Annotated in this window: 51 protein-coding genes, 5 tRNA genes and 1 other RNA gene (2 of these 57 only partly in view); 29 read left to right on the plus strand and 28 right to left on the minus strand. The window is 69.8% G+C overall.

What is annotated here, in order from left to right:
• Positions 1-161: the 5' portion of a transporter substrate-binding domain-containing protein gene (locus ACXR8F_RS07365; protein WP_458799386.1), read on the minus strand. 562 nt of this gene lie to the left of the window's left edge; the window shows 161 of its 723 coding nt (coding positions 1-161); the start codon lies at positions 159-161; its stop codon lies beyond the left edge, outside the window.
• 101 nt (positions 162-262) lie between these two features.
• Positions 263-2,212, minus strand: a complete 1,950-nt coding sequence (locus tag ACXR8F_RS07370) for an adenylyl cyclase (protein WP_458799387.1) — start codon at positions 2,210-2,212, stop codon at positions 263-265.
• A gap of 158 nt (positions 2,213-2,370) precedes the next feature.
• Here ACXR8F_RS07370 and ACXR8F_RS07375 point away from each other — a divergent pair, with 158 nt between their 5' ends.
• Positions 2,371-3,411 (plus strand): M4 family metallopeptidase, encoded by a 1,041-nt coding sequence (locus ACXR8F_RS07375; RefSeq protein ID WP_458799388.1) that lies wholly within the window; start codon positions 2,371-2,373, stop codon positions 3,409-3,411.
• Between the two features lie 110 nt (positions 3,412-3,521).
• On the opposite strand, the gene ACXR8F_RS07380 is transcribed toward ACXR8F_RS07375, so the two are convergent.
• On the minus strand, positions 3,522-5,876 hold the full coding sequence (locus tag ACXR8F_RS07380) for a (Fe-S)-binding protein (protein WP_458799389.1): 2,355 nt from the start codon (positions 5,874-5,876) through the stop codon (positions 3,522-3,524).
• Between the two features lie 253 nt (positions 5,877-6,129).
• On the opposite strand from ACXR8F_RS07380, the gene cysK reads away from it, so the two are divergent.
• The 3 genes from cysK to ACXR8F_RS07395 all read left to right on the plus strand — a co-directional run bounded on the left by cysK (position 6,130) and on the right by ACXR8F_RS07395 (position 7,975).
• Positions 6,130-7,059, plus strand: coding sequence for a cysteine synthase A (gene cysK / locus ACXR8F_RS07385; protein ID WP_045189484.1), 930 nt, complete (start codon positions 6,130-6,132; stop codon positions 7,057-7,059).
• A 48-nt stretch (positions 7,060-7,107) separates the two neighbouring features.
• Positions 7,108-7,836: a serine O-acetyltransferase gene (gene cysE, locus ACXR8F_RS07390; RefSeq protein ID WP_458799390.1), complete on the plus strand. Its 729-nt coding sequence runs from the start codon at positions 7,108-7,110 to the stop codon at positions 7,834-7,836.
• 48 nt (positions 7,837-7,884) lie between these two features.
• A tRNA-Ser gene (locus ACXR8F_RS07395) sits at positions 7,885-7,975 on the plus strand.
• Here ACXR8F_RS07395 and ACXR8F_RS07400 read toward each other — a convergent pair.
• Together ACXR8F_RS07400 and ACXR8F_RS07405 are read right to left on the minus strand one after the other, a co-directional pair.
• Complete coding sequence (locus ACXR8F_RS07400) at positions 7,936-8,541, minus strand: hypothetical protein (RefSeq protein WP_458799391.1); 606 nt, start codon at positions 8,539-8,541, stop codon at positions 7,936-7,938. The genes ACXR8F_RS07395 and ACXR8F_RS07400 overlap by 40 nt on opposite strands.
• Positions 8,538-9,035 carry a lactococcin 972 family bacteriocin gene (locus ACXR8F_RS07405; RefSeq protein WP_458799392.1) on the minus strand — a complete coding sequence of 166 codons (498 nt, stop codon included), beginning with the start codon at positions 9,033-9,035 and terminating at the stop codon, positions 8,538-8,540. The genes ACXR8F_RS07400 and ACXR8F_RS07405 overlap by 4 nt, the downstream gene beginning before the upstream one ends.
• A 602-nt stretch (positions 9,036-9,637) precedes the next feature.
• On the opposite strand from ACXR8F_RS07405, the gene folP reads away from it, so the two are divergent.
• Entirely contained in the window at positions 9,638-10,600 is a 963-nt protein-coding gene (gene folP / locus ACXR8F_RS07410) for a dihydropteroate synthase (protein ID WP_458799570.1), read from the plus strand.
• Positions 10,601-10,827: 227 nt separating this feature from the next.
• Positions 10,828-11,031: a cold-shock protein gene (locus ACXR8F_RS07415; protein ID WP_013491183.1), complete on the plus strand. Its 204-nt coding sequence runs from the start codon at positions 10,828-10,830 to the stop codon at positions 11,029-11,031.
• A 164-nt stretch (positions 11,032-11,195) separates the two neighbouring features.
• Here ACXR8F_RS07415 and ACXR8F_RS07420 read toward each other — a convergent pair whose 3' ends face one another.
• Entirely contained in the window at positions 11,196-12,569 is a 1,374-nt protein-coding gene (locus ACXR8F_RS07420) for an LCP family protein (RefSeq protein ID WP_458799393.1), read from the minus strand.
• A gap of 367 nt (positions 12,570-12,936) precedes the next feature.
• On the opposite strand from ACXR8F_RS07420, the gene ACXR8F_RS07425 reads away from it, so the two are divergent.
• Positions 12,937-13,023 (plus strand) — tRNA-Ser (locus ACXR8F_RS07425).
• A gap of 65 nt (positions 13,024-13,088) precedes the next feature.
• Here the strand turns inward: ACXR8F_RS07425 and ACXR8F_RS07430 are convergent.
• From ACXR8F_RS07430 to ACXR8F_RS07440, 3 genes are all read right to left on the minus strand, one after another.
• A complete protein-coding gene (locus tag ACXR8F_RS07430) occupies positions 13,089-13,547 on the minus strand; it encodes a DUF2690 domain-containing protein (protein WP_458799394.1) in 459 nt (152 codons plus the stop codon).
• A gap of 122 nt (positions 13,548-13,669) precedes the next feature.
• On the minus strand, positions 13,670-14,161 hold the full coding sequence (locus ACXR8F_RS07435; RefSeq protein ID WP_458799395.1) for a DUF6328 family protein: 492 nt from the start codon (positions 14,159-14,161) through the stop codon (positions 13,670-13,672).
• A gap of 148 nt (positions 14,162-14,309) precedes the next feature.
• Positions 14,310-16,154, minus strand: a complete 1,845-nt coding sequence (locus tag ACXR8F_RS07440) for a phosphoenolpyruvate carboxykinase (GTP) (RefSeq protein ID WP_458799396.1) — start codon at positions 16,152-16,154, stop codon at positions 14,310-14,312.
• Positions 16,155-16,574: 420 nt separating this feature from the next.
• On the opposite strand from ACXR8F_RS07440, the gene ACXR8F_RS07445 reads away from it, so the two are divergent.
• Positions 16,575-16,647, plus strand: a tRNA-Arg gene (locus tag ACXR8F_RS07445).
• Positions 16,648-16,735: 88 nt separating this feature from the next.
• Here the strand turns inward: ACXR8F_RS07445 and ACXR8F_RS07450 are convergent.
• Positions 16,736-17,179, minus strand: coding sequence for a MarR family winged helix-turn-helix transcriptional regulator (locus tag ACXR8F_RS07450; protein ID WP_458799397.1), 444 nt, complete (start codon positions 17,177-17,179; stop codon positions 16,736-16,738).
• A 79-nt stretch (positions 17,180-17,258) separates the two neighbouring features.
• On the opposite strand from ACXR8F_RS07450, the gene ACXR8F_RS07455 reads away from it, so the two are divergent.
• The 6 genes from ACXR8F_RS07455 to ACXR8F_RS07480 all read left to right on the plus strand — a co-directional run bounded on the left by ACXR8F_RS07455 (position 17,259) and on the right by ACXR8F_RS07480 (position 25,058).
• Positions 17,259-17,885, plus strand: coding sequence for a mycothiol-dependent nitroreductase Rv2466c family protein (locus tag ACXR8F_RS07455; protein WP_458799398.1), 627 nt, complete (start codon positions 17,259-17,261; stop codon positions 17,883-17,885).
• Positions 17,886-17,943: 58 nt separating this feature from the next.
• Complete coding sequence (locus ACXR8F_RS07460; RefSeq protein ID WP_045190761.1) at positions 17,944-18,627, plus strand: maleylpyruvate isomerase family mycothiol-dependent enzyme; 684 nt, start codon at positions 17,944-17,946, stop codon at positions 18,625-18,627.
• Positions 18,628-18,737: 110 nt separating this feature from the next.
• Positions 18,738-20,378, plus strand: coding sequence for an AMP-binding protein (locus tag ACXR8F_RS07465; protein WP_458799399.1), 1,641 nt, complete (start codon positions 18,738-18,740; stop codon positions 20,376-20,378).
• A gap of 162 nt (positions 20,379-20,540) precedes the next feature.
• Positions 20,541-22,463: a sunset domain-containing protein gene (locus ACXR8F_RS07470; RefSeq protein WP_458799400.1), complete on the plus strand. Its 1,923-nt coding sequence runs from the start codon at positions 20,541-20,543 to the stop codon at positions 22,461-22,463.
• A 67-nt stretch (positions 22,464-22,530) separates the two neighbouring features.
• On the plus strand, positions 22,531-24,291 hold the full coding sequence (gene argS, locus ACXR8F_RS07475; RefSeq protein WP_458799401.1) for an arginine--tRNA ligase: 1,761 nt from the start codon (positions 22,531-22,533) through the stop codon (positions 24,289-24,291).
• Between the two features lie 56 nt (positions 24,292-24,347).
• Positions 24,348-25,058 carry a flavodoxin family protein gene (locus ACXR8F_RS07480; RefSeq protein WP_458799402.1) on the plus strand — a complete coding sequence of 237 codons (711 nt, stop codon included), beginning with the start codon at positions 24,348-24,350 and terminating at the stop codon, positions 25,056-25,058.
• A 39-nt stretch (positions 25,059-25,097) separates the two neighbouring features.
• Here ACXR8F_RS07480 and xylB read toward each other — a convergent pair whose 3' ends face one another.
• From xylB to ACXR8F_RS07510, 6 genes are all read right to left on the minus strand, one after another.
• Positions 25,098-26,540: a xylulokinase gene (gene xylB / locus ACXR8F_RS07485; RefSeq protein ID WP_458799403.1), complete on the minus strand. Its 1,443-nt coding sequence runs from the start codon at positions 26,538-26,540 to the stop codon at positions 25,098-25,100.
• A complete protein-coding gene (locus ACXR8F_RS07490) occupies positions 26,516-28,033 on the minus strand; it encodes a mannitol dehydrogenase family protein (RefSeq protein WP_458799404.1) in 1,518 nt (505 codons plus the stop codon). The genes xylB and ACXR8F_RS07490 overlap by 25 nt, the downstream gene beginning before the upstream one ends.
• Positions 28,034-28,121: 88 nt before the next feature.
• Entirely contained in the window at positions 28,122-28,901 is a 780-nt protein-coding gene (locus ACXR8F_RS07495; protein ID WP_045190755.1) for an SDR family oxidoreductase, read from the minus strand.
• Entirely contained in the window at positions 28,898-29,722 is an 825-nt protein-coding gene (locus ACXR8F_RS07500; RefSeq protein ID WP_045190754.1) for a carbohydrate ABC transporter permease, read from the minus strand. The genes ACXR8F_RS07495 and ACXR8F_RS07500 overlap by 4 nt, the downstream gene beginning before the upstream one ends.
• Positions 29,719-30,672, minus strand: coding sequence for a carbohydrate ABC transporter permease (locus ACXR8F_RS07505; protein WP_458799408.1), 954 nt, complete (start codon positions 30,670-30,672; stop codon positions 29,719-29,721). Before ACXR8F_RS07505 ends, ACXR8F_RS07500 begins: the two co-directional genes overlap by 4 nt.
• A 99-nt stretch (positions 30,673-30,771) precedes the next feature.
• Positions 30,772-32,136, minus strand: coding sequence for an ABC transporter substrate-binding protein (locus tag ACXR8F_RS07510; RefSeq protein ID WP_458799410.1), 1,365 nt, complete (start codon positions 32,134-32,136; stop codon positions 30,772-30,774).
• Positions 32,137-32,375: 239 nt separating this feature from the next.
• On the opposite strand from ACXR8F_RS07510, the gene ACXR8F_RS07515 reads away from it, so the two are divergent.
• The 3 genes from ACXR8F_RS07515 (at position 32,376) to pntB (ending at position 36,515) form a co-directional block, all read left to right on the plus strand.
• Entirely contained in the window at positions 32,376-33,416 is a 1,041-nt protein-coding gene (locus ACXR8F_RS07515) for a helix-turn-helix domain-containing protein (RefSeq protein WP_458799412.1), read from the plus strand.
• A gap of 144 nt (positions 33,417-33,560) precedes the next feature.
• The gene (locus ACXR8F_RS07520; protein ID WP_458799414.1) at positions 33,561-35,120 is read left to right on the plus strand and encodes a Re/Si-specific NAD(P)(+) transhydrogenase subunit alpha; all 1,560 of its coding nucleotides are present in this window, start codon (positions 33,561-33,563) and stop codon (positions 35,118-35,120) included.
• A 6-nt stretch (positions 35,121-35,126) separates the two neighbouring features.
• Positions 35,127-36,515: a Re/Si-specific NAD(P)(+) transhydrogenase subunit beta gene (gene pntB, locus ACXR8F_RS07525; protein ID WP_045190751.1), complete on the plus strand. Its 1,389-nt coding sequence runs from the start codon at positions 35,127-35,129 to the stop codon at positions 36,513-36,515.
• A 192-nt stretch (positions 36,516-36,707) separates the two neighbouring features.
• Here the strand turns inward: pntB and ACXR8F_RS07530 are convergent, their stop codons facing one another.
• The 4 genes from ACXR8F_RS07530 to ACXR8F_RS07545 all read right to left on the minus strand — a co-directional run bounded on the left by ACXR8F_RS07530 (position 36,708) and on the right by ACXR8F_RS07545 (position 40,363).
• Positions 36,708-37,628 carry a hypothetical protein gene (locus ACXR8F_RS07530; protein WP_458799416.1) on the minus strand — a complete coding sequence of 307 codons (921 nt, stop codon included), beginning with the start codon at positions 37,626-37,628 and terminating at the stop codon, positions 36,708-36,710.
• 165 nt (positions 37,629-37,793) lie between these two features.
• Positions 37,794-39,299, minus strand: a complete 1,506-nt coding sequence (locus ACXR8F_RS07535; protein WP_458799418.1) for an amino acid permease — start codon at positions 39,297-39,299, stop codon at positions 37,794-37,796.
• 77 nt (positions 39,300-39,376) lie between these two features.
• Positions 39,377-40,174, minus strand: coding sequence for a PH domain-containing protein (locus ACXR8F_RS07540; RefSeq protein ID WP_045190749.1), 798 nt, complete (start codon positions 40,172-40,174; stop codon positions 39,377-39,379).
• 18 nt (positions 40,175-40,192) lie between these two features.
• Positions 40,193-40,363, minus strand: a complete 171-nt coding sequence (locus ACXR8F_RS07545; protein ID WP_458799420.1) for a hypothetical protein — start codon at positions 40,361-40,363, stop codon at positions 40,193-40,195.
• 140 nt (positions 40,364-40,503) lie between these two features.
• On the opposite strand from ACXR8F_RS07545, the gene ACXR8F_RS07550 reads away from it, so the two are divergent.
• Complete coding sequence (locus ACXR8F_RS07550; protein ID WP_458799422.1) at positions 40,504-41,493, plus strand: small ribosomal subunit Rsm22 family protein; 990 nt, start codon at positions 40,504-40,506, stop codon at positions 41,491-41,493.
• Positions 41,494-41,529: 36 nt separating this feature from the next.
• Here ACXR8F_RS07550 and upp read toward each other — a convergent pair whose 3' ends face one another.
• Entirely contained in the window at positions 41,530-42,168 is a 639-nt protein-coding gene (gene upp, locus ACXR8F_RS07555) for a uracil phosphoribosyltransferase (RefSeq protein ID WP_458799424.1), read from the minus strand.
• A gap of 17 nt (positions 42,169-42,185) precedes the next feature.
• On the opposite strand from upp, the gene ACXR8F_RS07560 reads away from it, so the two are divergent.
• The 4 genes from ACXR8F_RS07560 to ACXR8F_RS07575 all read left to right on the plus strand — a co-directional run bounded on the left by ACXR8F_RS07560 (position 42,186) and on the right by ACXR8F_RS07575 (position 43,859).
• Positions 42,186-42,689, plus strand: a complete 504-nt coding sequence (locus ACXR8F_RS07560; protein WP_458799426.1) for a nucleoside deaminase — start codon at positions 42,186-42,188, stop codon at positions 42,687-42,689.
• A 10-nt stretch (positions 42,690-42,699) separates the two neighbouring features.
• Positions 42,700-42,789: transfer RNA gene (locus ACXR8F_RS07565), tRNA-Ser, on the plus strand.
• A gap of 147 nt (positions 42,790-42,936) precedes the next feature.
• Complete coding sequence (locus tag ACXR8F_RS07570) at positions 42,937-43,479, plus strand: hypothetical protein (RefSeq protein WP_045190744.1); 543 nt, start codon at positions 42,937-42,939, stop codon at positions 43,477-43,479.
• Positions 43,476-43,859 carry a hypothetical protein gene (locus ACXR8F_RS07575; RefSeq protein ID WP_045190743.1) on the plus strand — a complete coding sequence of 128 codons (384 nt, stop codon included), beginning with the start codon at positions 43,476-43,478 and terminating at the stop codon, positions 43,857-43,859. The genes ACXR8F_RS07570 and ACXR8F_RS07575 overlap by 4 nt, the downstream gene beginning before the upstream one ends.
• A gap of 81 nt (positions 43,860-43,940) precedes the next feature.
• On the opposite strand, the gene ACXR8F_RS07580 is transcribed toward ACXR8F_RS07575, so the two are convergent.
• Positions 43,941-44,579, minus strand: coding sequence for an NAD(P)-dependent oxidoreductase (locus tag ACXR8F_RS07580; protein ID WP_045190742.1), 639 nt, complete (start codon positions 44,577-44,579; stop codon positions 43,941-43,943).
• 175 nt (positions 44,580-44,754) lie between these two features.
• Between ACXR8F_RS07580 and ACXR8F_RS07585 the strand changes: the two genes are divergently transcribed.
• Positions 44,755-46,170 carry an alkaline phosphatase PhoX gene (locus tag ACXR8F_RS07585; protein WP_045190741.1) on the plus strand — a complete coding sequence of 472 codons (1,416 nt, stop codon included), beginning with the start codon at positions 44,755-44,757 and terminating at the stop codon, positions 46,168-46,170.
• A 190-nt stretch (positions 46,171-46,360) separates the two neighbouring features.
• The gene (locus ACXR8F_RS07590) at positions 46,361-47,197 is read left to right on the plus strand and encodes a helix-turn-helix domain-containing protein (RefSeq protein WP_045190740.1); all 837 of its coding nucleotides are present in this window, start codon (positions 46,361-46,363) and stop codon (positions 47,195-47,197) included.
• Positions 47,198-47,295: 98 nt separating this feature from the next.
• Here the strand turns inward: ACXR8F_RS07590 and ACXR8F_RS07595 are convergent, their stop codons facing one another.
• Positions 47,296-48,873 (minus strand): helicase HerA-like domain-containing protein, encoded by a 1,578-nt coding sequence (locus tag ACXR8F_RS07595; protein WP_045190739.1) that lies wholly within the window; start codon positions 48,871-48,873, stop codon positions 47,296-47,298.
• 51 nt (positions 48,874-48,924) lie between these two features.
• On the opposite strand from ACXR8F_RS07595, the gene ACXR8F_RS07600 reads away from it, so the two are divergent.
• Both ACXR8F_RS07600 and ACXR8F_RS07605 read left to right on the plus strand, forming a co-directional pair.
• The gene (locus ACXR8F_RS07600; RefSeq protein WP_045190738.1) at positions 48,925-49,221 is read left to right on the plus strand and encodes a type II toxin-antitoxin system VapB family antitoxin; all 297 of its coding nucleotides are present in this window, start codon (positions 48,925-48,927) and stop codon (positions 49,219-49,221) included.
• A 24-nt stretch (positions 49,222-49,245) separates the two neighbouring features.
• Positions 49,246-49,812 (plus strand): LytR C-terminal domain-containing protein, encoded by a 567-nt coding sequence (locus ACXR8F_RS07605; protein WP_458799430.1) that lies wholly within the window; start codon positions 49,246-49,248, stop codon positions 49,810-49,812.
• A gap of 28 nt (positions 49,813-49,840) precedes the next feature.
• On the opposite strand, the gene ACXR8F_RS07610 is transcribed toward ACXR8F_RS07605, so the two are convergent.
• Genes ACXR8F_RS07610 through ACXR8F_RS07620 form a run of 3 tightly spaced genes read right to left on the minus strand, consistent with a single transcriptional unit; the run spans position 49,841 to position 52,925 of the window.
• Positions 49,841-50,881, minus strand: a complete 1,041-nt coding sequence (locus ACXR8F_RS07610; RefSeq protein WP_458799432.1) for a hypothetical protein — start codon at positions 50,879-50,881, stop codon at positions 49,841-49,843.
• A gap of 60 nt (positions 50,882-50,941) precedes the next feature.
• The gene (gene argF / locus ACXR8F_RS07615; RefSeq protein ID WP_458799434.1) at positions 50,942-51,961 is read right to left on the minus strand and encodes an ornithine carbamoyltransferase; all 1,020 of its coding nucleotides are present in this window, start codon (positions 51,959-51,961) and stop codon (positions 50,942-50,944) included.
• A 43-nt stretch (positions 51,962-52,004) separates the two neighbouring features.
• On the minus strand, positions 52,005-52,925 hold the full coding sequence (locus ACXR8F_RS07620) for an MBL fold metallo-hydrolase (RefSeq protein WP_458799436.1): 921 nt from the start codon (positions 52,923-52,925) through the stop codon (positions 52,005-52,007).
• An 80-nt stretch (positions 52,926-53,005) separates the two neighbouring features.
• Here ACXR8F_RS07620 and ACXR8F_RS07625 point away from each other — a divergent pair.
• Positions 53,006-53,093: transfer RNA gene (locus ACXR8F_RS07625), tRNA-Ser, on the plus strand.
• Positions 53,094-53,169: 76 nt separating this feature from the next.
• Here ACXR8F_RS07625 and ACXR8F_RS07630 read toward each other — a convergent pair.
• Entirely contained in the window at positions 53,170-53,727 is a 558-nt protein-coding gene (locus ACXR8F_RS07630) for a hypothetical protein (RefSeq protein WP_458799438.1), read from the minus strand.
• 97 nt (positions 53,728-53,824) lie between these two features.
• Here ACXR8F_RS07630 and ffs point away from each other — a divergent pair.
• Positions 53,825-53,921, plus strand: an RNA gene (gene ffs, locus ACXR8F_RS07635) — signal recognition particle sRNA small type.
• Between the two features lie 18 nt (positions 53,922-53,939).
• Here ffs and ACXR8F_RS07640 read toward each other — a convergent pair.
• Positions 53,940-55,013: a LacI family DNA-binding transcriptional regulator gene (locus ACXR8F_RS07640; RefSeq protein WP_458799440.1), complete on the minus strand. Its 1,074-nt coding sequence runs from the start codon at positions 55,011-55,013 to the stop codon at positions 53,940-53,942.
• Between the two features lie 75 nt (positions 55,014-55,088).
• On the opposite strand from ACXR8F_RS07640, the gene ACXR8F_RS07645 reads away from it, so the two are divergent.
• On the plus strand, positions 55,089-55,865 hold the 5' portion of the coding sequence (locus ACXR8F_RS07645) for an MFS transporter (RefSeq protein ID WP_458799442.1). The gene runs 462 nt beyond the window's last position; 777 of the gene's 1,239 nt are visible here — the first part of the coding sequence; the start codon lies at positions 55,089-55,091; its stop codon lies off the right edge, out of view.

A 55,865-nucleotide genomic window follows, 5' to 3' on the forward strand; every position in this document is an offset into this window, starting at 1 on the left:
ACGGCGAGGCGTTCGCCGACGACGTGGGCGATGTCGACCGTCACGCCGCGCGGCTCGTCGAGCGTGCCCTGGGCGAGCACCGCGTTGCCGAGGTTGATCGAGGCCCGGAGCGTCCCCGTCGGGGCGAGGTCGCGGGCGATGGTCGTCAGGTCGGCTCGCATCGGCTCATGGTAGGACGGTGGCGCGAGACCGGGCATCGTATGCCGCCGGGCCGCCCACCCGGCCCGGCGGCATCCGACCGCCGGGCCGAGAAGCGTTGCCGTCAGGGGTAGTCGACGACCGTGACCGGCACGTCTGCGTTGGCGACCGTGGAGGGCCCGCCGACGCCGTTGACGACGTTGCGGATGCCGCCCTTGCCGTTGGACGGGTCGAGGAAGATCGTCAGCAGGTTGTGCAGGCGCACCCCGGGCGTGACCGGCACCTCGAACGAGTTGGCGGCGAAGATGTCGACCCCCTGGTTGAAGAAGCTGTAGGACCCCATGCCGGTGCCCTTGAAGCTCTTCACGCCGGAACCGACGACCAGGGCCGGGTATCCCTCGTGTCCCGGCGCCGACATCCATGCGGCCTGGCTCGGCGGGTCGTAGGGCAGCTCGTTCTGGAAGAACGTGACCGACCCGTGCTCACCGTTCCAGATGACCTCGGTCTTCTGGTAGTGCTCGACGAAAAGGCCTGTGGCAGTGACGTGGTCACCGTTCACGATGAGACCGGTGTCGGCGGTGTTGCTCGTCCACCCGACCCCGTTGCCGTGGTCGGCGCGCCAGGCCCAGATGTCGTCGAGGACGACGTGGTCGCTGTTGACCTCGAGGCTCACCGTGGCCTTGCCGACGTAGGGCCCGCCGATGCGGAAGAAGACGTCCTGCAGCGCGGTCGGGTCGGCGGCGCTGCTCCATCCGGCGCGGCCCGGGCCCCGTCCGTTCGCGGCCCGCTGGGTGCCCACCCGGAGCAGGACGGGTGAGTTCACCGGGCCGGCGTCGAAGGTGAGCCCGGCGATGTCGACACGGGGCACGTCGGCGACGCTCATGGCGGCCTGTCCGGTGGTCGGCGTGAGGCTCGCGAGGCCGAGGCCGAGCACCACGGTGCCGGCCCGCTTGACCCGCAGGGTCTCGTCGAGGTGGTAGACGCCGGGCGTGAGCAGCAGGTTGCGACCTCGCGCGAGCTCGCGGTTGATCGCCTGCGCCGAGTCGGACGGGCGGGCGACGTAGAAGTCGGCGAGGCTGATCGAGCGTCCGGGCGTCGAGCCACCGGCCCACGAGACGCCGCTCGTGTCGGTGGCGGCGGCAGGCACGAAGACGCGGTAGGCGCCCGCTCGGTCGACGTAGAGGTAGGGCTTCTCGCGGCTCACCGACGTCTTCGGGACGGTGGTGTACGGACCGCAGCCGTTCGCGGCAGGGAAGCACTCGCCCGGCGCGCCCTCGACACCCGAGAAGACCTGGTTCCAGACGCCGTTGGTCCAGCTGCCGACGCTGCTGTTGCGCGTGAAGAACTGCTGCTGCGAGCCGTTGATGACTGGGCCGTCGAACTTGGAGTCAGCGATGAACCCGCCGCTGGCGAAGGACGGCCCGGTGCAGTAGTCCATGAGCGTCGTCTGGCCCTTGACGTGCACGCGGCGCAGCGGGGCGGCCTGCGAGACGGCCCAGAACTGTCCTGAGTAGCAGGCGAAGTCGGGGGTGGTCACGTTGATCGTCAGGTTCGACATCGAGCGCCAGAAGTTGTTGAGCGCGATGCAGCCGCCTGCGGAGCACTGGTTGCGCACGTAGACCGAGCCGTTGATGACGACGTCACCGGGGTTCTGGCCCAGCCCGGCGACCTCCGTGTAGTAGCCGACCTGGAAGTTGAGCGGCTCGGTCGCGGAGCCGTACGTGCCCGGCTTGAAGAGGATCGCGTGCCGCTGGGGTCCCATCTCATTGGAGACCTGGGTGGCCGAGATGGCGTCCACCTTCGCCTTGATCTCGGCGGTCGACATGGACGGGTCGAGCACGAGGGTGCCGGAGCCGAGGTCCGGCGCCGTGACTGCCGCGGGGACCGCGCCGGCCACGGCGGCGGCAGAGGGCGCGGAGCTCGCCGAGGTCACGGCACTCGGCGGCGGGGCAGCGGCCTCGGCGCCGGCGACGGCAAGGGTCGGCACGGCCGCAGTGGCGACAGCCAGGGCCGTGAGGGCCAGCCGGTGGAGGGCGGTCGCGGGCCGCCGGCGTCGATCTCGTCGATGAGTCATGGGCACACGATTCACTGTCGCGGAGGGTTGGGCAAGAGTTTGTGAGAGCGTTCTCACGGTGTGGCACAGGTTCGTCGACCCAGACCCTCCGCAACCCGCCACGCGGCCTCTCGGAGTCCTACGCTGGCGCGAGGAGACGTTCAGGAGGAAGGCCGCCGATGATCACACGTCGAACAGCAGTGGGGCTCAGCGTCGTCGCAGCAGCGCTCGCGGGCCTGTCAGTGCCGGCCGAGGTGGCCCAGGGCGCACCGTCGCCCTTCGACCACAGGGCCGGCGCAACCGTGTTCCTGCCGAATCCGGTCCAGGACCTCGGGATCGAGACGCTCACCGACCAGAAGGACGCCGACTACGCCGCGCTCGCACCGGCGTACCACCGGGTGACGCTCACCGACCTCGACGGGTCCGGCACGCTCACCGGCGCCTACGCCCGGGTCAAGAGCTCGACCGGCAAGGCCGCCGTCAGCGTCGGCGGAGCGTTCCCCGCCTACCACCGCGACGCCGACCAGTTCGAGCAGGTCATGGGCTACCACTGGGTGACCACCGCCCAGGCCTACCTGCAGCACCTCGGTTTCGGCTCGACGCTGCGGCCGGTCAACCAGCGCCAGATCGAGGTGCGCATCGACCAGTTCGGCGGCGACAACTCGTTCTTCCGTGAGGACAAGGCCAACATCACCCTGGGCAAGGGTGGGGTGGACGATGCCGAGGACGCAGAGGTCGTCGTCCACGAGTACGGCCACTCGGTACAGGACGGCCAGGTGCCCGGCTTCGGCACCAACCTCGAGTCCGGCGCGATCGGCGAGGCGTTCGGCGACTATCTCGCCGTCGTCGTCACGAGCTGGGCCGCGGGCAAGCCGACGAAGACGCCCGAGGCGTGCGTCGCCGACTGGGACTCCGTCTCCTACACGAGCACGGCGCCGCACTGCCTGCGTCGCCTCGACGAGTCGAAGCACTACCCCGAGGACGTGCGCGGCGAGGTCCACGCCGACGGCGAGATCTGGTCCCGCGCCCTGTGGGACATCCGCACCGCGCTCGGCGACACCCGGGCCACGACTCTCATCGTCGAGGCGCAGTTCGACTTCGCGCCCGACACGTCGTTCCGTGACGCCGCGGCCGCGACCGTGGCTGCCGCGCAGCGCCTCTACGGCAACGGAGCCGCCACCGCGGTCACTCGCGCCTTCCAGGCGCGCGGCATCCTCTGACACCACCCGCCACCCACGCGAAGAGGCCCCTCCCGGCTCGGGAGGGGCCTCTTCGTCGTTCTTCGCGTATGCCGTCCGGTCGGGTCAGGCGGTCGGGTCAGGCGGTCGGGTCAGGCGGTCGGCGCGGGCTCCGGGTCGGGCTGGGGCTCGGGCTCGGTGGCCTCGACGGGCTCGCCGCCCTCGTTGCCACGGCGCACCGCGGCGAGCAGCATCTGCGCGACGTCGACGACCTCGACCTCGCCCTCGGCCTTCTTGCCGTCCTGGACCGCGGCGTTGAGCCCGTCGGTGAGCATGACCTTGCAGAAGGGGCAGCCGACGGCGATGCGGTCGGCGCCGGTGGCGAGGGCCTCCTCGGTGCGGTTCGTGTTGATCCGGGTGCCGAGCTTCTCCTCCATCCACATGCGGGCACCGCCGGCGCCGCAGCAGAAGGACTTCTCCTTCGAGCGCTCCATCTCGGCGTACTCGACCCCGGGCAGGATCTGCAGCAGCTCGCGCGGCGGCGCGTACACCTGGTTGTGGCGGCCGAGGTAGCACGGGTCGTGGTAGGTGACCTTCGCCCCGGTGGAGGCGGCGCCGGTGAGGGTGCCGGCCGAGGCGGCCTCACCCGGGCGCGCGACCGGCGTCAGGCGCTTCTCGCGGACGAGCCGGTTGAGCAGCTGCGTGTGGTGCAGCACCTCGTACTGGCCACCGAGCTGGGGGTACTCGTTCTTGATGGTGTTGAAGCAGTGCGCACACGTGACGACGATCTTCGTCGCGCCGACCTCGTTGAGGGTCTCGACGTTCTGCTGGGCGAGCATCTGGAAGAGGAACTCGTTGCCGGCGCGGCGGGCCGAGTCGCCGGTGCAGGCTTCGCCGTCACCGAGCACCGCGAAGCTGACGCCGGCGGTGTCGAGCAGCTCGGCGACCGCGCGGGTCGTCTTCTTGGCGCGGTCCTCGTAGGCGCCGGCGCAGCCGACCCAGAAGAGGTAGTCGACCTCGTCGAGGCTCTCGACGTCCTGGCCGACCTGCTTGACCTCGAACGGGAGGTCCTTGGCCCAGTCCATCCGCAGCCGCGGGGCGAGGCCCCACGGGTTGCTGTTCTTCTCGAGGTTCTTGAACAGGCCGTTGAGCTCGGCCGGGAACGCCGACTCGATGAGGTTCTTGTAGCGGCGCATGTCGACGATGGCGTCGACGTGCTCGATGTCGACGGGGCACTGCTCGACGCAGGCACCGCAGGTGGTGCACGACCAGAGCACGTCCTCGTCGATGACGGCGTCGGGCCCGTGCGGGTTGTACGCCGTGAGCGGGTGGCGGATGTCGTAGCCGGTCTCGCCGACGAGCTGCTCGGTGGCGACGGCGCCCTTGGTCGCCGCGGAGAAGTCACCGTCAGCCGCCTCGATACCGGCTGCGCGCACCTCCTCGGAGGCGAGCAGCCACGGCGCCTTGGCGTGCGCGTGGTCGCGCAGCGTCATGACGAGCAGCTTCGGGCTGAGCGGCTTGTCGGTGTTCCACGCCGGGCACTGGCTCTGGCAGCGGCCGCACTCGGTGCAGGTGGTGAAGTCGAGCAGGCCCTTCCAGGTGAAGTCCTCGACCTTGCCGACGCCGAGCGCGGCGTCCTCGTCGAGGTCCTCGACCTGCTCGAAGTCGAGCACCTCGCCCTTGATGCGGATGGGCTGCAGCTCGCCGAGGCTGGTGCGCCCGTCGGCGTGGCGCTTGAAGAAGATGTTGAAGAAGGCGAGGAAGCGGTGCCAGGCGACACCCATCGTCGGCTGCAGGGCGATGGTGATCATCCAGGCGAAGCTGATGAGGATCTTGATCGCGGCGATGACGACGATGAGGTTCTCGATGGCGCCGACCGACAGACCGGTGAAGAAGTTGCCGATCCAGCCGGTGAGCGGGAAGTGCAGGGCGGTGTCCATGCCCGTGCCGGTCTTGCGGGCGAGGGTCCACTCGAGGGCGCGGAGCAGCCCGATGCAGAGGGTGACGCCGAGGATCGTCAGCTCGACGTAGTAGGCCTGCCACCAGGTGGAGCCGAAGAAGCGGCTTCGACGGCCGTCGTCGCCGGCGGCCGAGCGCGGGTGGTTCTTCTGCCGGATCACCATGAGCAGCACGATGCTGATGAAGCCGGCGAAGGCGAAGAAGTCGGTGACCCACTCGTACAGGAAGAAGTGGCCGATCACCGGAAGCACGAACTCGGGCTGGAAGAGCTGGCCGAACGCGTTGAGCAGGGTGAAGAAGAGGACGCCGAAGCTCACCATTGTGAACCAGTGCGCGATGGCGACGACCGGCAGCCGTGACATGCGGGTGTGTCCGAGGAACTCGCGCAGCAACGTCCGGGTGCGTGCCCCCTTGTCGTCGCCACGGTCCTCGGGCTGACCGAGCCGGAACGTCGCGAGGAAGTGGTTCACCGTCTTTACCAGCAGGGCCACGGCGACGGCGGTCACGCCGAGGCAGACGACGGCGGCGACGATCTGGAGGGCATTCATGGCGGCGAGTCTACTGACGAGTTAGCAAGCGCTTAGTGAATGTGACGCCCGTCGCGCCGTGACGCTCGTCCCGTCCGAGACGGCGCCCGCGGCATACGGCGGCGGGGCGCGAACCCGCCCGGATCATGGTCGTCCCCTTGGCAACGGATAACTGTGTGTTGGAATATGCATAACGAGGACTCGGTTGTCGCTGGCAACCGGGCCGAACGAGTGTCCGCCCCATCCAGCCACACCCAGCCGAAAGGGCCCCGCAATGCCGATCTACGACGACGTCACCAAGCTCATCGGGAACACGCCGCTCGTGCGCCTCAACAAGGTCACCGACGGAGCCGAGGCGACGGTCGCCGCGAAGCTGGAGTTCTACAACCCGGCCAACTCGGTCAAGGACCGCATCGGCGTCTCCATCGTCGACGCGGCCGAGGCCAGCGGCCAGCTGAAGCCCGGCGGCACCATCGTCGAGGCCACCTCCGGCAACACCGGCATCGCGCTGGCCATGGTCGGCGCGGCACGCGGCTACAAGGTCGTGCTGACGATGCCCGAGTCGATGAGCAAGGAGCGTCGCGCGCTGCTGCGCGCCTTCGGCGCCGAGCTCGTCCTCACCGACCCGGCCACCGGCATGAAGGGCGCCGTCGCCAAGGCCGACGAGATCGCCGCCGAGCGCGGTGGGGTGCTCGCCCGCCAGTTCGCCAACGAGGCGAACCCCGAGATCCACCGCAAGACCACGGCCGAGGAGATCTGGAAGGACACCGACGGCGAGGTCGACATCGTCGTCGCCGGCATCGGCACGGGCGGCACCATCACGGGCGTCGGCCAGGTGCTCAAGTCGCGCAAGCCCGACGTGAAGATCATCGCCGTCGAGCCCGAGGAGTCCGCCATCCTCAACGGCGGGCAGCCCGGACCGCACAAGATCCAGGGCATCGGCGCCAACTTCGTCCCCGAGATCCTCGACACCTCGATCTACGACGAGGTCATCGACGTCAACGCCGACACCGCCGTGAAGTGGGCGCGTCGCGCGGCCACCGAGGAGGGCCTGCTCGTCGGCATCAGCTCGGGCGCCGCCATCGCCGCGGCCGTCCAGGTCGCCCAGCGTCCCGAGAACAAGGGCAAGACGATCGTCGTCATCATCCCGTCGTTCGGTGAGCGCTACCTGTCCACCGTCCTCTTCGAGGGCCTCGTCGACTGACGCAGGTCCGCACCACGCATCACCCGCAGCGCCACCAAGGAGACGTGCATGAGCACTGCACCCCAGATCGACCGCAAGCCCAGGCCGGCCGAGCCGCCCCTGACGCTCGTGCGTGGTGAGGGTGGCGCCCCCGTCCCTGCCGTCGCGCCGGCGGCGTCCGTCGCGCCCGCGGCCGAGCAGCCGACGTATGCCGGCCCGCTCGGTCTCGTGCGCAAGCTCGCCGACCGCTTCGTCGAGGACGTCGACGGTGCGATCGCCCGCGACCCCGCCGCCAACTCGCGGCTCGAGGTGGTCCTGACCTCGCCCGGGCTGCACGCGATCTGGGCGCACCGGGGCATCCACGAGCTGTGGAAGCGGCCCGGCGGTCGGCTCCCGGCTCGAGTGCTCGCGACGTTCGCGCGCTCGGTGACCGGCGTCGAGATCCACCCCGCGGCTCGCCTCGGCCGCCGCTTCTTCATCGACCACGGCATGGGCGTCGTCATCGGCGAGACCGCCGAGGTGGGCGACGACGTCATGCTCTACCACGGCGTCACGCTGGGCGGCCGCTCCATGCAGCACGTCAAGCGTCACCCGACGGTGGGCAACCGCGTGACCATCGGCGCCGGGGCCCGCGTGCTCGGCCCGGTGCTCGTCGGCGACGACGCCCAGATCGGCGCCAACTCGGTCGTGGTCAAGGACGTGCCCAACGGGGCGGTGGCGACCGGTGTGCCGGCGGTGCTGCGCTTCCCGAAGCGCGACGCCGCCAACCAGTGGCTCGACCCGGCGATGTACATCTGAGTCGATTCGGACGCGTGCGGGCGGCGCGGCTAGACTTCCGCGGACACTGGAGGGCTCGCATAGTGGCCTAGTGCGGCGGTCTTGAAAACCGCTATGGGTTCATAGCCCATCGTGGGTTCGAATCCCACGCCCTCCGCCATCGGGTCGGCTGCCGGCCAGCGCGACCCGCGCCACCAGGGCAGTGGCCAGGGCGGCCGCGGCAGCGAGGACGACGAGGTCGGCGCCGGGTCGGGTCGGCCCTGCCGCGCTGCGACGCACGTCCATGACCATCAGGGCGGGGCCGACCAGGGCGGCCGGTAGTGCAACCCACCGCGGCTGCCGGGCCACGTGGCCGACGAGTCCGAGGGCCGGTCCCGTGACGAGCGCGGCCACGCACCAGAAGCGGGTGGCGTTCCAGTCCACGTCGGACGTGACTCCGACGGCTGACTTGGCGACGTAGTAGGAGACCACGGCCACGAGCAGCCCTGCCGACGCCGCCAGTACTGCCGGGACGAAACGGGTGGCGACCCAGCCGAGAGCCATCCCGAGCAGGCCCCACGCCCACGCCGCTCCGAGCCATCCGCTGACGTAGCGGAGCCACACCACGCCCGGGTCGGGACGCAGCGAGAGCGGGCCGTAGCCGGACGCGAGCGCGCCGAGGACGACCGACCCGGCTCCCAGCGCGACGGCGGCGACCAGCGACCCGACGGCGATCCTCCGGGTCACGGGTAGGTCGCCCAGTACACCTTGCACAGCGCGCCGATCTGGATGGACTCCGAGATGTGCGCGTCGGCGTAGTCGAACTGCCACGCGTACACCTTCTTGCTGCTCGTCATGACGGCGGTCGCCGAGTGGTAGTAGCTGGTGTTGTAGTACTTCGACCAGCAGTGCTTCTGGCCGTTCTCGTCGTAGGAGCCGTAGGTCCACACGCCGCCGCCGACGTCCTGACGGCCCGACGGCGCGGCCGGCGCGTCGGACGCCGACACGGACGTCGACATGTACGCCGACACGGACGCCGCCTGGTCGGACGACGGGCCGAGCTCGACCCAGCCCCCGACGGTGCGTCCCTCGGCGTCGACGACGGTGCCGGACCTCGTCGGCTGGGCGGTGGTGGTGGGCCTGCCCGCTGGTCTGCCGGCACTGGCTGCGGCCGGCTGTGAGGTCGCGGCGAGCAGGATGCCGGCGGTGAGGCCGAGCACGGTGCCGAGTCGAGCGCGCATGGTGGGTCCCCTGTCTCTCGTGGCCGGCACCAGCGCCGACCGAATCCCCGGCCGGACCGGCCCGGTGTGCTGATCCAACCGTCCGGGTCGGGAGCGCGCCACCGGAAGCGCGGGTGGCCGCCGTTCCGACGCCGGACATGAAAAAAGGCCCCCGGGGAGCCGGAGACCTCTTGTTCTCGGGTGCTCGAGCCGGCCGGGCCGGTTGCGAGCGGTGCACGCGCTGTCAGAGCAGTCCGAGGCGCTCCTCGAACGTCGTGCTGGAGTTGTACTGACCGACCGGGATCCCTGTGGGCGGACGGTTCATGGCCGCGAAGAACGACACGATGTACGACATCTCTGTATTCAGTTTCCTTGGATGGCAGAGCCCCCGTCCGACGCGTCGTCGGGGGCTCGGTGGTCGACCGTCATTGCGGGACGATCAGGACCGACAGACCATCCGCGGCCCGACCGGGAGCATGGCCGGGCCGTGGATGACGTCTGCGTGCCAATCATAACAGTTGCGCAACCATGCCCCTGACCACCGTTGACCTTTGAGGGACCGCGTGAGATACGACAGTGTGACGAGACACCCCGACCCGGATCACGGGCCCACCACCGCCGAGATCCTCGACGGCCTGCGGCCCTTGCGCCTGCCGTCGGCACGCCCTCTCGTCCTGCGAGGCAAGCGTTTCGACGCCTCCTCGCCGGCCGTCATGGCCATCGTCAACCGCACCCGCGACTCCTTCTTCAGCGGCAACAGGCACGCCGACCTCGAGTCCGCGAAGGAGGCCCTCGGGCGCGCCGCCGAGCTCGGCGCCGACCTCGTCGACGTCGGTGGCGTGCGAGCCGGTCAGGAGGGCGAGGTCGTCCATGCCGACGAGGAGACGCGTCGGGTCGTGCCGTTCCTCCAGTGGGCGCGCGACGCCTATCCCGACGTCATCCTCAGCCTCGACACGTGGCGCTCGGAGGTGGCGCGCGAGGCCGTAGGGGCGGTCGACCTCGTCAACGACACCTGGGCCGGCCACGACCGCGACCTCGTGCACGTCGCATCGGCCATCGGCGCCGGCTACGTCATCTCACATACCGGCGGGCTTCCCCCGCGCACCGACCCCGTCGACGTCACGTACGGCGACGACCCGCTCGACGTCGTGCGGGACGTCGTGCGCACCCTCGCCGCAGGTGCCCACGAGGCCGAGCGTGCCGGCATACCCAGGGAGCGCATCCTCGTCGACCCGACCCTCGACTTCGGCAAGACGACAGCGCACTCCCTCGAGGTCCTGCGACACACCGCTGACGTCGTCGCGCTGAACTACCCTGTGCTGCAGGCGATGTCGCGCAAGGACTTCGTCGGTGAGGCCCTCGACCTGCCGGCCGAGGAGCGGCTCGAGGGCTCGCTCGCGGCCACGGCCGTCGCGGCCTGGCTCGGCGCCACCGTGTTCCGCGCGCACGACGTGCGGGCCACGCGACGGGTGGTCGACATGGTCGCCACGATCCGTGGTGACCGGCCCCAGCGGGTGGCCCTGCGAGGCATCCGTCAGGTCGCCGTGGACGGGCCGGACACGGGTGGTCCGTCGAACGGGCAGTGAACTGGCAAAAAGCATTCGGTCGGGCAGGCCGACCGGCCGGTATTCTGCTAGGTTCGTCGCGGTTGCAGTTGCAGTTCCTCGTAGTCGAGCAGGTGCCCGTCATCCGCAACGGTGACGGGATTTCTTTGTCGGCATCGGTGGGTTCGCCCGTCGAGTGGAGTCAAAGCGGCAGCTTGGGATGCGCGAGGTGCGTCGTCCCATACGCTAAAGAAGGAAGAGTTACCGGTATGGCACAGGGAACCGTCAAGTGGTTCAACGCTGAGAAGGGCTTTGGTTTCATCGCCCAGGACGGCGGCGGCCCCGACGTTTTCGTCCACTACTCGGCCATCCAGTCGAACGGCTACCGTTCGCTGGACGAGGCACAGCGAGTCGAGTTCGAGGTCACGCAGGGTCCGAAGGGCCCGCAGGCCGACGCAGTTCGCCCGCTCTGATCACACGAGATCAACAGCAACGAGCGACACCCAACCTCAGTCGTTTGTGACAAAGCCCCCGGCCATCGGCCGGGGGCTTTGTTGTGGGCTGTCCTGGGTCGGTCACTGAGCCCTCAGCGCACGGACCCCTGGCCGACCACCTCGCCCAAGGTCCGCCGCGAGAGTCAGCACTGCTCGTACGGCGTGGTCGACGGCGACGGAGTCGGCCGCTGGGTCCGTGTCGGGCTGCTGGGGGCGGTGCCAGCCGTCGATGTAGGTCTTGGCTTGGCGGCTGGCGGAGAGATCGCCTTCTTCACCAGTCGGCGGATGAGGTCGAGGTCTGGGTCCCACGGCTTGATCCCGACGTTTTGCGTCAGCCCGAGCGTGGCGATGTTCGACTTCTGGACCCGCTCGACCAGGGTGACGAAAGCGGGCAGGTTCTGACCCGGGATGTCCGTGTAGATGTTGCTCTGGAGGATGGACGCGATGCGCGGGTAGGCGCCCAGCATCTGCGCTGGGTTCACTTGCTTGACGATGGCTTGGATCACGCAGCGCTGGCGCATCTGACGATGCGTGTCGTCGTCACCTGCACGACTGCGCGCGTACCACAGTGCGTAGTAGCCGTTGAGCTTCTGCACCCCGGGCTTGAAGTACCCCTTGACGCTACCGGGCTTGAGGTTGTTGTTGGCGTCGCGACTGCCGCCGATCGGCAGTGGCATGCCGGTGGCGGCGTTCTTGACGTTGATGGTGACGCCGCCCATGGCGTCGACGAGCTCGGCGAAACCCTTGAGGTCGATGACCACGGTCTGGTCGATCTTCAGGCCGAGGATCTCCGCGATGCTGTTGCGCGTCTCAGTGCGACCAGGGACCCGCTCGTTGTAGGCGCCGGGGTGGCTCTGGTTGTAGAGGTCCGCGTCGGCCCACAGCGCATTGAGCTGGCACGGGTCGTTGGGGTCGGCTTGCTGGCGGGGACACACGGGCTGCCCATAGACACCGCTGGGCCACGCGCGGCGTAGGGGGCTGTCCTTGGCGAGCGGGACGTTCTGCAGGTTGCGGGGCAACGAGATCAGGGCCGTTCGCCCGCTTTTGGTGTCGATGCTCGCCACGATCATCGAGTCGCTTCGCGTGCCGATCCGGTCAGCTCCGGCGTCAGACCCGATGAGCAAGATGTTGACTCGAGCCTGCTTGGCCCAGGGGTCCTCTCCCTGCGCGACCTGGGCACCTTCACCGGGCTTGACCGGGGTGGTGCCGAAGACCTTGGCCACGGTCGACTGCGTGATGGTCGCGTACTCGGCCACCTTGAACGAGGAAACCGCCACGACGAATACCAACACGGTGGTGATGGCCGCGAGCAGCCGAGTGCGTCCACGGTCGAGCCTTGCCGGGCGGGCCTGCACGGCGGTGAGGATGATCGAGGCGCACCAGAGTATGCCGCCCACGACGAAGACCACAGCAACAGCGGTCAGGACGGCCGGTCGAGCCACGAGGGACAGCGCGGCTTTCGTGGCCCCGGTCGTGAGGACGTAGTAGGCGAGGATCGTGGCGCTGGCGAGGGCCACTGCAAGGAGGACCCATCCGAACTTGCGACTGCGCGTCTGTGTCAGGCCGGCGCCAGGTATGACGCTCCCAAGCACTGTGAGTCCCAGAGCGCGCCGGAAGCCGGCGCGGAGCTCACGACGTAGCGTCTCGCGAGTCTGAGATCTCCCCGCACCGGGTACTGTCGAACGGGTCATGTGATCCTCTCTGCTCGCGCGGGCCGTCGGCCGACAGCACATTGTGCCCGGACTTGCTGTCAAAGGCCTCATCGGCACGGCTGTAGCAGCGGGATGTCGCCCCGGTTTGGGCAACATGGACTCAGGCCGGTAGCCTGTCCCCGCCCGACATCCTTGCCGTGACGCCTTGCGCCGCGCATCGGTGACCGGGCACGGAGGCGTCGCATAGTGGCCTAGTGCGCCCGCCTGCTAAGCGGGTTGAGGATAAAACCTCTCGCGGGTTCAAATCCCGCCGCCTCCGCGTTCTGTGACAGAAGGGCCCCGACACGGCTTGCGTCGGGGCCCTTCTGTCGTGGAGGGGTTGTTTCAGTAGTTGGCGGTGCGGATGCTGATGTAGCCGCAGTCACAGGTGTCGTCACCGTGCGCCTCTGCGTACGAGGTGAGCGGGTCGAGGTCATAAACCATCGCCGTGTAGCAGCTGGAGCCGCCGGAGGGCACCGAGCAGGTGAAGGTCTTCCCGTCGTTGTTGCGCACGATCTTGGCCCCCCAGCCGGCCCAGGAGTAGGCGATCGGGCCGTGGGCCTTCGTCACACGAGCCCACGCTGTTCGGCAGCTCGGGCTCCACCGGAGCTCGATGGTCGTGCCATTGCTGCTGTTGGCCGCCACGGCCGACCGCTTCGTAACTGCGTCGTTCGCGCAACCCGTCGACTCGGGTGACTTGCCGTCGTTGGTGTAGGAGAGCGCAGATGCCGACGTGGCGGATCCGAGAGTGAGGACGGCGGCCGTCAGCACGGCGCCGAGGGCGATCATTGCGGGGTGACGCATGAACACGGGTCATCCTTTGGGTCGGAGGGCGGCCCTTGGTTCGGGCCGCGCGCGAATCTATCAGCGCCGCAAACGAATCGCCTGACGAAGCTGGCGACGTTTCAGGCTCGCTCGGCGGGGTGTCAGCCTGCGTCCTCACGTCGGCGGCGTCGTCGCTGTGTCACCGGCAGGGCGACCCAGAGGCCCGCGGCGAGCACGGCGATGGCACCGCCGATCCATAGCGCGGTGGTGTGCGAGAGCAGCACGTCGAGCACGAGCACGACGCCTCCGACGATGCCGAGGCCGAGGAAGCACAGCCCGGTGCCGATGAGGGTGTCGGTGTGGCGCACGACGAAGTCCTTGAGCCCCTCTCGGAAGAGCATCCGGTGCATCGCGACCGGGGTCATGAACACGAGGGTGCTGACGGCGACGGCGAGCAGCGTGACGACGTAGATCGTGCGCTGGATCTCGGTGAGGGTGGTGAAGCGCTGCTGGAACGGGATGGTGAGCAGGAAGGCGAAGAGGATCTGGACGCCGGCCTGGGCGATGCGCAGCTCCTGCAGCTGCTCGTTGAAGTTGCGGTCGAGGCGTTCGGCTTCGCTCTCGTCGCGGGTGTAGGGCTGTGAGTCGCTCATGGCCAAGACGTACCCGAGGGCGGCCCTGAAGGGAATGTCGGAAGGCCGGCAGGTCCCGGTGCATGACGGAGGGCCCGGCACCTGCCGGTGCCGGGCCCTGCATCACGTCGTCCGCCGTCCGCCGGCAAGCGGGCGGTGGACCGGTGTCTCAGGCTCCGCCGACGCGGGCCTTGAGGTTGTCCAGCTCGGTCCACAGCTCGGTGGGCAGCTGGTCGCCGAACGTGGCGAACCACTCCTCGATGAGGGGCAGCTCCTTCTCCCAGTCGGACGGGTTGACCGCGATCGCCTTGGCGACCTGCTCGGGCGTCAGGTCGAGGCCGTCGACGTCGAGGGCGCCCTCGGTCGGCACGAAGCCGATCGGGGTCTCGACGGCGTCGGCGTCCCCGTCGAGGCGCTCGATGACCCACTTGAGCACGCGGCTGTTCTCGCCGAAGCCGGGCCAGAGGAACGAGCCGTCCTCCTCGTCGCGACGGAACCAGTTGACGCCGAAGATGCGGGGGAGCTTGGAGGCGTCCGCGCTCTTGCCGATCTCGAGCCAGTGGTTCATGTAGTCGCCGGCGTGGTAGCCGATGAACGGCAGCATCGCCATCGGGTCGCGGCGCACGACGCCGACAGCGCCGGTGGCGGCGGCGGTCGTCTCCGAGGAGAGCGTCGCGCCGATGAAGGTGCCGTGGGTCCAGTCGCGCGACTCGTAGACGAGCGGCACGGTCGTCTTGCGGCGGCCGCCGAAGAGGATCGCGTCGATCGGCACGCCGTCGGGGTTGTCGTACTCGGGGGCGAGCATCGGGCACTGCGACGCGGGCGTGCAGAAGCGGCTGTTCGGGTGGCTCGAGAGCGTGCCGTTCTTGCCGTCCTCGGGCGTCCAGTCGTTGCCGTGCCAGTCGGTGAGGTGGGCCGGCGGCTCGTCGGTCATGCCCTCCCACCACACGTCGCCGTCGTCGGTGAGGGCGACGTTGGTGAAGACCGAGTTGCCCTTCTCGATGGTGGCCATCGCGTTGGGGTTGGTCGAGGCGCCGGTGCCGGGGGCGACGCCGAACAGCCCGAACTCCGGGTTGACGGCATACAGGCGCCCGTCCTCGCCGAAGCGCATCCAGGCGATGTCGTCGCCGACCATCTCGGCCTTCCAGCCGGGGATGGTGGGCGTGATCATCGCGAGGTTGGTCTTGCCGCAGGCCGACGGGAAGGCGGCGGCGACGTAGTGGACCGACCCCTTGGGCGACGTGAGCTTGAGGATGAGCATGTGCTCGGCCATCCAGCCCTCGTCGTGGGCGATCGCGGACGCGATGCGGAGCGAGTAGCACTTCTTGCCGAGGAGGGCGTTGCCGCCGTAGCCGGAGCCGTAGCTCCAGATGGTGCGCTCCTCGGGGAAGTGGACGATGTACTTCGTGTCGGAGCACGGCCACTTCACGTCGGTCTGGCCCTCGGCGAGGGGAGCGCCGACCGAGTGCAGAGCGGGCACGTATGCCGCGCCGGTCTCCTCGATCTTGCGCAGCACCTTGTCGCCGCAGCGGGCCATGACCAGCATGGAGACGACGACGTACGCGGAGTCGGTGATCTCGACGCCGAACATCGGGACCTTGGCGTCGAGGTGGCCCATGACGAACGGGATGACGTACATGGTGCGGCCCTGCATCGACCCGCGGTAGAGCTCGGTCATCCGAGCCTTCATCTCGTCGGGCGCCATCCAGTTGTTGGTGGGCCCTGCGTCCTTCTCGTCGACCGAGCAGATGTAGGTCCGGTCCTCGACGCGGGCGACGTCGGTGGGGTCGCTGGCGCAGTAGAAGGAGTTCGGCTTCTTCTCCTCGTTGAGGCGGACGAACGTGCCCGCCTCGACGAGCTGGTCGGTCAGCTCGGTCCACTCCTCGGGGGAGCCGGTGATCCAGCGGATGTCGCGCGGCTGGGTCAGCTCGGCGACGTGCTCGACCCATGCGGCCAGGCCCGCGTGCGTCGTGTGTGTCTGTTTCTCGTGGGTCGTGGTCAACTCGGGGCCCATCCCTTCGCGCGCGGTGCCGCCCGGCACCACGTCGTGCCGGTGTGAAGCTGCTCCCCACGTGGATCCTGGGCGAGCCCGGATCGGGCTGCAGGTGTCCACATGCTGAACAGATGACGTGATGACTTCAAGGTACGCGTCGGGGGCAGCCCCTTTGACCGCAAGCGGTGACGCGAGCGGTGAGACGCCTCACAACCCTTGCGTCGCGCAAGAATTACGACGCATCACTGTCGGTTTCTTGCAGGAATTTCAAGAGTCGACGGAAGTCGGGTGTCCGGTCGGGACGACACGAGCCGAGGGCGTACGCGTGGGGTCGCCTCACCGGGATCTCGACCGTCGTCCGGGGGCGGGTGGGGGCCGATTTCGTGGAAGCGGACCGCAGGCGCTAAGGTAACTTCTCGTTCGCCCGACAGGGCGGATGACGCACCCGTAGCTCAACGGATAGAGCATCTGACTACGGATCAGAAGGTTAGGGGTTCGAATCCCTTCGGGTGCACTCTGTGTTGAGACAGAAGCAGGAGGCCCCGGCCCGCGGAGACGCGGTCCGGGGCCTCCTCTGCTTCTCCCCTGCGTGAGGCGCTCGCTCAGGGCTCATCGCGGTACGGGTCGGTGATCTCGCGCAGCAGGGTGAGCGCCTCGCGCAGCTGGCGCATGCGCCGGGCCCCGAGGTGGGCCTCCCACTCGGTCTCGATGCGCTGCTCCTCGTCGCGGGCAACGGGCATGAGCGCCCCGGCCTTGTCGGTGAGGCGGACGAGGCGGGCCCGGCCGTCGCGGGGGTCGGGCACGCGTTCGACGTAGCCGGCGGCCTCGAGGCGGTCGACCAGGGCCGTGGCCGTCTGCTTCGTCACCTGGGCCTGCTCGGCGAGGTCGGAGAGGCGGGTGCCCTGCGGTCCGATGCGCGCGGCGACGCGGGCCTGGGCGAGCGTGATGTCGTCGATGCCGGCGCGGCGCATGGCTGCCACGACTCGCGTCTCGACATCTCGCGATGCGATGAACATGAGCAGGCCGACGAAGGGTTCGGATGTCATTGAACCTCTTGAAATTAGTCATACAGACGAACTATATTGGTCAGACTGTCGAACTAGATCATAGCGAGAGAAGAGCGCCATGGACCCGCGACCGGCCGCCGTCGACCTCTGGTTCGACCCCGTGTGCCCGTACTCCTGGACGGCGTCACGCTGGCTCCACGAGGTCGAGAGGCGGATCTCCCTCGACCTGCGCTTCCACGTGATGAGCCTGTACCTGCTGAACGAGCACCGAACCGACGTCGCACCCGGCTACCGTGCGAACATCGAGGCCACGAGGGGCCCGTCGCGCGTCATGGCCGCGGTCGGCGCACGCTGCGGCGACGAGGTGCTTCCCGCGTTCTATGCCGCCTTCGGTGCGGAGCTGTTCGACCGCTGGCGCTACCACACGCCGATGGAGCTTCGTCACGCGATCGAGATCGCCCTCCTGCTCACGGAGCTGCCCCCGGACCTGGCCCTGGCCTTCGACGACCCGGAGGCTGACGTGGAGCTTCGGCGCAGCCACGACGCCGGGGTGGCCCCCGTCGGCGGAGATGCAGGGACGCCGACCACGCACATCGACGGGGTCGCCTTCTTCGGGCCGGTCCTCAACTCCATCCCACGCGGCGAAGATGCGGTGCGCGTCTTCGAGGGGGCACGGCTCCTCGCGGGCTACCCCGAGTTCTTCGAGCTGAAGCGGACGCGGCAGCGGCCGCCCGTCTTCACCTGAGCGATCCGTTCCGCGAATGGGCGTGGAGCGAGAGAATCTGTGGCAGAAGGGGATTGCAATGGCAAGCACAGCCGTGAAACCGGACCTGGACCTCATCTGGTCGGAGGTCGACGACCAGCGCCGCCGCACGGTGGCGATGCTCGAGGCGCTCACCGACGACCAGTGGGACCACCCCTCGCTCTGCGAGGGCTGGACGGTGCGCCACGTGGCGGCGCACCTCACGGGGCAGCGGATGCACCTGGCCGACGTCGTGCGCTTCGTGGCCGCCCACCCGAGCCTGCTCAGGGCGGGCAGCCTCAACCGGATGATCGACCGCTCGGCGCGGCTGCAGGCGGCCCTGCCCACCGGCGAGATCATCGACCTGATCCGGGCCGGCATCGGGTCGCGGCGGCACAACTCGTTCATCGCTCCGGCCGGAAGCCTGTCGGACACCCTGGTGCACGCCCAGGACATCGCGATCCCACTCGGACTCGACCTCGAGATGCGTGCGACGGCGGCCGGGATCGCGGTCGACCACATCTGGGCCACGCGCCACGGGTGGACCGGCTCGGTCTTCAGGCAGCTGCCGCTCGACGGCTACCGCCTCGTCGCGACGGACGTGGACTGGGCTGCAGGCAGCGGCCCCCGGATCACAGGGCCCGCGTCCGCGCTCCTCCTGCTCGTCACCGGTCGCCGGATCGCGCTCGAGCGGCTCGGGGGGGACGGGGCCGCCCAGCTGAAGATGCAGACGCAGCCCGCCTGACGGCATAGGTGGTCGGGGTGTGGCGACCGCAACGGCGCACATCCCTTGCGCGCAGGGGGACGCCGGGGTTGGGTGTGGGTGAACCGTCCACGGCCGCACGGAGGCACCCGATGACCGACGTTCTCGACACCCTCGACGCCACGCTGTCGCACACCCGGGGCGAGACCGACCCGCCGCTCATCGAGCAGACGATCGGCGACAACTTCGATGCGACGGTCGCGCGCTTCGGCGACCGGGAGGCGCTCGTCGACGTCACGCAGGGAAAGCGTTGGACGTATGCCGCGTTGCAGGCCGACGTCGACCGGCTGGCTCGTGCGCTGCTGGCCGTCGGCGTCGCGACCGGCGACCGGGTCGGCATCTGGGCGCCGAACTGCTCGGAGTGGACGCTGGTGCAGTACGCGACCGCGAAGATCGGCGCGATCCTCGTCAACATCAACCCCGCCTACCGGGCGCACGAGCTGCAGTACGTCCTGGGTCAGGCGGGCATCTCCACCCTCGTCGCCGCGGAGTCGTTCAAGTCCAGCAACTACCGGCAGATGGTCGACGAGGTGCGCGAGGAGGTCCCCGCCCTTGGCCGCGTCGTCTACATCGGCACCAGCGACTGGGACGAGCTGCTCGCGCGGGCCGACGAGGTCTCCGCCGATGAGCTGGCGCGGGTCCAGGGCGGCCTGAAGAACACCGACCCCATCAACATCCAGTACACCTCTGGCACAACGGGATTCCCGAAGGGCGCGACGCTCAGCCACCGCAACATCCTCAACAACGGCTTCTTCGTCGGCGAGCTGTGCGACTACACCGAGGCCGACCGGGTGTGCATCCCGGTGCCCTTCTACCACTGCTTCGGCATGGTCATGGGCAACCTCGCGTGCACGACCCACGGCGCGTGCATGGTCATCCCGGCACCCGGCTTCGACCCGGCCGCGACGCTGCGGGCGACGCAAGACGAGAAGGTCACCTCGCTCTACGGGGTGCCGACGATGTTCATCGCCGAGTGGAACCTGCCCGACTTCGACTCCTACGACCTGTCGAGCGTGCGCACCGGCATCATGGCCGGATCCCCTTGTCCCGCAGAGCTGATGAAGAAGCTCATCGCCGCCGGCATCGAGGAGATGACGATCTGCTACGGCATGACGGAGACCTCGCCGGTGTCGACGCAGAACCGCACCGACGACACGTTCGAGCAGAAGGTCGGCACCGTCGGCCGCGTGGGGCCGCACCTCGAGATCAAGATCGCCGACCCCGTCACGGGGGAGACGCTGCCGCGCGGCCAGGCCGGCGAGTTCATGACCAAGGGCTACTCCGTGATGCTCGGCTACTGGGAGCAGCCCGACAAGACGGCGGAGGCCATCGAGGACGGCTGGATGCACACCGGCGACATCGGCGTCATGCACGACGACGGCTACGTCGAGATCACCGGTCGCATCAAGGACATGGTGATCCGTGGCGGTGAGAACGTCTATCCCCGTGAGATCGAGGAGTTCCTATACACCCACCCCGACATCCTCGACGCGCAGGTCATCGGGGTGCCCGACGAGAAGTACGGCGAGGAGCTGTGCGCGTGGATCCGCATGAAGGACGGCGCGACCCCGCTGACGGCCGAGTCGCTCCGCGAGTTCTGCACGGGTCAGCTCGCGCACTACAAGATCCCGCGCTACGTGGAGATCGTCGACGAGTTCCCGATGACGGTCACCGGCAAGATCCGCAAGGTCGAGATGCGCGAGACCACGGCGAAGAAGCTCGGGCTCGGCTGACCTCACACCCTCGCCGGACGAGGGCACGGCGCAAGGCGATTCGTCTGCGCGTCGACAGACACGTCGGGGCCGACGGCGCGCTACCCGCCGCTCGAGCGTGCTCTCGCAGTAGGTTTCCGAGGGGACCGGTCGAGAAGGTCCGCAAACCGTGAGGGGATTGACATGTCCGACACCGTCAAGCTGGTGCTCTGGATCGCGGTGGCGGTCGTCGTCATCGGCATCATCGTCTGGCTCTTCGTCAACGCCGGGCGGCGCAGGGAGGTCGAGGCCCGTCGCTTCGAGGCCGGCGAGCTACGCGCCCGCGTGGAGGAGCGACTGCCGGAGGTGCAGGGACGCCAGGACCGCGCGTCGGTGACGGCCGCCATGGCGCAGGACGCGCGGGCCGAGGCCGAGCGCATAGCCGCAGAGGCGAAGCGACGGGCCGACGAGGCGCGACGCCTCGAGCAGCAGGCCGCCCACCACGCCGCCACCGCCGAGTCGGCCCGCGCCGAGCACGCGGACCTCGAGCGCCAGGCCGACCGGGTCGACCCGGACGTGCGCACCGACGACGAGGGCTACCGGATCGACGAGGACGGCAACCGTCTTCCGGGTCAGGAGGACTCGTCCCGACAGCGATCCAGCGGAGCGGCTGGTGCTGCGGGTGGGCTCGCCGCAGGTGCCGGTGGGGCGACCTTCGCAGCCGCCCACGACGATGACGACGAGGACGACCTCGCCGACGCCGAGAACCCGTTCGCCCCCTCGTCCGCTTCGGCCCCCGAGCCGATGGAGCAAGCGGCTGCAACCGACGCCACCGCGCACACGACCTCAGTAGCCGCCGAGGACACGTCCGAGGTGTCGGACGAGTCGGCGGACGAGTCGGCGGACGCTGCTGGCACGAGCCGCCACCAGGAGCCGGCCTGGGAGCCGTCCGACCCGGGAGCCGGACACAGCCACCCGGCCACTCGCGACGAGAGCAGTGGCGAGGAGGCTGTTGCTGACGGGGCCGTCGGCGACGAGGCCGGTGCAGACGAGGCCGGTGCAGACGAGGCGAGTCGCGAGGAGGTCACCGAGAAGGACGGTGCCGGGGCCGGAGGTGGAACCGCGATGGCGGGTGCCGGTGCTGGGTATGCGGAGGGGGAGCCCGGCGACGCCGGAGCCGACTCCGACGACACCGTGGATGGTGACCCCGTGGACGAGCAGACGAACGACGAGGCGACGGCCCAACGCACCACCGGCGAGGACGAGGTGTCCGCGACGGAGACCCGCGAGGCCGCGGACGACACGCTTCCGGCGGGCACCGACGAAGGTGACGTCGACGACGGCGTCGCGTCGGAGTCGGCATCGACGTCAGAGTCCGAGTCAGAGGTCGAGCCGAAGTCGGAACCGAAGGGTGCCGACGACGAGGACCACGTCGACGTGCCGGCCCTCGACGACCGCGACGAGCTGATCGCCGACGGCGGCACCCCCGCCGAGGACCCGGGCGACCATCGTGGCCAGCCGTGGGCCACGACGCCCGGGCAGCGCGGCCCGGAGGAGAGCGACGAGCCCTCGGACGAGGGGCAGGACGTCGACATGGCTCCGCACTCGCACGAGAGCGACGAGGTGTCCGACGTCGACGAGCCGGTGGGGTCGACCTCCGAGGAGCCGCGTCGGCAGGACGCGGAGCCCGCGTCCGACGTCGCCGAGGCGGCCTACCCGGACGAGGAAGGCGACGCAGACAGGACCACCGACGCGACCACCGACGCGACCACCGACTCAGCCGGCGACTCGGCCACCGACTCGGCCGGCACGCAGACGCAGACCGGCGACACGGCATACGCAGGCGGGGCGGCGGACGAGGACGCGGGGCCCGCGCAGGCGACCGCGGCCTCGAGCGGCCGGCGCGTCTCGGAGTTCGACGAGGTCGTCGACGGCGGCTTCGGTCTCGGCTCCGCGGCCCCGATCGGCGACGGCGCGCAGCCGCTCGGCCATGCGATCAAGGGGACCCGTGAGGGCACGACCTTCCTCGGGCCCGACGACGAGGGCTACGACGACGCCGAGCCCGACGTCTGGTTCTACAACGAAGAGGCGGCCCGGCGGGCCGGCTTCACCAAGCGCGGCGAGTGAGTGAGCTGCCCGCGCCCCGCTGAAACGGTGGCGCGGGCACTCCACGCGCGCTCATAGACTGGCCCGCATGGTTTCACCGCTCGTCGCGCTCACGCCCAAGGTCCAGTCCGCGATCGCCGCCGCCCTCGGCGACGACTTCCGCGAGGCCGACCCGGTGCTGCGTCCGTCGCAGTTCGCCGACGTGCAGGTCAACGCCGCGCTCGCCCTCGCCAAGAAGGTCGGTATGCCGCCGCGTGACGTCGCGTCGAAGATCGTCGACGCGCTCGACCTCGCCGGTGTGTGCGACAAGGTCGAGGTGAGTGGGCCGGGCTTCATCAACCTCACCTTCACCGACACCTGGCTCGCGAGCCTGCTGCAGGACGTCGAGGCCGACGAGCGCACCGGCGTCCCGCTCGAGACGGCGCAGAACATCCCGATCGACTACTCGGCGCCCAACGTCGCCAAGGAGATGCACGTCGGCCATCTGCGCACCACGGTCGTCGGCGACTCGATCGCCCGCACCCTCGAGCACCTCGGCCACAACGTCATCCGGCAGAACCACATCGGTGACTGGGGCACGCCCTTCGGCATGCTCATCGAGCACCTGCTCGAGGTCGGCGAGGGCTCTGAGGAGGCAGGTCTGCTCGTCACCGACCCCAACGCGTTCTACCAGTCGGCTCGCGTCAAGTTCGACGCCGCCGAGAAGGCCGAGCCCGCCGGCAGTGCCGGTGACTTCAACGTGCGCGCCCGCTCGCGGGTCGTGCTGCTCCAGGCCGGCGAACCCGAGACCCTCCGGCTCTGGAACGAGCTCGTCGACCTCTCCAAGGTCTACTTCAACAAGCTCTACTCGACGCTCGGCGTGACGCTGACCGACCTGCACCTCGCAGGCGAGTCGATGTACAACGACGCGCTTCCCGGCATCTGCGAGGAGCTCGAGTCGCGGGGCATCGCGGAGGTGTCCGACGGCGCCCTGTGCGTCTTCCTCGACGGCTACACCGGCCGCGAGGGCAAGCCCGTGCCACTCATCATCCGCAAGTCGGACGGTGGGTACGGCTATGCCACAACGGATCTGGCGACCATCAAGTACCGCGTCCACGACCTCGACGCGCACCGGGTGCTCTACGTCATCGGCGCCCCGCAGGCGCTGCACCTCAACATGGTGTGGGACACCGCGCGCAAGGCCGGGTGGCTGCCCGACGACGTCACGCCCACCCACGTGCAGATCGGCAACGTGCTGGGCGACGACCGCAAGATCCTCAAGACCCGCTCGGGCAAGCCCCTGCGGCTCATGGCGCTGCTCGACGAGGCCGTCGACAAGGCCCGGTCGGTGATCGACGAGGCCCGGCCCGAGCTCGACGACGCGACGCGCGCGACCATCGCGCGCCAGATCGGCATCGGTGCCGTGAAGTACGCCGACCTGTCCGTCGCGCACGACAGCGAGTACGTCTTCGACCTCGACCGCATGCTCGCACTGACCGGCAACACGGGCCCGTACCTGCAGTACGTCGTAGCCCGCATCCGGTCGATCTTCCGCCAGGTGGGCCACGACCCGGCCGCCCAGCAGGCGACGCTGATCCTCGGCGAGCCCCACGAGCGTGCGCTGGCGATGCACCTGCTCGGTTTCGGTGACGTCGTCGCCGAGGTCGGCGCGACCTACGAGCCGCACCGGCTCGCGAGCTACCTCTTCGAGCTGGCCCAGGCGTTCTCCGCGTTCTACGAGAACTGCCCGGTGCTCAAGGCCGAGCTCGACGAGGTCAGGGAGTCGCGGCTGACCCTGTGCGCCCTCGTCCTCAGGGTCATGACGACCGGCCTCGACCTGCTCGGCCTGGAGTCACCCGACCAGATGTAGGACGGCCGTGTGGCGATTCTCCACCCGGCCCGTTCCGCCGGGAGGAGAGTCGTCCCATGACCGACTGGGACTTCACGGGCCTCAAGGCCACGTACGTCAACTGCACCCTCAAGAAGAGCCCCGAGCTGAGCCACACGCAGGGTCTCGTAGACGCCAGCACGGCGATCATGCGCGAGCACGGCGTCGCCGTCGACGAGATCCGTCTCGTCGACCACGACGTCGCGACGGGCGTCTACCCCGACATGCGCGAGCACGGCTGGGAGACTGACGCCTGGCCCGACCTCTACCCGGGGATCCTCGAGAGCCAGATCCTCGTCGTCGCCGGCCCGATCTGGCTGGGCGACAACTCCAGCGTCACCAAGAGGTTCATCGAGCGGATCTACTCGCTGAGCGGGCAGCTCAACGACAAGGGCCAGTACCTCTTCTACGGCCGGGTCGCAGGGTGCCTCATCACCGGCAACGAGGACGGCATCAAGCACTGCGCGCAGAACGTCCTCTACAGCCTCCAGCACGTCGGCTACACCATCCCGCCCAACGCCGACGCCGGCTGGATCGGTGAGGCCGGGCCCGGACCGAGCTACCTCGACCCCGGCAGCGGCGGCCCCGAGAACGACTTCACCAACCGCAACACGACGTTCATGACGTGGAACCTCATGCACCTCGCGCGCATGCTGCACGACGCCGGCGGCGTGCCGGCCTACGGCAACCAGCGGTCGGCGTGGAACGAGGGCGAGCACTTCGGCTGGCACAACCCCGAGTACCGCTGAGGAGTGCGGCGCTGCCCCCTGACGTCGCTGTCGCCGCCGTCAACGGCCGTGCGTGCGCGCGAGGAGGTCCCGGTAGCGGGCCACGACGGCGGCATGGGCCTCCTCGTCACCCGGGCCGACGGCATACGCCGAGTCGACCTCGAGCGCCCAGGTCGGCGGGTCCGCCTCGCCCGAGAGCGCCCAGGCGGCCTGCCGGGCTGCCCCGACCCCGACGTACTCGGCGGGGGCCGGCACGACGACGGGTGCGCGGAAGAGCCCTGGCGCGATCTCGCGGACGGCCCGCGACGCGGCGGCGCCACCGATGAGCAGGATGCGCTCGACGCCGACGCCGTGTGCGCGGAGGGCGTCGACCCCGGCGACGAGGTTGCACAGCATGCCCTCGACCGCAGCCCGGGCGAGGTTCTCGGGGGTCGAGTTGGAACGGGTGAGCCCGCTGAGCGTGCCCGTCGCGTCGGGCAGGTCGGGCGTCCTCTCGCCGTCGAGATACGGCAGCAGGCTCAGCCCGCCGGCACCCGGAGAAGCCTGCAGGGCAAGGTGATCGAGCTCGGTGAGGTCGACGCCGAGCATCGACGCCGCGGCCGTCAGCACGCGTGCGGCGTTGAGGGTGCACATGAGCGGGAGGTGGTGACCGGTTGCGTCGGCGAACCCCGCGATGGCGCCGGTCTCGTCGCGGATCGCGGAGCGGTGCGGCGTGAAGACCGTGCCGCTGGTGCCGAGGGACACCACGACGTCGCCGGGGTGCAGCGTCAGGCCGAGGGCGGCGCCCATGTTGTCGCCGGTGCCTGCCGCCACGAGCCTGCCGTCGGAGGTGCGCCCGGCCGCCTCGGCGGGCGCGAGCACGTGCGGCACCTCGAGGTCCCGGCCGAAGGCCCGTTTCAGCAGGTCGGGCCGGTACTCGCCCGTGGCGGCCGACCAGTAGCCCGTGCCCGAGGCGTCGCCGCGGTCGGTGGTCCACTGCTCGAAACCGTTGCCCTGCTGCAGGATCCGTCCGGTCAGCCAGTCGTGTGGCAGCACCACTCGGGCAACGCGGGTGGCGTTCTCCGGCTCGTGCTCCGCGAGCCATCGCAGCTTGGTCACGGTGAAGCTCGGCACGAGCACGAGGCCCACCGCGTCGACCCACGCCGAGCGCCCGCCGAGCTCGTCGGTCAGGTCGCCGGCCGCCCGGGCGCTGCGGGTGTCGTTCCACAGGAGCGCGTCTCGCACCACGGCGCCGGACTCGTCGAGCGCGACCATGCCGTGCTGCTGGCCGCCCACGGCCAGGGCGGCCACCCCGTCGAGGATGCCGCCGTCGCAGGCCTGCTCGAACGCCTCCCACCACCGGTCGGGATGCACCTCCGTCCCGTCGGGATGGGGTGCCCGGGCGGTGCGCACCACCGCGCCGGTGTCGGCGTCGCACACGACGATCTTCGTCGACTGCGTCGAGCTGTCGACCCCGGCGACGAGGGTCCGGCCGTGGGTCACGTGCTCACCCGAGTGCTCCATGACTGCAGAGTCTCCCGAGCGCCCTTCTCGTGCAAGGCCGAGAGTGCCTCGGTGAAGACCTCGGCGAACCGGGCGTCGTCCGCGAGCCCCCCGAAGAGGTCCCTGTCGCGCAGGAACGCCAGCGGGTCGCCGGCCTGCCGGGCGGCCGCCGCCATGACGCGGTCCCTGATGCGGTCGACGACCTCGATCGGCTCGCCCTGCTCGTCGACGCCCTCGGCATAGCGTGCCCACGAGGCGACGACGAGGGCCGAGCGCGCGATCTCACCGCCCGTCTCGAGGTTCCTGTTGATGACGGGGACGAGCCACTTGGGGATGCGGTCGGACGACTCGGCGCAGAGGCGGGCGAGCGTGTCACGCACCTCCGGGTTGGCGAAGCGCTCGATGAGCTGGTGCCGGTACGCGTCGAGGTCGACGCCGGGCACGTCGGGGAGCGTCGGGCTGCCCTCTCGTTCCATGTAGCCGAGCAGGAAGTCGACGAAGAGCGGGTCCTGGCAGACCTCGTGCGCGTAGCGGTAGCCCGAGAGGTAGCCGAGGTAGCAGAGCGCCTGGTGGCTCGCGTTGAGCAGCCGCAGCTTCATCAGCTCGTACGGCACGACGTCGTCGACGAGCTGCACGCCCGCGTCCTCGAAGGGCGGGCGCCCGTCGGTGAAGTGGTCCTCGAGCACCCACTGCGTGAACGGCTCGCAGACGACGGGCCACCCGTCCTGCACGCCGAACTCGTCGGCGAGCCGGTCGATGTCCTCGGGCGCCGTGACCGGGGTGATGCGGTCGACCATGCCGTTGGGGAACTGCACGTGCTCGTCCATCCAGTCGGCCAGCCCGGGGTCCTTGAGCCGCGCGAACGCCGTCATCATCCTGCGCGCGACGTCGCCGTTGCCGGGGAGGTTGTCGCACGACATGACGGTGAACGGCGTCTGGCCGGCGGCTCGCCTCGCCGCGAGCCCGGCGACGACGTAGCCGAAGACGGTGCGAGGGACCGCGCCCTCCTCGAGGTCGGCGCGGATCGCGGGGTCGTCGGCGTCGAACTCCCCGGTCACCTGGTTGACGAGGTAGCCGCCCTCGGTGATCGTCAGGGACACGATGCGCGTGCGTGGGTCGGCCAGCCGGTCGACTACGGCCTGCGGGTCGTCCGGTGCGAACAGCATCTCGACGATGCTGCCGATGACGCGCGGTTCCCGGTGCCCGTCGGGGTGCTTGACGACCAGCGTGTAGAGCCCGTCCTGCGCGGTGAGCGTGTCGACGATCCGGCGGTCGTGGGGGAGGGCGCCGACACCGCAGATGCCCCATTCGAGGGCCTCGCCCCTCTCCATGAGCAGGTCGAGGTACATGGCCTGGTGCGCGCGGTGGAAGCCACCGACGCCGAAGTGCACGATGCCGGGGGTGACCGTGCTGCGGTCGTATGCCGGCCTGCCCACCTCCGGCGGGAGGGCGGCATACGTGCTCGCCGACAGCCGCGCGGGTGGCGACGGCAACGGTGCAGGCGTGGTGGTCATGGGTCCTCTTCGTGATCTCGAAGGCTGAGGTGGGGTGGGAGACCCCGTGGCAGGAGGTGAGTCCGTCGCCACGGGGTCGACGCGGGCGTCAATGGACCTCGGACATGCTCCACATGGTCCACAGCTCGGTCCGCATCCTCCGCGGCTGGCGCAGGGTGTACGTCACCGCCTGCGCGATGTCGGACGGCTCCATGAAGTCACCCTCGGACGGGTCACGGTCGCCGAAGCGTCCGTCGGCCGCCGCAAAGGCGGTGTTGACGCCGGCCGGGGCGATGGTCGTCGTCCGGATGCCCTCGCTGCGCAGCTCACGGTCGAGGGCGTAGCCGAGGTTGATCTGCGCGCCCTTGGTGGCGGCGTACACCGCCTCCTTGCCCCCGCCGATCAGGAGTCCGGCCACCGAGCCGATGATGACGATGTCTCCGCCGTCGCCCTGGGCCCGGAACTGGCGCACGGCGGCCCGGGCCAGCCAGACGGTGCCCTTGACGTTGACGTCCACCATGAGCGACACCTCGTCCGCGGTGTAGTCGAGCAGCCCGCCGTAGAAGCCCACGGCCGCGTTGGCGACCACGGAGTCGATGCGGCCGAAGGCTGCGACGCCGGCGTTGACGAGCGCGTCTGCCGTGGCCTCGCCCCTGACGTCGCCGACGTGGGTGGCCAGACGTTCCTCGTCCCACTGGTCGCGCAGCGGGGCGAGCGCGTCGGGCCGCAGGTCCCCGGCGACGACGCGGCCCCCGGCTTCGAGCACCAGGCGGGCGATGGCGCCGCCGATGCCGCCGCCGGCGCCGGTGACGACGACGACCGTGTCCTCGAGACTGCGCGCCTCGTCCCTGGCGGTCCTGCCCTCGGGTCGCACTGCTGTTCCGGTCACTTGATCGCTCCCATCGAGAGGCCACGGACGAGCTGCTTCTGCGCCACCCAGCCGGCGATGATGACCGGCAGCGCGGCAATCGTCGCGGCGGCCGAGAGGACGGCGAGGAACTGGCCTCGACCGTCGACGAAGCTGCCGAGGAACGGCGGGGTGGTGCGGGCGGCCGAGCTGGTCAGCAGCAGCGCGAGGAAGTACTCGTTCCACGCGAAGATGAAGCTGATGAGAGCCGCGGCCGCGACGCCGGGGAGCACGAGCGGCAGGACGATCCGCACGATCTCGCGGAACATGCCGGCACCGTCGACGCGGGCCGCCTCGATGATCTCGAACGGGACCTCGAGGAGGAACGACCGCATCATCCACACCGTCACGGGCAGGTTCATGGCGCCGTAGACGATCGCGAGGACGTAGATGTTGTCGAGCAGCCCGACGGTCTTGAAGATCATGAAGAGTGGCAGCACGATCGCCGCGAGGGGCATGAACCGGGTCGAGATGAAGAACGAGAGCGAGTTCTGCACGTTCTTCACCCGGCGGATCGACAGCGCGTACGCCGCCGGGATCGCCAGCAGGACGGAGATGATCGTCGAGGTCACCGCCGCGGTCAGCGAGTTCTGCAGGTAGCCGGCCATCCCGCGGTCCATGGCGAGCTGGTAGCCCTCCGTCACGGGCTTGAAGATGAACGACGGGTTGATGGACGACGCCAACGACTCCGGCTTGAACCCGTTGAGGAACATCCACAGCACGGGGAAGAAGAAGATGAGGACGAGGATCCAGGTGACGAGGGTGACGAGGGCCCCGCGAGCCGAGCGGGTCGAGCTGTTCATCGGCTTCCTCCTGCCATGAAGACCTTGAAGACGCTCTTGAGCGCGATGGTCGCGACGATGATCGTGAGGATGACGGTCACGACGCCGTATGCCGCCGCCTGCCCGACGTCGAGGCCGATGAAGGCCCGCTCGTAGAGGAGGTAGGCGAGGGTCTTCGTGCCGCCCGTGCCCTTGGTGAGGATCGCGATCGGGTCGAAGACCTGGAGGATGATGACCGAGCCGAGGAGCACCCCGATCTCGATGTACATCCGCAGGTGCGGCAGCGTGATCCAGGTGAAGGTGCGCCAGGTCCCCGCCCCGTCGACCTGGGCGGCCTCGAGGATGCCCTTGTCCTGGCCCTGGAGCCCGGCCAGGAGGATGAGCATCATGAACGGCGTGAACTGCCACGTCAGCACGATGACGACCGTCATCATCGGGTGCTCGGTGCTCCACGACACCACTGGAAGGTGCAGCGCCCGGAAGAGCCAGTTCAGCATCCCGATGTTGGTGTCGAACATCGAGTACTTCCAGATGAGCGCGGCGGCCGCCGGCATGATGAGGAACGGCGTGATCATCAGCGTGCGGGCCACGGCCCGACCGTGGAACTGGCGGTCGAGCAGGACCGCGAAGAGCAGGCCGAAGAGGACTGCGAGGGTCACCGAGAAGGCGGTGATGAGCACCGTGGCGACGATCGAGGGCCACAGGTCACCCGAGCTCAGGGCGCTCGTGTAGTTGTCGAACCCCGCGAAGGCTCGCTCGTTGGGGTAGAGCAGGTTCCACTTCGTCAGCGAGAAGCCGATGGTGGTGAGGAACGGGATCTGCGTGAGCAGGATGAGGAAGATGACCGCCGGCAGCACCAGGCCCCGGTTCCTCCAGAGCTCCTTGCGCTGCAGCCGGCGCTTGTCCGTGGCGGTCACGGCTCGGACGTCGTCCAGCTCGGTCGGTTGCGTGGTGGTCGTGGTTGTCGTCATGTCGGCACTCCCTTGTGCGGCTCGTGCGACTGCGGGTCGGGGAAGGTGGGTGGGGCCGGGTCCGGGGCGTGCCGGACCCGGCACCACGTCACGGGGACGTCACTTCTTGTGCTTGTCGCCGGCCTGCTGGGCGATGCTCTGGCACTTGGCGAGGGCGTCGTCGATCGTGCCGCGGTTGGCGAGGTAGTCAGCGACGAGCTGGGCGCACTGGTTGCCGACGTCCTGGAACTCGGGGATCGAGACGTACTGGATGCCGACCCAGGGCTGCGGGTTGACGCCCGGCTGCTTCGGGTTGACCGAGCTCATCACGTCGAGGGTGATGGGCGCGTACGCCTTGGCTGCGTCCTTGTACTCGGGCAGCTCGTAGGTCGAGGTGCGCGAGCCCGGCGGGACGTTGGACCAGCCGATCTTCGTGCCGACGAGCTTGATGTAGTCCTTGCTCGTGGCCCACTTGACGAACTTGACCGCCGCGTCCTTCTGCTTCGTCGACGCGGGGATGGCGAGGTTCCAGCTCCAGAGCCAGCCGGACTCCTTCGTCTTGTTGACCGGCATGTGGGCGTAGCCCATCTTGCCCTTCACCGGTGAGTCGGCTGCCTCGAGCATCGAGGCGGCGACGGAGGCGTCGGCCCACATCGCGGCCTTGCCCTCCTTGAGTGCGGTGAGGCACTCGTTGAAGCTGTACGAGACAGGGTCCTTCTCGCCCGAGTCGTCGAGCATCTTCTTGTAGAAGCTGACGGCTTCCTTCCACTCCGGGGTGTTCACCGTGGCCTTCCAGCTGCTGTCGTACCAGCTGCCACCGAACGTCTGCACGACGGTGGTGAGGGGGGCGAAGAGGTCTCCCCAGCCGGGCTTGCCGCGCATGCAGATGCCCGCCCTGTCAGGGGTGTTGACCTTCTTGGCCGCGTCGGCGACCTCTTGCCACGTCGGGTTCTGGGACAGCTTGACGCCGGCCTTGTCGAGAACCTCCTTGTTGTACATGAGGATCGAGGACTCGCCGTAGAACGGCACCGCGAAGAGCTTGCCGTCGAAGGTGTTGACGTCGCGCACCGGCGGGAGCAGGTCGTTCACGTCGTATGACGCGTCCGACTGCAGCTCGGGGGTGAGGTCGACGAGCCACCCGTTGGATCCCCACTGGGGCGTCTCGTAGGCACCGATGGTCACGATGTCGTACTGGCCGGCGCCGCTCGCGACGTCCGCCGTCACGGCGGCGCGGAGGTCTCCCTCCTCCATGACCTGGAAGTTGACCTTCGTGCCGGGGTTGGCCTTCTCGTACTCGGTCTTGAGCTTCTCCATGTCCTTCATCTGGCCGTTGTTCACGGTGGCCACGTTGAGGGTGACGGATCCGCCGCCGGCCCCGGTGGACCCGCCACCGGACTGCACCGCCCCGGACGAACAGGCCGCCACCGTCATGGCCACTGCCACGGCGCCCGTCCCCAGCGCGAGCATGCGCTTGTTCGCAAGCATTCCCAACTCCTTTGGTAGGCATTTCTCGTTCCGTCAGCCCGGTCTGCGAGTCCGGTGGGGCAGGCGCGCCCCGAGCGGATGTGAGATCCGCTGGCGTTCTTGACGAGAACTTGCCGGAACGGTAATGAGGCGGACTCGTGCTCAACAACGCCGTCAGCCCTCAGTCATTGATACGATTTTTCGCGAGGGTGGTGGCAGCATGGGACACATCGGTCACGACCCCGCATGAGGTGGAGACGATGAGGTCCCGCGCGGCGCAGGAGGCGAAGATTTCGTATCGATCGGACCGGGAATCCCACGCTGCTGATGCCGGTCGGCGCGACGCGGAGGCCGCGCGCTCCCTGACGTCGGAGGCGATCCTGGGCCAAGCGGTGCGGCGCGAGTACATCCCGCACCACCCCCAGGCCTCGATCCGGGTGCTGACCCACGACTTCCCGAGCGAGATCTGCGGCTGGGGCGCGCACCCCGAGTACGAGATCCACCTCATCACCAAGACCCGGGGCAGCTTCATCGCCGGCGACCACATCGGCACCTTCGCACCCGGCCACGTGAGCCTGATCGGGCCCAACCTGCCCCACGACTGGGTCAGCGACCTCGACGAGGGCCAGGTCGCCGTCGACCGGGACGCCGTGATCCAGTTCAGCGACGAGTGGATCCGGGCGGTCATGGGGCTCATCCCCGAGCTGGCCGAGGTCTCGGAGATGCTGCAGCGGTCCACGCGGGGGCTGGTCTTCTCCGGCGCCACCGCCTGGCGTGGCGCCGAGACGATCCTCGCGTGCGTGCACAGCCACGGCACCGAGCAGATCGGTCACCTGCTCAAGCTGCTGGCCCTCTTCGCGCACGCGCCCACGGACGAGTACGAGCTCGTCGCGAGCGAGTGGATGGGCCGTCCGACCGACGCCGCCTCGCGCGACGCGGGCGAGGCTGGGCTCAGCTACATCTTCGACAACCTCACCGGTGACATCCGCCTGTCGACGGCCGCTCGACTGGCCTACATGTCCGAGCCGACGTTCTCCAAGTACTTCAAGACCGCGACCGGCATGACCTTCTCGAGCATGGTCAAGAAGCTGCGCATCGCCTATGCGCGAAGGCTGCTCGACACCACCGAGGACTCCGTCGCCCAGGTGGCCGCTCTGAGCGGCTACAACAACATGGCGAACTTCAACCGGCAGTTCCTCGCCGAGGTCGGCACGACTCCGACGGCCTACCGGAGGCTCGAGTCCGACCAGAAGCCGCCGCCCGAGGTGTTCAGCCTCAACCGGCGCGCGCCGTCGCCCTGACGGCGCGCCCCCTCACTGTCGGAGACGTCCCCGCTCGCCGGGCGTCGCTCTGGTGTGATGTGGCTGGCAGAGCAGCCGCCACCCGTGCGTCGTGCCGTAGGTTCGTGAACCAGTGCCCTCTGACCGAGTGCGAAGGAGCCCAGCGTGCAGATCGGTGTCCCCCGCGAGACGCGTGCCCGCGAGACGCGGGTTGCCGCGACGCCCAAGACCGTCGAGGCGCTCGTCGGTCTCGGCTACGACGTCGCCGTCGAGACGGGGGCGGGTGACAGGGCGAGCTTCTCGGACGAGGCGTATGCCGCCGCGGGGGCTCGCGTGGTCGACCGCGCCGAGGCGTGGGGCTCGGACATCGTCCACAAGGTCAACGCCCCGTCCGACGACGAGATCCCGTTCCTGCGCCCGGGCACGGTCCTCGTGTCGCTCATGGCGCCGGCGATCAGCCCCGACCTCGTCGAGAAGCTGCGCGCCTCCGGGGTGACGGCCATGGCGATGGACGCGGTGCCCCGCATCAGCCGCGCCCAGTCGCTCGACGTGCTGTCGTCGATGGCCAACATCGCCGGCTACCGCGCCGTGGTCGAGGCCGCGCACGAGTTCGGCTCGTTCTTCACCGGCCAGGTGACGGCGGCCGGGAAGGTGCCTCCCGCCAAGGTGCTCGTCGCCGGGGCCGGCGTCGCCGGGCTCGCCGCCATCGGCACGGCCCGCTCGCTCGGCGCCATCGTGCGCGCGACCGACGCGCGGGCGGAGGTCGCCGAGCAGGTCGAGTCGATGGGCGCCGACTTCCTCCCGGTCGTGATGCCCGAGGTCGACGAGGCCGCCGCGTCCAGCGACGGCTACGCCAAGGAGATGGGAGAGGAGTACAACCGCCGGGCCGCCGAGCTGTATGCCGCGCAGGCTCCCGACGTCGACATCATCGTCACGACTGCTCTGATCCCGGGCCGACCGGCGCCGCGGCTCATCACCGCCGACATGGTGGCGACCATGAAGCCCGGCTCGGTCGTCGTCGACATGGCAGCGAGCAACGGCGGCAACGTCGAGGGCTCCGTCGCCGACGAGCTCGTCGTCACGGCGAACGGCGTCAAGATCATCGGCTACACCGACCTCGCGGCGCGGCTGCCCACTCAGGCCTCGCAGCTCTACGGCACCAACCTCGTCAACCTCATGAAGCTGCTGACGCCGGGCAAGGACGGGCAGCTCGTGCTCGACTTCGACGACGTGGTCCAGCGCAACATGACCGTCGCCCGCGACGGGGAGCTGTTGTGGCCGCCACCGGCGATCCAGGTCAGCGCGGCCCCGGTCGCGGCCTCGCCCGCCTCGACCAAGAAGGTCGCGAAAGAGCCTGAGCCACCGAAGGACCCGCGACGACGGTACGTCGGGATGGCGATCAGCGCCGTGGTGTTCGCACTCGTCGCCGCGTTCTCGCCGGCCAGCTTCCTCGGGCACTTCACCGTCTTCGCCCTGGCGGTCGTCGTCGGCTACTACGTCATCGGCCACGTGCACCACGCCCTGCACACGCCGCTCATGTCGGTGACGAACGCGATCAGCGGCATCATCGTGGTCGGTGCGCTGATCCAGCTCGGCCAGTGGGGCGGCGGGATGTCCGGGGCGATCCTCGTGCTCGCCTTCCTCGCGACGCTCATCGCCAGCATCAACATCTTCGGTGGCTTCCTCGTCACGCGCCGCATGCTCACGATGTTCCGGAAGGGCTGACCGCACATGGACATCGCACTCATCAGCGCGGCATACATCGTCGCTGCCCTGCTCTTCATCCTTTCTCTGGCGGGTCTGTCGAAGCACGAGACGGCCCGCGACGGCAACGTCCTCGGCATGATCGGCATGGGGCTGGCGCTCGTCGCCACGCTGTGGCTGGCGCTGCGCGGGTCGAGCGCCCTCAACTGGCTGCTCATCGCCGTCGCCATGGCGATCGGTGCTGCGATCGGCATCTGGCGCGCACGCATCGTCGAGATGACCGGGATGCCCGAGCTCATCGCGATGCTGCACAGCTTCGTCGGTGCGGCCGCGGTGCTCGTCGGCTTCAACACCTATCTGGCCACCGGCTCGGACGGCTCAGGGGGTTCCGACGGGGTGCACCTCGTCGAGATCTTCCTCGGGGTGTTCATCGGTGCCGTCACCTTCACCGGGTCGATCGTCGCGTTCCTCAAGCTGTCGGCGCGGATCTCGAGCAAGCCGCTGATGCTGCCGGCCCGGCACTGGCTCAACCTGGCCGCCCTCGTCGTGTCCGCCGCCCTGCTCGTGTGGTTCGTCGCGTCGCACTCGATCGTGCCGCTCGCCGTCATGACCGCGATCGCGCTGGCGTTCGGCTGGCACCTCGTCGCCTCGATCGGCGGGGGCGACATGCCGGTCGTCGTGTCGATGCTCAACAGCTACTCCGGGTGGGCTGCGGCCGCCGCCGGCTTCATGCTCGGGAACGACCTGCTCATCGTCACCGGCGCCCTGGTCGGCTCCTCCGGTGCCTACCTGTCGTACATCATGTGCAAGGCGATGAACCGGTCGTTCGTGTCGGTCATCGCCGGCGGCTTCGGCTCCGACGGCGCGGTGAGCAACACCGACGTCGACTACGGCGACCACCGCGAGACGAACGCCGACGAGGTCGCCGACCTGCTGACCCACGCGTCGTCAGTCGTCATCACGCCCGGCTACGGGATGGCGGTGGCCCAGGCGCAGTACCCCGTTGCCGACCTCACCGCCAAGCTGCGCGAGCGTGGCGTCGACGTCCGCTTCGGCATCCACCCGGTCGCCGGGCGCCTCCCGGGGCACATGAACGTGCTCCTCGCCGAGGCCAAGGTGCCCTACGACATCGTGCTCGAGATGGACGAGATCAACGACGACTTCCCCGAGACCGACGTCGTGCTCGTCATCGGCGCCAACGACACGGTCAACCCGGCTGCGGCGGAGGACCCGACCTCGCCGATCGCGGGCATGCCCGTGCTCGAGGTCTGGAACGCCAAGGAGGTCGTCGTCTTCAAGCGCTCGATGAACGCCGGCTACGCGGGCGTGCAGAACCCGCTCTTCTTCCGCGACAACTCGGCCATGCTCTTCGGCGACGCCAAGGAGCGCGTCGAGGACATCATCAAGGCCCTCTGACCCTGCCGGTCCCGCCCCACCTCCTCGGCTCTTGCTCCCCTTGCCCCTTTGCTCGCCGAACGCCGCGTTCGGTCTCGAAAGCTGTGTTCTAACACTGAGTTCGCGATCGAACGCGGCGTTCGCGGCCGGGGCCGGGGCCGGGGCCGCGGGGCGGGGCCGGCGGGGCGGGGCCGGCGGGGCGGGCCGGTGGGGTCAGCCTGCGTCGAGTCGTGCGTCGCGCAGTGCGGCTTCGATGCGAGCCTTGACCAGCGCCGGACGTGCGAGGTCGGCACGGGTCACCCGGACGACGCGGTAGCCGAGTCGTCGGATCTCGTCCTCACGTTGCTTCTCGTCGAAGTTGGCCCGGGCCGCTTCGGGGTTCGAGTCAGGGTCGTACTTCGTCCTGCCGTCGAACTCGACGAGGACGTTCGTGCCGTCGATGATGAAGTCGGCGCGGAAGTGCCTGCCCGGCTGCTCCACACGCGGGATCTCGTGCTGAGGGCTGAAGGCGTAGCCGAGCCGACGCAACGTCAGCGCCGTGAGGGTCTCACCCGGCGTTTCGTGGCGGCTGTCGCACCAGGGCAGAGCTGCCTTCGCGCGGGTCACGCCACGTTGCCCGGTGAGGACGGACGCCGCGGCACGCAGGTTGTGGACGGTGGTCAACGCATGGTGGAGGCAGTGATCGGCCGCGACGAGCATGGCGGGCTGGCTGCGAAGACCGACCTGAACCGCGGCCAGGGCGGGGTCGACCGCGGTGATGCCGTGTCGAAGGAGCGGGTGCTCGACCAGCTCGTGGATGTGGACCCGGCTGAAGGCGCGGAACTTCGCGTCCGCGGACCGCCACATGAGGTGAACCGTGCCCCAGTCGATCTCCTCGTCCGGAAGGCCCAACAGGGCGACCGCCGAAGCGTGCGACGCCATCACCTGGCCGTCGTACTCCTCGAGCAGTGCCGTGACGCGCAGCAGGTGTCGATGCCGCTGCGACGTCGGCTTCTCCACCGAGTACCAGCCTCGGTGGAGGGGGTGGCAGGAACCGTTGGCGACCAGGGAGCGCAGCACTGCTCCGCTGATGCCACTCGCTCTGGCAGCGGCGGCTGAGAAGACTCCGGAAGGAGCGAGATGGCGCAGGTTCATGGAGCCATGCTGACGGCATACGCCCCCATGGCGTTCTGCCCCTGTGGACAAAGGTCCCCACCAACGACCGAACGCGGCGTTCGATCGCGAAAACCGTGTTCTAACACTGAGTTCGAGATCGAACGCCGCGTTCGGCGCCGAAAAGGGGGTGGGCGGCGGGAGGGGTCAGCGCTCGCTGAGCATCCCGGGGGATTCGGAGAGCGCGGACTGATCGTTCGTTGCAAGCCGGCTGTGCTTGCGCGAGTAGGCGAAGTAGATGATGAAGCCCAGTGCCATCCAGACGAGGAAGCGGATCCACGTCTCGAGGCTGAGGTTGAGGATCAGGTAGAAGCAGAAGGCGGCGGACAGCCACGGGATCCACGGGTTGCCCGGCACCTTGAACGCCCGGCGCAGGTCGGGCCGCCGCTTGCGCAGGATCGGCACGGCGAGCGACACCAGGATGAACGCTGCGAGGGTGCCGATGTTGACCATCTCTTCGAGCGTGCCGATCGGTGTGACGCTCGCAGCCACCGCGATCACGGAGCCGATGATGAGCGTCAGCTTCACCGGGGTGCCGGTGCTGGGGTTCGTCACTCCCAGAGCGGGGGGCAGCAGGCGGTCGCGGCTCATCGCGAACGTGACACGGGTGGCTCCGATGATCAGCGTCATCACCACCGTGGTGAGGCCCGCCACGGCTCCCGCGGAGATCAACGTGGCGTAGCCGTCCTTGCCGACGGCGGTGAACGCGTTCGCCAGGGCGGCCTTCGGGTCGATCTCGCTGTACTTCTGCATGCCAGTGATGACCAGCGCGACGGCGACGTAGAGGATCGTGCAGATCACCAGCGAACCGATGATGCCGCGAGGCAGGTCGCGCTGGGGGTTCTTGGCCTCTTCGGCCGTCGTCGCGACGACGTCGAACCCGATGTAGGCGAAGAAGACGAGAGCCGCCGCCGACATGATGCCCAGCACGCCGAACGTGGCCGGCGTCATGCCGGTGACGAGCTGCAGTACCGGCGCGTGAATGCCCTCGGAGCCCTTCGCACCCGGGGCGGACGGTGGGATGAACGGGGTCCAGTTGTCTCGGTTGACGAAGCCGATGCCCGCGAAGATCACGAAGAGCACGATGAACAGCTTGAGGCCGACGAGTACGAGATTGACGCGCAGCGACTCCTTGATGCCCTTGGCCACCAGGAGCGTCAGGGCGACGACGAGCACGAACGCCGGGAGGTCGAAGTGCCACCCCTCTGCGGGCCCAAGGGAGGCTGGCCAGGTGACGCCGAGCTGGTCGAGGAGCGTGACGAAGTAGGTCGACCACCCCTGAGCCACGACGCTGGCGCCGAGCATCAGCTCCAGGAGGAGGTCCCACCCGATGGCCCACGCGACGATCTCGCCGAGCGTCGCGTACGAGAAGGTGTACGCGGAGCCCGACACAGGAACGGTGGAGGCGAACTCCGCGTAGCACAGTGCCGCGAGCCCACAGACGACCGCGCCGAGGATGAACGAGTAGATGACAGCGGGGCCGGCGTACTGCTGTGCTGCCCGGCCGGTCACCGTGAAGATGCCGGCGCCGATAATGACACCGATGCCGAAAACGACCAGGTCGAGCGCCGAGAGTCTGCGTTTGAGGTGGTGATCTGCCTCGTCCGCTGCAGCCATCGAGGCCTCAATCGTCTTGGTGCGAAACAGGCTCATGGTGACCTCCGACGTGTCAGTGGCGGGCGGATCATCTCAAACTAGCGGGACGAGCCGCGGCCTGCGAGCCCCGACCGTCACGTGTCCGACTGGGGCCAGATGGGGCCGGTGTCGGCCCCCCGCCGGCGGCGCCTGAGGTCGTCGCTCTCGTAGACGGTCTCGGGGCGGGTCGTCGGACGCTGGATGGGCACCGCCCGCGAGTAGGAGTCGAGGCGGTCCTGGATCGGGTTGTGGGTGCGGTGGACGTCGGGGTAGCTCGTGCTGCCGGGGGTGATCGGGCTCGACGGTGGCGTGGGGCTGCCCGGGCCGGTCGTGTCGTCGGGGAACTCGTCGTCGAGCTCCTGGAAGTCCTCGTCGCCGGGGGGCGGGACGATGTGGAAGATCTCGGCGCAGATGTCGCGGTAGGTCTGGTCGGGGTCGGGCACCCACTTGACCTCGCGCAGGGCCTGGTCCTGGCCGGCGCTCTCGAGGACGAACTTGCCGTAGCCGAGGAACTGGCCTGGGATGGAGCGCACGTAGCTCATGTCGGTGACCTTGAGCAGCGGCATCATCGCGACCTTGTGCGTGATGAGCCCGAAGCGCAGCAGCAGCCGCTTGTCGGTCGCGACGAACCAGTTGTGGTGCCAGTCGAGGATGCACCACAGCAGCCGCGCGAAGAGGACGAAGAAGAGCCACCAGAAGATCGTGCCGAGGGCCTGGGTCGACTTCGTGACGTTGGAGTCGACCCACACCGCGGCGACGAAGCCGAGCAGGGTGGTGACGGCAGGCTCGGCGAGCTTGGCCCAGTGCGCACGAACGGCGGTGACCAGGTTCTCGCCCGGGAGCAGGATCGGCGCGAGCCCCGCCGGGACCTCGGTGCTGCGTCGCGCTGACATGGCCTCAGTCTGCTCGCATCACCGGTTCAGCAGTGAGCTGAAGAACCGGAGGATGGCGTTGAAGCCGTCGACCAGCACGCCCCAGATGTTGCTGACGATGTCGGCAGCCTTGTCAGGGGAGGTGAAGACGGCATACACGAAGAACGCCAGGATGATGATCAGGATGACCTTCTTGGCCTTGGGGCCCATGGTGTGTCGCTCCTTGGAGGGAAGGTGGCGCAGGCTGCCCTGACAGCCCCACGGCACAGGGGTGGGACCAGTGTGCCGCACGTGGCAGGTGGGGTGCCGGAGGGGCTGTGACCCCGCGTGTCCGCGGCTATCCTCCTCGGGTGTCGCGAACGCCAGCGTATGCCGCCGAGCTGCGAGATGCGCTGACGCGCGCCGTCCGTGGGGTGAGTGAGCGCGACCTGGCCCGTGCGACCGAGGCTCTGGTCTCGCGCTACCGATCGGTGGCCCCGGCCACCGCCCCGATCCTCGCCTCGGACGTGCACGTCGCCGCGTATGCCGCCTACCGGATGCCGGCCACGCACGCGGCGCTCTCACGCGTGCTGCGTGACCTGGCCGCACGTGGCCTCGAGCCGCGGTCACTGCTCGACCTCGGCGGAGGCACCGGCGCGGCGGCCTGGGCGGCTGCCGGCGCCTTCGACAGTCTCGAGTCGGTGACGGTGCTCGACCAGGTCGAGGCGGCGCTCGCCCTCGGTCGCGATCTCGTGCGGGAGGCCCCGTCGGAGGTGCTGACCCGTGCGGCCTTCGCACGCGCCGTCGCCGGTGACTGGCCGCAGCTCGAGGCCGACCTCGTCACCGTCTCCTACGTGCTCAGCGAGCTCGAGGAGCGCGCGCAGGAGACTCTCGTGGCGGACGCCATGCAGCGAGGGCGCGTTGTCGTCGTCGCCGAGCCGGGCACTCCCGACGGCTACGCGCGCGTGCTCCGCGCGCGGGCCGCGATGATCGCCGCGGGGTGGACGGTCCTCGGACCGTGTCCGCACGAGGACGGGTGCCCGCTCGTGGGCACCGACTGGTGCCACTTCGCCGCCCGCGTCAACCGGTCGGCAGCGCATCGGCGGCTCAAGGGCGCCGACCTGTCCTACGAGGACGAGAAGTTCTCGTGGGTCGCTGCGGCGCGCCCCGGCGTGCTGGAAACCAAAGCGGGACAGGCGAATTCGGCCCGAATTCTGCGTCACCCGTTGAAGCGCAAGGGTTTCGTCGAGTTCCAGGTCTGCAGACCCGATGGCACGGCTGGGCGTGAGGTCGTGTCGAAGAAGGCGGGTGAGCGCTACCGCGCCGCTCGCGATGCCGAGTGGGGCGACACGCTTCCCTGACCGCTGAGCCGGCCCGGCGGCATACGCAAGGAGCCCTCAGACGACGCCGTAGAGACGGTCGCCCGCGTCGCCGAGCCCGGGCACGATGTAGCCCTTCTCGTTCAGCCGCTCGTCGACCGTGCCGAGCACGACCTTGACCGGGACGTTGAGCTTCTCGGTCTCGGTGCGGAGGTGCTCGACGCCCTCGGGGGCCGCGAGCAGGCAGACGGCGGTGATGTCGTCGGCGCCGCGGTCGACGAGGAACGTGATCGCGTCGGCCATCGAGCCGCCCGTGGCGAGCATCGGGTCGAGCACGAAGACCTGCCGGCCGGTGAGGTCGTCGGGCAGGCGGTTCGCGTAGGTCACCGGCTCGAGGGTCTCCTCGTTGCGCTGCATCCCGAGGAAGCCCACCTCGGCGCTTGGCAGCAGGTTGACCATGCCCTCGAGCATGCCGAGACCGGCGCGCAGGATCGGCACGATGAGCGGCTTCGGGTTGCTCAGCTTGATGCCCGTCGTCGGCGCGACCGGCGTCTCGATCTCGAAGGGCTCGACCCGGACGTCACGCGTCGCCTCGTAGGCCAGGAGCGTCATGAGCTCCTCGGCGAGCCGGCGGAAGGTGGGGCTGTCGGTCCGCTTGTCGCGCAGATACGTGAGCTTGTGGGCGATGAGCGGGTGGTCTGCGACGTGGACGTCCATGGGTGGAAACTTAGCGCGTGGCCAAGCGATCCGAGACCCCCGGCAAGAGCCCCGTCCCCTCGCCCGAGACGTATGCCGCCTGGATGGGCCAGGCGCTCGAGCTCGCCGCGGCTGCGGCCGGGTCCGAGGACGTGCCCGTCGGAGCCCTCGTGGTCGACGCCGCCGGCAAGGTGGTCGGCCGCGGACGGAACGTACGCGAGGAGCTCGGCGACCCGACGGGACACGCGGAGATGGTGGCGCTGCGCGAGGCGGCCCGGTCCGTGGACGGCTGGCGGCTCGACGGCTGCACACTCGTCGTGACGCTGGAGCCGTGCGTCATGTGCGCCGGCGGGGCCATGGCGGCCCGGGTGGACCGAGTCGTCTTCGGGGCCTGGGACCCCAAGGCAGGGGCGTGCGGCTCGGTCTGGGACCTGACCCGCGACCCGCTCGCCACGCACGTCGTCGACGTCGTCGGAGGCGTGAGGGCCGAGGAGTCGGCCGCCCTCCTGGTCGATTTCTTCGAGGGGCGCAGGCTCGGGTAAGGTCTCTCCCGGTGGCGTGTCCGAGCGGCCTAAGGAGCACGCCTCGAAAGCGTGTGTGGGGGTGACTCCACCGTGGGTTCAAATCCCACCGCCACCGCCAGACGAAGAAGGACCCGACGCGTGCCGTCGGGTCCTTCTTCGTTGCACGTTGCGGGTCTCGGGGTGTCGCGGGCAAGGCGAGCGGGTACGGCACAGTCCTCACCGGAACGCGCCACCCGCGGCGGCGCCAGGAGCCACAGGGACGACCATGACGGCATACAGCACGATCGTGCGTGCGACGCACGTCCTCACGAACGCGGCCTGGTTCGGCGGCTCCCTGGCAGGAGCGGTCGCGCTGAACCCGGCCGCACGCCAGGGCGACGACGCACGCGAACGGGCCGAGATCGCCGACGAGGGGTGGCGACGGTGGGGGCCCGTGCAAGGGGCCGCGATCGCGCTGCACCTGCTGAGCGGCGTGGCGATCCTGGCCGACAACCGGCGACGAGTCCTCGAGCACAAACCCACGACGGCGGCGGTCATCCTCAAGACGGCGCTGACCGGGACCGCGATCCTCGTCAGCGCGGAGGCCTACCGCTCGGGTGCCGAGCTCGGCCAGGCGACGGAGCGCGCGCAGACGGATGCAACCGCCGCGGCCAAGGCGCGCGCCCTGGCGAAGCGGATGAGCTGGTTGCAGTGGGCCACTCCCGCGGCCACCAGCGGCCTGCTCGTGCTCGACGCCCTGCTGGGCGAGCAGCAGCGTGGAGCAGCAGGGTTGCTGGACGCGCCGTCGACCGTGAGGCGACGGTCATGAAGCACGAGTTCGAGTTCTCCTTCGAGGGCCGCTACCGGTTGCCGGCGCTCGCCTTCGGCGTCACGCCTGCGACGGCGCGAGTCGTCGTCGACGAGGACGAGCTCCTCGTGCGTTTCGGGCCATGGCTGCTCCGCACGCAGCGGGCCAACATCGCCGGCACGCAGGTCAGTGGTGGCTACGCCTTCCACCGCACGGCGGGGCCCGCGCACCTGTCGCTGACCGACCGCGGGGTCACGTTCGCGACGAACTCGAGGCGAGGGCTGTGCATCGCGTTCCACGATGCCGTTCCCGCCATCGAGCCCACAGGGGTCCTCCGCCACCCGGGAGCGACGGTGACAGTCACCGACCCGGACGCCCTCGCCGCCGTCCTCGCCGCGTAGCTGCAGCATCCGGGTGGTCCACTGGCACAGGCGAACCCGCTGACTGCGAGCACGCTGCTGGTCGGGGGCCGATGGCTGCGATCAGTAGGCGACGCTCATGTGCGCACGGTGCCGGGTCGGGCGGTCGATCTCGTCGACGATCGCCGCAGCGAAGTCCGCTCCGGAGATGTTCGAGCCGCCGTCCTCGTCGACGAGCGCGACGTCGTCGCCGACCCTGTAGCGGTCGGTCCGCTCACCGGCTGCCCAGGCGCCGTACCCGGCGGCGGGGCTGACGAAGACCCAGTCGAGACCTTCGGGGGCTTCCTCGGCGAGCAGGACGCGGGTCGCCTCCCCTTCGAGTGCCTCGTCGCGGAACTGCTCCGGGATCTCTCCGTCCACGAAGCGCGGCGCCCCCGGCTCGGGGCGCAGAGAGCTGTACCCGCCGACCTGGATGTACCGCGCACCCGCCGCGGCAGACTGCTGGGCCAGTTCGCGGTAGACGTCCACGAGACGCCCGGACATGTCACCGCGCGGCGACAGCGCCGCCACGACCGCGTCGGCCCCGGGGATCACCTGACCCGCGACCTGCTCGACGGGACCGGTCTCGTAGTGGACGCCCTCGACCGGGTCCTTCGGCTCCGACCGGCTCACCGACACGACCCGGTGACCGCGTGCCGATGCCTCGCGGACGACGTTGCCGCCCGTGTAGCCCGTGCCCCCGAAAACGACGACCGTTGCCATCAGGACCTCCATGCTCGACAAAGATGGTTGAGTCATCAACTTACCCCGCGCCCGGCCGGGCGGCCAGGTCGTAGGCCGCGAATCGTTCACCGGCCCGCCATCCGGAGTTGGCGCGACGTGAAGCGATCCAGCATGGACTGGGGCTCGACCATCGAACGTCTGAAAGGCGCGCCCCATGACCTCCTCCCTCAACCGCCGCGGCTTCCTGGGCGGTGCCGCCGCCACTGGCCTCGGCATCGCGATCACCGGCAGCATCGACGTCCTCGCCGGTGGCGGCAGCGCCCTCGCGGCGCCGCGCTCGTCGGTCGGCTACGGCCCGCTCGTGCCCGACCCCAAGGGCCTGCTCGCCCTGCCGGCGGGCTTCTCCTACAAGATCGTCACCCAGAGCGGCGTGACGCCCACCGCCGACGGCATCCCGGCCGCGAGCGACCCGGACGGCACCGGCGTCTTCGCACGCGGCACTGGTTCCACGCTCGTCAACAACCACGAGATCGGCGGCAGCGAGCCCTTCCCGGTCCCGGTCCTCGCCGGCCTCACCTACGACGAAGGCGCCCGCGGCGGCACGTCCAACATCGACGTCGACGCCGACGGCAACCGCGTACGCGAGTACACGAGCGTTGCCGGCACCCACAACAACTGCGCCGGCGGCGAGACCCCGTGGGGCACGTGGCTGACGTGCGAGGAGACCGAGCAGCGCGCCGGCGGCCGCTACCGCAAGGACCACGGCTACGTATTCGAGGTCGACCCGAGCAGCCAGGAGGCGAACGTCGGCAAGAGCCCGGTCCCGCTCAAGTTCCTGGGCCGCTTCTCGCACGAGGCCGTCGCCGTCGACCCCCAGACCAGCGCGATCTACGAGACGGAGGACGCCGGCGGCCCCAACGGCCTCTACCTCCGCTGGACGCCGCCCGCAGGTTTCGTCGGTGGCAAGAACGCGCTTCGGGAGCTCGCCCTCTCCGAGGGCGGCGACACCGCCGGTCAGCTCGAGGCCATGAGCTGCTACCGCGGTGACCGGCACATCCCCGACCTGTCGCTCGCGACGCAGGCCGGCACCCGCTACAGCGTCGTGTGGAAGCCCGTCCCCGACCGCGACGCGCGCACGACCTCGGTGCGCAAGCAGTTCGCCGACGACGAGATCACCCGCAGCCGCAAGCTCGAGGGTGCCTGGTGGGGCGACGGTGGCGCGTACTTCGTCGCCAGCTTCGCCCGCAACAGCGACGGCAGCACGAACGAGCACGACGGCCAGGTCTGGTTCTACGACCCGAAGACCGAGACCGTCACGCTGAAGACGATCTTCGCGGTGAACCCCGACCCCGACGTCGACACCGACAACTACGACGGCCCCGACAACATGACCCTCTCGCCCTACGGCGGCATCATCCTCGCCGAGGACGGTGAGGGCATCCAGCACCTCGTCGGGGTGACCGACGAGGGCAAGTCGTACCCGCTGGCGCGCAACGAGCTCAACGGCAGCGAGTTCACCGGGCCGGCCTTCAGCGCCGACGGACGGGTGCTCTTCGCGAACATCCAGTCACCCGGCTACGTCTTCGCCATCACCGGTCCGTGGGCGCGCCCGAGCAACGCGAGGGCCTGAGTCCCCGGAGGGTCTGACCCGGCACCCGAGCGCGGGGGAGGGCTGTCGGTCCGTCACGGACCGGCAGCCCTGCTCGCGTCCGCCGTCCGCCGTCTGCCGTCTGCCGTCTGCCGTCTGCCGTCCGCAGCCCGCCCGACGCGGCACCGGCGTCCGGTCCCCGATCACCCGCCCCACTGGCAGGATGGCCGCCATGACCACGGACGTCCCCCTGAGCGTGCGCACCCCGTCACCCCTGGGCGAGTTCCTGCGCGCTCGCCGCAAGGAGCTGGCGCCCGAGGACGTCGGTATCAAGCGTGCCAAGGGACGCCGTCGGGTGGGGCTCAGCCGCACCGAGGTGGCCGAGCTCGCGAACATCTCCGTCGCGTACTACGACCTCATCGAGCGGGGCCGCGACCTGCGCCCGAGCAAGAGCGTCATCGACGGTCTCGCCCGCGCGCTCAAGCTCACCACCGACGGACGCTCCCACCTGCACGCCCTCGCCTCCGGCACCCCGTCGCGCCGACCCCAGGCGCCTGAGGAGCTCACCGAGGAGCTCGAGGAGCTGCTCGACTCGATCGACCCCAACCCGGCATACGTCGTCGGCGCCCGCTGGGACGTGCTCGGCGCCAACCACACGGCCTGCCAGCTCTTCACCGACTGGGAGAGCAAGCGGAGCAAGCGCGAGCGCAACCTGCTGTGGTTCTACTGCTGCGACCCGGCGGCGCGCAGCCTCTTCGTCGACTGGGAGCAGGAGGCCGCCGACCAGCTGGCGCTCTTCCGCGAGGCGTACGCCCGTCACCCCGACGACCCCTCGTTCAAGCGCGTGCTCGACGAGGTCTTCAAGGCCAACCCGGCCACCGTCGAGTGGTGGGAGCGCCACGACACCGACCCGACTCGCGGCCGCACCAAGCGGATTCGCCTCGACACCGGTCAGGTCATCCAGCTGCGACAGCTCGTGCTCTCGGTCGCCGACGAGCCCGACATCCGCGTCATCAGCTACTTCGCCGACGTCGACGGCGACCTCGACGACATCGAGCTCGACCTGTAGCCCGCACCGCAGCGTGCGCGCTCACGGTCACCAGCGGCCCGTGCGCCGACGCAGACGTGCCGCGACCGCGCACAGCGGCGGCCCCGTGGGGCCCCCGCTCAGCGGCGGCGGGTGCCGAAGATGCTGCGGGTGATCTCGCGGCCGATGACGGTGCCGGCCGAGCGGAGCATCGACCTGAACGCCGAGCTGCCGGTGACCTGCTGGATGAGGCTGGGCTCCTCCTTGGGGGTGCGCTGCCTCGGCGCGGGAGCGGGAGCCGGGGCCTGAGCGGGCGCCGGCGCGGCCTGCTGGGGAGCGGGCGCCGCCTGGAGACGCTTGGCGAGCAGCTCGTACGCGGACTCGCGGTCGACGACGGCGGCATACTTCGTCTTGAGCTGCGAGGCGTTGATGACGGCGTCCATGGTCGCCTGCGGCGAGGGGTCCATGAGCGAGTTGGGCGCCTTCATCCGCGTCCACGCGACCGGCGTCGGCACACCCTTGTCGGAGAGCACCGTGACGACGGCCTCGCCGATGCCGAGGCTCGTCAGGAGCTTCTCCATGTCGTATGCCGTGTGCGGGTAGGTCGCGATGGCCTGCTTGAGCGCCTTGGCGTCGTCCGGCGTGAAGGCCCGCAGGGCGTGCTGCACGCGGTTGCCGAGCTGCGCGAGCACGCCGGACGGCACGTCCTTGGGCGACTGGGTGACGAAGAAGACGCCGATGCCCTTGGAGCGGATGAGGCGCACGGTCTGCTCGATCGCGTCGAGGAACGCCTTGCTCGCGTCGTTGAAGAGCAGGTGCGCCTCGTCGAAGAAGAAGACGAGCTTCGGCTTGTCGACGTCGCCTTCCTCGGGCAGGTCGTGGAAGAGGTCGGCGAGCAGCCACATGAGGAACGTCGAGAACAGCTGCGGACGGTCCTGCACCTGCGGCAGCTCGAGGCAGGAGATGATCCCCTTGCCGTCGGGGGCGGTGCGCAGCAGGTCGCTCGTCTCGAACTCGGGCTCCCCGAAGAAGGCGCCCGCGCCCTGGTCCTCGAAGGTGATGAGGTTGCGCAGGATGACGCCGGCCGTCGCGCTCGAGAGGCCGCCGAGCTCCTTGAGGTCGGCCTTGCCCTCGTCGGAGGTGAGGTGGCTGATGACGGCGCGGAGGTCCTTGAGGTCGAGCAGCGCCAGGCCGTTCTTGTCGGCGTAGTGGAAGATCAGCCCGAGGCTGCTCTCCTGCGTGTCGTTGAGACCGAGCACCTTGCTGAGCAGGGTCGGGCCGAAGCCGGTGATGGTGGCGCGGATGGCGATGCCGCTGCCCTTGCCGCCGAGCGTGTAGAACTCGGTCGGGTATGCCGTCGCGGCCCACGGCATGCCGACGTCCGTCGCGCGGGCCGTGATCTTGTCACCTCCCTCACCGGGCGTGGCGAGGCCCGACAGGTCGCCCTTCATGTCCGCGAGGAAGACCGGGACACCCTGGTCGGCGAGCTGCTCGGCCATCAGCTGGAGCGTCTTCGTCTTGCCGGTGCCTGTGGCGCCGGCGACGAGCCCGTGCCGGTTGAGCACGCTGAGCGGGATCTGCACCGGCGCGTCGGCGTGGGCCTGCCCGTCGACGACCGCGGCCCCCAGCTTGAGCACCCCGCCCTCGAACGCGTACCCCGCGCGGATCTCGTCGAGCTGGCTGCTGTCGGTGGACTCCGAGGCCGGTGTCTGGGTCACCTGTCGAACTCTAGCCGTCACCCTGACATCTTCGATGTCTATGCTGACCCGGTGATTTTCAAGGCCGTCGGCGACTCCCGACCGTACCCCGACCACGGATTCGAGACGACCAAGGACTGGTCGAACGTCCCACCCCGGGTGGTGCAGCTTGGCGAGCTCATCACCACGAAGAGCACGCTCGACCTGCGCAACCTCCTCGCCGACGACTCGACGTTCTACGGCGACCTGTTCCCGCACTGCGTCGAGTGGGAGGGCCAGCTCTACCTCGAGGACGGCCTCCATCGAGCCTTGCGCGCCGCGCTGCAGCAGAGACCTGTCCTCCACGCCCGAGTCCTCGTACTCTCCTGACACGGCCGCTCGACGGGGGCGCCGATGAGCGAAGGAGGGCGGATGCCGGACGCGGCCAGGGACGCCGGCCAGGACGCTGACCGCACGTACCACGTGCGCCGGCAGCGCCGGTCGGCGATCGTCATCGCGCTCGTCCTGCTCAGCATGGCGGGGGCGTTCTACTACGCCTCCACCTACTTCCGCGACACCACGCCCAAACCCGGCCCGTGCACGACGGTGCCGCCGCAGCAGCCGCTCAGGCCGCTCGACGTCAGTCTCAACGTCTACAACTCGACGAACCGTGCCGGACTGGCGCGGACCGTGGCCAATGCTGCCGCCGACCGTGGCTTCAAGGTCAAGGCCGTGGCCAACGACCCGAAGAAGGCCACGGTCAAGCAGGTCGCCCAGATCCGCTACGGCCCCGAGGGGGCGGCGTCGGCGCGACTGGTCAGAGCCCACGTGCCCGGCGGCGTCTTCGTCAACGACAAGCGCAAGGGTGACACCGTCGACCTGGTCGTGGGTCAGGCGTGGAAGTCCTTCGGCAAGGTACCGGTCGAGGCCGAACCGACGCAGACGCTGCGCCAGTGCCCGACCGTCACCGTCGAGCCCTGACGGTTGGGCGGAGGAGGGGATGGGGACTTCAGGGGGCGTAGGGGATTCGCTTCCAGGAGAGGGTCCGCTCGGCCCCGGGCCGGTTCACGGTGACCTCGAGGAAGTTCGTCGCGTTCGCCTCGCCGTCGACGGTGACCCGCGTCAGGTTGTCGGCCGAGCCACGCACGCCGTAGAAGGTGAGCCACGGCGAGCCTGAGGCGAGGGGATGGTCGACGTTGTAGCGGTGGCTGTCGCCATCAAAGAGGTAGACCTCGCCGTCGAACCGCCCGGACTCATCGGCGATCGCCTGCACGAGCCGGTTGAACGCGGAGCTGCCCTCGGGAGTCGGAGTGAAGGTCGGGTCGAACATGTCGGCCTGCTGGAAGAGCACGACCGCCCGGTCGTGCTTCTGCCGGGCAGCCGCGAAGGTCGAGCGCACGAGGGCGATCGACGCGTCCATGCGGGAGCGTTCCTCGGCGACCTGCTCGGGTGTCGGGCTGGTCTCGCCGATGCCGGACCACGGCATGAGGTCGTTGTTGCTGCCCACGACGTGCAGGGCCGCGATCGACAGGCCTTGGCGCCGGAAGGACACGTTCTCCGGAAAGCCTTGAGCTGCTTGAGATTCCACCTTCATCGGCCTGGAGCCGAGGGTCTGCCCGGGAGAGGCGAAGAACGTGCTGCGCACGGCTTGGAGCCGCTCGAGCGGGTGGTAGCGGCCGGCGGCCGGACGATGGCAGTCGGTCCACTCGTTGTCACCGGGCGCGTAGACCAGTGGTGCGACGAACCGGTCGAACTGGGCCCGGATCATCGCGTTGTACTCGTCGGTGCACGGCGACGAGCCGTTCTTGATGTCGCCGACGTGGACCGCGAAGCCCAACTCGGGCTCGGCGTTGATCCGGTCGACCTTCGACGGGAACGCTGCCACCTCGGCTGCGCCGTAGGGCACGTCGCCGATGACGGCGAACGCGAAGTGCCCCTCCCTGGCCTGACCGGGCGCCTCGGCCGCGGCCGCGGTGCCCGCAGCCAGCGCCGGCAGGGTGAGGAGAGCGGCAGCCGTGGCCGCGAGGGCAGAGGTGCGAAGGATGCGCATGCACCCAGTTCTGCCGCACGCGGGTGAACGGGGAGGGGGTGGCCGGGTGAACGCCTTCCGTCAGAGCAGGGTCATGGTCGCCACCATGAGGGCCTTGATGGTGTGCATGCGGTTCTCGGCCTGGTCGAAGACGACCGAGGCGTCGGACTCGAACACGTCGTCGGTCACCTCGAGCTCCTTGAGGCCGAACTGCTCGTGCACGTCCTGCCCGACCTTCGTCTCGAGGTCGTGGAAGGCGGGCAGGCAGTGCATGAACTTCACCCGCGGGTTCCCTGTCGCCGCAAGCATTTCCGCGTTCACCTGGTATGGGGTGAGCGTCTCGATGCGCTCGGCCCAGACCTCCTTGGCCTCGCCCATCGACACCCACACGTCGGTGTGCACGAAGTCGACGCCGCGTACGCCCTCGGCCACGTCCTCGGTGAGGGTGACCCGCGCACCCGACTCGGCGGCATACCTCCTCGCGATGGCGACCACGGCGTCGGTCGGCCACAGCGACCGGGGCGCGACGATGCGCACGTCCATGCCGAGGATCGCGCCCGTGACGAGGAGGGAGTTGCCCATGTTGAAGCGCGCGTCGCCGACGTACGCGTAGGCGATCTGGTCGTCGGGCTTGCCCGCGTGCTCGCGCATCGTCAGGGCGTCGCAGAGCGACTGCGTGGGGTGCCAGTCGTCGGTGAGGCCGTTCCAGACGGGGACGCCGGCGAAGGCGCCGAGCGTCTCGACGACGTCGTGGCCCGCGCCGCGGTACTGGATGCCGTCGTAGAAGCGCCCCAGCACGCGGGCGGTGTCCTTGGCGGACTCCTTGTGGCCGATCTGCGAGCCGCTCGGGTCGAGGTAGGTGGTGCTGGCGCCCTGGTCGGCGGCGGCCACCTCGAAGGCGCAGCGGGTGCGCGTCGAGGTCTTCTCGAAGACGAGCGCGATGTTCTTGCCGGCCAGTCGTCGCTGCTCGCGACCCTCGCGCTTGGCTGCCTTCAGCTCGGCGGCGAGGTCGAGCAGTGCCCGGAACTCGTCGGCGGTGAGGTCGATCTCCTTGAGCAGGTTGCGGCGGTGCAGCCCCGAGAGGGCGGTGACGGCGGTCATCGGCCGATGCTTTCAGCCGCGGGGCGCGCGCGGCAATCCGGTCTCAACGGGACCGGCCCAGCAGCCAGCGCGCCCGCTCGAGCAGGGCGCGCGCCCGGAGCGGCACGACCACCCGAGGACCGTCCCCGATGCAGAACACGACGTCGTCGAACCGGTGGATGCCCGGGCGGTGGGCGACGGTCCGGAAGGCGTCGCGGACGGCCGCCAGCTGGGCGACGGTCATCAAGGGCGGCGGTTCGTCGGGCTGGTAGCGGGAGCCGAGGGCGTAGTCACGCCCCGGCCGGCCGGTCATCTCGACGTGGCAGCCGAGCACGTGCGTGACCTCCCGATCGCGGGCGAAGGCGACGAGGCGGTCGAGGGTGTCGAGGAGGGCGTCGGAGTCCTCGACGTAGATGCGCCCCGGGTAGACGGTGTCGCCGGTGTGCAGCAGGCCGGTCGTCGGGTCGAGGACGGCGATCGAGGCCGCGTGGTGGCCGGGGATGCCGAACACCTCGAGCACCCGGTCGCCCAGGTCGAACGTGACCACCTCCGCCGGCCAGTCGGTGAAGCCGAAGTGCGCGCGCACGGCTGCGACGTCGTGCCCGACGACGGTCGTGTGGGGCCGGTCGGCGAACGCCGCGTCGCCCGCGACGTGGTCGCCGTGCCCGTGGGTGTGGGCGACGACGAGGCCGTATGCCGTGTCGCGGGCTCCGGCGGGCGCGTGGCCCTCGATGAGCCGGTCGACCGTGCGCCGCAGCTCGGTGCCGTCGACGGCACCGGTGTCGAGCAGCAGCGCCCGCTCGGTCCCGAGGAGCAGGAGGATGAACGGTGCCTCGAAGGTGAGGTCCTTGCTCTGGCGGACGAGGCACGTGCCGGGTGAGAGCTCGTGGACCTGCAGCGGCGGGTCGTGGCGGCGCCGCGGGGACGGGGCGCCGTGGATCCATCGGACGTCGGTGTCGACGGGGACCCGTTCGCGAGGGGGCATGGCCGTGATTCTGCTCCTGCCCGACGTCGTCGGCGACGCCGATTTCTTGTGCGGGGTCAGCCTCCGGTAGCCTGCCCGACGGAGGATTCGCATAGTGGCCTAGTGCGCACGATTGGAAATCGTGTTGGGATAAAACCCTCGGGGGTTCAAATCCCCCATCCTCCGCCAACGCAACAGCCCCGCCGCGCCCCGCGCGGCGGGGCTGTTGCGTTGTGAAGGCTCCCGGTCCGGGGAGGGGCCTCGGTCACTCGTGGCCGAGGAGCAGCTCGCCCAGCAGGAACGCCAGCACGAAGCTGCCGGCGAACAGCGGGAGCATGATGACCGGCAGCGCGCGCTCACGGCGCACCGTCACGGCCCCGACTCCGAGGGCCGCGGCCGCCACACCGAGCAGGAGGCTGACCTCGCCGACGGGCGTGAGGATCAGCGCGACGCCGACGACGACGCAGGCCAACGCTGCCCAGCCGGCAACGCTGCTGGGCAGCACGCTGAGCCGTTCTCCCCGGGCGTGGACGACGCGGACGACCACCATGACCAGGGCCAGGAAGAGGAGCGCGAAGCCGGCCGTCCAGCACACCTCGGCCGCGGTGGAGTCCGGCACCAGGAGGGCGACGGCCGCCACGACGAGGCCGGCGACCCCCAGCCCGATCGCAGCTCGGCGCTCCCGACGCTGTCGGGGAGGCGAGGGCGGGTCCGGGCTGAGTGGCTCGTTGCGGGGCTTGTTGCCGGGCTCGTTGCGGGGCTCGTTGCGGGGCTCGGGGCGGTGCTCGACGGTCGACATGACGACCTCCTTCGGTGCCTCCACGCTCGCCGACCTCCTCGGGACGGCGCCAGAGGCCAAGGTCCTCGGCCCGAGCAGGGGCCGGATTTCCGGCTGACCAAGGCGGCGGCATACACTCGCTGTCGGCACCCCGCGTGGTGGTACCTCTCCGAACTCCCCCAGGGCAGGAATGCAGCAAGGGTAGGAGAGCTCTTCCAGGTACGCGGGGTGTCCCTTTTCCCGGGGGGTCACCCTCGTCAGGGGGGAGGGCCCGTCGTCGTGCCTTCACGCAGCGAGACGGGAGCGGTGGCGCTGCGCGGTCGCGCGCCGTCGAGGCGGCGGCGCACGAGCCGGCCGATCATCCGGCCCCGCTCGCGGCCCCGCTGGTCCACCGTGGTGATGCGGTGCGGCAGCCACGGCAGGTCGACGCCGTCGAAGCCGGTCACGCTGAGGTCGTCGGGGACGCGGAGACCCAGCTCCTCCGCGGCGATGATGACTCCCGCCGCGATGACGTCGGACTGGGCGACGATCGCCGTGGGCCGGCGCGACTCGGGCACGTCGAGCAGGGCCCGGCCGGCGACGATGCCGCCTTCGACCGAGGAGCCGTCGCTCGTCTGGACGACGGTGGCGTCCGGCCCGAACACGTCCCTGAAGCCGAGCAGGCGTCCGATCGACGGGATGCCGGCGTCCTTCTCGACCGCGAGCTCCTCGCGGACCGGGCCGGGCTCGCCGGTGCCGGCCAGCGGCATGGCCACCGACGCGACCCGCCGGTGCCCCAGCGCCTGGACGTGTCGCGACACCTCGGCGAACGAGCCGCGCTCGTCGATGCGCACCTGGGTGATCCGGCGGTCGGCGGGCACACCGGTGCTGAACATCGGTATGCCGCGTGCTGCGAGGTGCTCGACGGCGGGCTGCTCGCCGGGACCGCAGAGCGAGAACACGAGGGCGTCGAGGGCCAGTCCGGCGAGCTGGGGGACGACGGATGCCGGGTCGCCGCTCGGCTGGGCGAGCAGCAGCATGCCGGTCGGCACCCGCTCGAGCTCCTCGGCGAGGCCGTCGAGCACGGCGACCGCGAACGGGTCGCGGAACGCCTGCTGGAGGCGGCCCTCGACGAGCACGGCGACGGCGCCGGCCCGGCCCTGTCGCAGCGAGGAGCCGAGGGGGTTCGGACCGGTGAAGCCGAGCTCGGCCGCGGCGGCCCGGACGCGCTCGGCGGTGGCCGCGGCGACGGGCCCCTTGCCGCTGAACACGAGCGAGGCCGTCGACACCGAGACGCCGGACCGCTCGGCGACGTCGCGGAGCGTGGGGCGGGCTTGACCTGCGGCGACCATGGGGGCATGCTATCGAAACGATTCGAGTCGAAACGATTCGAGAGTCGTGCAGACCGTACCTGAGAGGCTTGTCGCATGTCCGCCGCCAGCGCCCCGCCGGCCACCACCGTCCGCACCGCCCGGACCGCCCGGACTGCCGTCTTCACGGCGTTCGCCATCAACGGCGCCGCCTTCGCGGCCTTCGCGTCCCGCGTGCCCGACCTCAAGCACGAGCTGGCGCTGTCCGCCGGAGAGCTCGGTGTCACCCTGCTCGCGGCATCGCTCGGCTCGGTGCTCGGACTGCCTCTCTCCGGCTGGATCGTGCACCACCTCGGCGCGGCTCGCACGCTGCTCGGGGCGGCCCTGACCCAGGGCGCCGGCCTCGTCGCCGTGGGCATCGGCGTCACCGAGCTGCAGAACCGCGGCGTCGTCATGGCCGGGCTCTTCCTCGTCGGCATCGGCACGGGTGTGTTTGACGTCGGCATGAACCTCGAGGGTGCCTCCGTCGAGCGGCTCTTCGGTCGCGCGATCATGCCGCACTTCCACGCGGCTTTCAGCGGCGGCACCGTCGTCAGCGCCCTCGTCGGAGCCGGGCTGTCGGCGCTGCAGGTGTCGATCGCTGCTCATCTGGTCGGGGTCGTCGTGATGCTCCTGCTCGTCACGCCGTGGTTCCTCAAGGCGTTCCTGCCCCGCTCGGTCGAGGTCGACGAGGAGGGCAGCGAGGTCAAGCAGAAGGCCGGCATCGGCGCCGCCTGGCGCGAGCCGCGCACGCTGCTCATCGGCGTCGTCGTGCTCGCGGCGGCCTTCACCGAGGGCACCGCGAACGACTGGGTGGCCGTCGCGCTGTCCGACGGTTACGGCCTCGAGCGCTGG

This window comes from Terrabacter sp. AAH1 (assembly GCF_054456855.1).

Bases quoted from the DNA above. Each gene is read 5' to 3' on its own strand.
- ACXR8F_RS07510 (WP_458799410.1), bottom strand. From the start codon at position 32,136: ATGCTTGCGAACAAGCGCATGCTCGCGCTGGGGACGGGCGCCGTGGCA.
- ACXR8F_RS07530 (WP_458799416.1), bottom strand. From the start codon at position 37,628: ATGAACCTGCGCCATCTCGCTCCTTCCGGAGTCTTCTCAGCCGCCGCT.
- ACXR8F_RS07585 (WP_045190741.1), top strand. From the start codon at position 44,755: ATGACCTCCTCCCTCAACCGCCGCGGCTTCCTGGGCGGTGCCGCCGCC.
- ACXR8F_RS07545 (WP_458799420.1), bottom strand. From the start codon at position 40,363: ATGGGCCCCAAGGCCAAGAAGGTCATCCTGATCATCATCCTGGCGTTC.
- ACXR8F_RS07640 (WP_458799440.1), bottom strand. From the start codon at position 55,013: ATGGTCGCCGCAGGTCAAGCCCGCCCCACGCTCCGCGACGTCGCCGAG.
- argS (WP_458799401.1), top strand. From the start codon at position 22,531: ATGGTTTCACCGCTCGTCGCGCTCACGCCCAAGGTCCAGTCCGCGATC.
- xylB (WP_458799403.1), bottom strand. From the start codon at position 26,540: ATGGAGCACTCGGGTGAGCACGTGACCCACGGCCGGACCCTCGTCGCC.
- ACXR8F_RS07470 (WP_458799400.1), top strand. From the start codon at position 20,541: ATGTCCGACACCGTCAAGCTGGTGCTCTGGATCGCGGTGGCGGTCGTC.
- ACXR8F_RS07480 (WP_458799402.1), top strand. From the start codon at position 24,348: ATGACCGACTGGGACTTCACGGGCCTCAAGGCCACGTACGTCAACTGC.
- ACXR8F_RS07430 (WP_458799394.1), bottom strand. From the start codon at position 13,547: ATGCGTCACCCCGCAATGATCGCCCTCGGCGCCGTGCTGACGGCCGCC.
- ACXR8F_RS07440 (WP_458799396.1), bottom strand. From the start codon at position 16,154: ATGGGCCCCGAGTTGACCACGACCCACGAGAAACAGACACACACGACG.
- ACXR8F_RS07570 (WP_045190744.1), top strand. From the start codon at position 42,937: ATGACGGCATACAGCACGATCGTGCGTGCGACGCACGTCCTCACGAAC.
- ACXR8F_RS07605 (WP_458799430.1), top strand. From the start codon at position 49,246: ATGAGCGAAGGAGGGCGGATGCCGGACGCGGCCAGGGACGCCGGCCAG.
- cysK (WP_045189484.1), top strand. From the start codon at position 6,130: ATGCCGATCTACGACGACGTCACCAAGCTCATCGGGAACACGCCGCTC.
- ACXR8F_RS07460 (WP_045190761.1), top strand. From the start codon at position 17,944: ATGGCAAGCACAGCCGTGAAACCGGACCTGGACCTCATCTGGTCGGAG.
- ACXR8F_RS07450 (WP_458799397.1), bottom strand. From the start codon at position 17,179: ATGACATCCGAACCCTTCGTCGGCCTGCTCATGTTCATCGCATCGCGA.
- ACXR8F_RS07515 (WP_458799412.1), top strand. From the start codon at position 32,376: ATGAGGTCCCGCGCGGCGCAGGAGGCGAAGATTTCGTATCGATCGGAC.
- ACXR8F_RS07535 (WP_458799418.1), bottom strand. From the start codon at position 39,299: ATGAGCCTGTTTCGCACCAAGACGATTGAGGCCTCGATGGCTGCAGCG.
- ACXR8F_RS07500 (WP_045190754.1), bottom strand. From the start codon at position 29,722: ATGAACAGCTCGACCCGCTCGGCTCGCGGGGCCCTCGTCACCCTCGTC.
- ACXR8F_RS07375 (WP_458799388.1), top strand. From the start codon at position 2,371: ATGATCACACGTCGAACAGCAGTGGGGCTCAGCGTCGTCGCAGCAGCG.
- ACXR8F_RS07465 (WP_458799399.1), top strand. From the start codon at position 18,738: ATGACCGACGTTCTCGACACCCTCGACGCCACGCTGTCGCACACCCGG.
- ACXR8F_RS07575 (WP_045190743.1), top strand. From the start codon at position 43,476: ATGAAGCACGAGTTCGAGTTCTCCTTCGAGGGCCGCTACCGGTTGCCG.
- ACXR8F_RS07620 (WP_458799436.1), bottom strand. From the start codon at position 52,925: ATGCCCCCTCGCGAACGGGTCCCCGTCGACACCGACGTCCGATGGATC.
- upp (WP_458799424.1), bottom strand. From the start codon at position 42,168: ATGGACGTCCACGTCGCAGACCACCCGCTCATCGCCCACAAGCTCACG.
- ACXR8F_RS07405 (WP_458799392.1), bottom strand. From the start codon at position 9,035: ATGCGCGCTCGACTCGGCACCGTGCTCGGCCTCACCGCCGGCATCCTG.
- pntB (WP_045190751.1), top strand. From the start codon at position 35,127: ATGGACATCGCACTCATCAGCGCGGCATACATCGTCGCTGCCCTGCTC.
- ACXR8F_RS07540 (WP_045190749.1), bottom strand. From the start codon at position 40,174: ATGTCAGCGCGACGCAGCACCGAGGTCCCGGCGGGGCTCGCGCCGATC.
- ACXR8F_RS07455 (WP_458799398.1), top strand. From the start codon at position 17,259: ATGGACCCGCGACCGGCCGCCGTCGACCTCTGGTTCGACCCCGTGTGC.
- ACXR8F_RS07370 (WP_458799387.1), bottom strand. From the start codon at position 2,212: ATGACTCATCGACGAGATCGACGCCGGCGGCCCGCGACCGCCCTCCAC.
- ACXR8F_RS07610 (WP_458799432.1), bottom strand. From the start codon at position 50,881: ATGCGCATCCTTCGCACCTCTGCCCTCGCGGCCACGGCTGCCGCTCTC.
- ACXR8F_RS07490 (WP_458799404.1), bottom strand. From the start codon at position 28,033: ATGACCACCACGCCTGCACCGTTGCCGTCGCCACCCGCGCGGCTGTCG.
- ACXR8F_RS07580 (WP_045190742.1), bottom strand. From the start codon at position 44,579: ATGGCAACGGTCGTCGTTTTCGGGGGCACGGGCTACACGGGCGGCAAC.
- ACXR8F_RS07415 (WP_013491183.1), top strand. From the start codon at position 10,828: ATGGCACAGGGAACCGTCAAGTGGTTCAACGCTGAGAAGGGCTTTGGT.
- ACXR8F_RS07380 (WP_458799389.1), bottom strand. From the start codon at position 5,876: ATGAATGCCCTCCAGATCGTCGCCGCCGTCGTCTGCCTCGGCGTGACC.
- cysE (WP_458799390.1), top strand. From the start codon at position 7,108: ATGAGCACTGCACCCCAGATCGACCGCAAGCCCAGGCCGGCCGAGCCG.
- ACXR8F_RS07435 (WP_458799395.1), bottom strand. From the start codon at position 14,161: ATGAGCGACTCACAGCCCTACACCCGCGACGAGAGCGAAGCCGAACGC.
- ACXR8F_RS07505 (WP_458799408.1), bottom strand. From the start codon at position 30,672: ATGACGACAACCACGACCACCACGCAACCGACCGAGCTGGACGACGTC.
- ACXR8F_RS07590 (WP_045190740.1), top strand. From the start codon at position 46,361: ATGACCACGGACGTCCCCCTGAGCGTGCGCACCCCGTCACCCCTGGGC.
- argF (WP_458799434.1), bottom strand. From the start codon at position 51,961: ATGACCGCCGTCACCGCCCTCTCGGGGCTGCACCGCCGCAACCTGCTC.